The organism is Sinorhizobium garamanticum (assembly GCF_029892065.1).
GTDB classification, from domain to species: domain Bacteria; phylum Pseudomonadota; class Alphaproteobacteria; order Rhizobiales; family Rhizobiaceae; genus Sinorhizobium; species Sinorhizobium garamanticum.
Genome location: NZ_CP120373.1, coordinates 1,744,026 through 1,801,435, shown reverse-complemented (window position 1 = coordinate 1,801,435; position 57,410 = coordinate 1,744,026). Strand labels below are relative to the sequence as shown.

Below are 57,410 nucleotides of genomic sequence, written 5' to 3'. Positions count from 1 at the left end.
CGGCTTGGCATTGACCGTTGCAGGATATTCCGCCCCCTCGGACGGATCATCGGAAACCCGCATCGGCGTATAATAGTTGAGACCCCACCAATCGAGCAGCTGCGAGATCGTCGCCATGTCGCCATCCTCGATCAGCGGCATGCGGCTGCCGAGTGCTGCCAGGAAGCCTTCGGGATACTCGCCCTTGAAGATCGGGCCGAAGAAGACGCCGTTGTGGAAATCGAAAGCACGTTCGGCCGCGGCCTTGTCCTTGGCGCTGGTGCTGTCGGGATAGACGGAGTGCGCGTTGATGACGATGCCCGTCGGCAGGCTCGCCCTCTCGGACCGGATCGCCTCGACGCCAAGGCCATGCGCGAGATTGGTGAAGTGGAGCGCGGCGAGCGCCGCATCCATGTTGCGCTCACCCGGCGCGTGAACGCCGTAGAGATGGCTGAGCCATACCGAGCACCAGGGCTCGTTGAAGGTGGCGACCGCATCGAGCCTGTCGCCGAGGCGGGCGATCACGGTCTTGGCATAGCGTTGGTATGCGTAAGCGGTCGTGCGTGCTGTCCAGCCGCCGTCGCCCATTAGCGCAAGCGGCAGGTCCCAATGGTAAAGCGTCGCGAAGGCCTTGATGCCGCGCGCCTTCAGCCCGTCGACGAGCCGGTCGTAGAAATCGAGTCCCTTCTCGTTGATCGGTCCGGTGCCTTCCGGAATGATGCGCGGCCAGGCGATCGAGAAGCGATAGGCCTCGACACCCAGGCTCTCGATAAGGTCGAGATCTTGTTCCAACCGATTGTAATGATCGCAAGCAACGTCGCCGTTGTGGCGCTCGAAGACGCGGCCCGGCATGTTGGAGAAGGCATCCCAGATGGATGGCTTGCGTCCGTCCGCCTTGCTGGCCCCCTCGATCTGGAACGATGCGGTTGCTACTCCGAAGACAAAGTCGCCCGGAAAGCGCTCTGCGAGTTTCTTGGCTTCGATCATTGTTCCGTCTCGTCGTCTGCGCAGCCGGACGCCGAAACCGACGCCGCTGCATTTCGTTTCATCGGATAGAGCGGGGGCCGGCGGAAAACTGCATGCGCTTTTCCTCATCCGGCTCTCGTTGTCGAAGGTGGCCTAAACCCACACCGGCAAATGTCAACCGCGAAAACGGGCGAGGTTGCCCCCGCCCTTGGTGTGGCAGCCGAGGTCAGACCTTGATCCAGGCGCCGTTGCGCTTCGAGGACTGCACGCAGGCATCGACGAAGACCATGCCTTTCATGCCGTCGTCGATCGTCGGATAGGTGACGGCGGCATCCACTTTCTCGCCGCTGCGCTTGGCGAAAATCGCCCGCGCGGCTTCCGAGTAGATATTGGCGAAGCCTTCGAGATAGCCTTCCGGATGGCCGGAGGGCACGCGCGAGACGCGGGCTGCGGCCGGCCCCGCCCCGGCACCGGCACGCGTCAACAGACGTTTCGGTTCACCAAACGGCGTGTACCAGAGATAGTTCGGGTCCTTCTGCGTCCACTCGAGGCCGCCCTTGGTGCCGTAGACGCGGATCATCAGGCCGTTCTCATGGCCGGGTGCCACCTGGCTGCACCAGAGCATGCCCTTGGCGCGCGCGCCGTCCTTCGCCTTGAAACGCATCATCACATGGGCATTGTCGTCGAGCTGGCGCCCACTGACGAAGCTGTCGAGATCGGCGGAAAGTTCCTCGAGTTCCAGCCCCGAGACGAAGCAGCCGAGATTATAGGCATGGGTGCCGATGTCGCCGGTGGAGCCGCCGGCGCCGGACCGCGCCGGATCGGTGCGCCACGCCGCCTGCTTCTGGCCCGATTGTTCGATGTTCTCGGTGAGCCAGTCCTGCGGATACTCCATCTGCACGAGCCGGACGGCGCCGATATCGCCGTTTGCGATCATTTCGCGTGCCTGGCGAACCATCGGATAGCCGGTGTAGTTATGCGTCAGCACGAACAGCGCATCACTTTCGTCCGCCGCCTTCTTGAGCTTTTTCGCATCGGCAAGCGTCGAGGTCAGCGGCTTGTCGCAGATGACGTGGATGCCGCGCTTCAGGAACTCTTTAGCGGCGGCGTAATGGACATGGTTCGGCGTCACGATCGCAACCGCCTCGATACCGTCCTTGAGCTTCGCCTCGCGGATCGCCATCTCCTTGAAGTCCGAATAGACGCGCTTCGGATCGAGACCCAGTTCGCGGCCGGAGGCTTGTGCCTTTTCCGGCGTCGACGACAGCGCGCCGGCCACCAGCTCATAGTGATCATCGAGCCTTGCCGCGATGCGGTGGACCGCGCCGATGAAGGCGCCGGAACCGCCGCCGACCATGCCGAGCCGGATGCGCTTTTGACGACTTTCCGTGCTGCTTCCCTCTATAGCCATTCTGTTTTCCTCTCCTGAAGTGTTTGCCGCAGCAATTGCCCCTCATCCCGCTGCCGCGACCTTCTCCCCGTTCCGACGGGGAGAAGGGGCAAGCCGCGGAGCTCATAAGTCCCCTCTCCCCGCCTGCGGGGAGCGGGCTAGGGTGAGGGGCAGAAAATCAGATCCCCAGCATCCGCCGGTTCGCTGCCTCGTCCGTTCCGCTATCGGCGAAATCGTCGAAGGCCTTTTCGGTGACGCGGATGATGTGCGCCTTGACGAACTCAGCGCCTTCCCGTGCGCCGTCTTCCGGGTGCTTCAGGCAGCACTCCCACTCGACGACGGCCCAGCCGGCAAAATCATTGGCGGCCATCTTCGAGAAAACCGCGCCGAAATCGACCTGGCCGTCACCGAGCGAGCGGAAGCGACCGGCGCGGTTCACCCAGCTCTGGTAGCCGCCATAGACACCCTGCCGACCGGTCGGGTTGAACTCCGCGTCCTTGACGTGGAACATCCGGATCCGGTCCTTGTAGATGTCGATATTGTCGAGATAGTCCAGGCACTGCAGCACGTAGTGCGACGGATCGTAGAGCATGCAGGCGCGGGCGTGATTGCCCGTGCGTTCCAGGAACATCTCGTAGGTGATGCCGTCGTGCAGGTCTTCGCCCGGGTGGATCTCGTAGCAGACATCGACGCCGCAATCCTCGGCATGATCGAGGATCGGCTTCCATCGCCGGGCGAGCTCGTCGAAGGCGGTTTCCACGAGCCCCGCGGGACGCTGCGGCCAGGGATAGACGAAAGGCCAGGCGAGCGCCCCGGAGAAGCTTGCCATGGCGTTCAAGCCGAGATTGCGGGATGCCGTCAGCGCCAGCTTCACCTGTTCCACCGCCCATTGCTGGCGCGCTTTCGGATTGCCGCGCACCTCGGGTGCGGCGAAACCGTCGAAAGCCTCGTCATAGGCCGGATGCACGGCGACGAGCTGGCCCTGCAGATGGGTCGAGAGTTCGGTGATTTCGATGCCGTTATCACGCGCCTTGCCGGCGATCTCGTCGCAATAGGTCTTGGAAGCGGCAGCCTTCTTCAGGTCGAACAGCCGCCCGTCCCAACTCGGAATCTGCGCGCCCTTATAGCCGCAGTCGGCGGCCCATTTGGTGATCGATTCCCAGGAATTGAACGGAGCCGTATCACCGGCGAACTGCGCAAGAAAAAGCCCTGGGCCCTTGATGGTCTTCATCCCGATTTTCCTCCCTGGATCACGATTCCGGCGCGTAGGGCCGGTTGCTGGAAAAAGGTGCGGCTGCACCAAATTTTCGCGATTGCTGATAGACCTGAAACGTTGCAGGAGGCCGAAGCTAACAGATTTTTCACGAGGGGCAATCCCGCTTCTACGTGACATGCAAGCCGCATTTTCGGTCACCACCAAACGCATGGCCATGTTTTGGATTGAGCGGGTGGGCGCCCCGTGCAGGAGCGCCCATCGCTCGCAGCGATTAGACGTAGCGGTTGACCACGTTCTCCAAGAATTCCTGCTTGCCGGATTTCGGCTGCGGATTGAGGTCGGCTTTGCGCACCCAGGCCTCGATCTCGTCGAGTGAGAAGCCGCCGTCGAGCATCTTCTTCGCCTCCGGCACGTTCCAGCCGGCATAGCGCTTTTCGAGTGGGGCGGAGAGCGCCTTGTCCTCGATCATCTTCGCCGCCGCCTTGAGACCACGCGCGCAGCAATCCATGCCGCCGATATGGCCGATCAAGAGGTCCTCGGGGTCGATCGACTGACGGCGCAGCTTCGCGTCGAAATTGGTGCCGCCGGTCTTGAAGCCGCCGCCCGCGAGCACGTGGTAATAGGCAAGCGCCATTTCCGGAACGTTGTTCGGGAACTGGTCGGTATCCCAGCCGGACTGGTAGTCGTTGCGGTTCATGTCGATCGAACCGAAGATGCCCAGCGCATTGGCGAGCGCCAGCTCATGCTCGAAGGAGTGGCCGGCGAGGATCGCGTGGCCCTGCTCGATATTGACCTTCACCTCGTTCTCGAGGCCGTACTTCTTGAGGAAGCCGTAGACCGTGGCGACGTCGAAGTCGTACTGGTGCTTGGTCGGCTCCTGCGGCTTCGGCTCGATCAGGATCGTGCCCTTGAAACCGATCTTGTGCTTGTACTCGACGACCAGATTGACGAAGCGGCCGAGCTGGTCGAGTTCGCGCTGGAGATCGGTGTTGAGCAGGGTCTCGTAGCCTTCGCGTCCGCCCCAGAGCACGTAGTTCTCGCCGCCGAGCTTCTGGGTCGCGTCGATGCAGGTCTTCACCGTCGCTGCGGCAAAGGCGAAAACGTCCGGATCCGGATTGGTCGCCGCCCCCGACATGTAGCGCCGGTTCGAGAAGAGGTTCGCGGTGCCCCAGAGCAACTTGACGCCGGTTTCGGCCTGCTTCTTTGCGAAATAGTCGACGATCTCGTCGAGGTTGCTTGTGTTCTCGGCGAAGTTTTTGCCCTCCGGACGCACGTCCGCGTCGTGGAAGCAGTAGAACGGCACGCCGAGAAGCTCGAAGAATTCGAACGCGACGTCGGCCTTCAGCTTCGCGGCATCCATCGTGTCCTTGAACCAGGGACGCTCAAACGTCTGGCCGCCGAACGGATCGCCGCCCGGCCAGACGAAGGTGTGCCAATAGGCGACTGCAAAGCGAAGGTGATCCTCCATCCGCTTGCCGAGAACGATTTCGTCCGGGTTGTAATGGCGGAAGGCGAGCGGGTTGGTGCTCTCAGTACCCTCGTATTTGATCTTGGCGATGTCGCCGAAAAATCCGGTGCTCACGGTCTTGCTCCTCTCATGGATGATGGATCGCCGGCGCCAAGCGGCGGCCGGCCATTACGTGGAAGGTAATTGGTTTCATTCCCTCGATCGCCGACAGTCGGCCCATCGAAACGCAAAGCGAAGGGAGAATTCCGATGCACGACCTCGATCACATTGCCGAAGCCTATATTGCCGCCTGGAACGAGACCGATGCCGCAAAGCGCGGCACGCTTGTCGAAAGGGCGTTCACACCGGAGATCGGCTATCGCGACCCGGTCATGCAGGGCGAGGGCCACGAGGCGATCAACACGCTGATTGCCGGTGTCCAGCGTCAGTTCCCCGGCTTCCGCTTCGCCCTGAAGGGCAAGCCGGACGGGTTCGCCGACACGATCCGCTTTTCCTGGACGCTCGGGCCGAACGGAACCTCTGTCATCGAGGGCACGGATTTCGGCCTCATCGAGGATGGCCGGCTGAAACAGGTGACCGGCTTCCTCGACAAGATCCCGGCGCAATGAGCGACGGTCGGATGTGCCGCGGCTGATCATAGCGTGGCATCCCTGATTGCCGGATAGAGGCGACGATAACGCTGATAGGCATCCTCATAGGCCGAAACCAACGACGCTTCCGGCGCGATGGTTTCGGCCGTTGCCGGTGCAAAGCAGGTTGCGACAGCATCGGCGCCGGTCGCCGCGATAAGGCCGAGCCGAGCCGCGCCGAAAGCCGCACCGAAATCGCCTTCCGCCGGCAGGTCGACGGGCAGGTTCAGCGCCGTGGCGATCGACTTCAGCCAGTAGCGTGAGCGCGAACCACCACCGATCGCGGTCACGCGCTGGAGTCTCGTGCCGGCCGCGCGGAGCGCCTCCAGGCTGTCGCGGATGGCGAAGGAGACGCCTTCGAGCACCGCCTGCGTCAGCACCGCACGCGAACTTTCGTGGCCGAGTCCCGCAAAGGCGCCGCGGATCGACGCATCATTGTGGGGTGTGCGCTCACCGGAAAGATAGGGAAGGAAAGTGACGGAACCGGGCGCCTTCAGCACCTCGCCGAGTTCGCCGGCAAGCTCCGCGGCGCTCTTGCCAGTGACGCCCGAATGCCAGTTTAGCGCATCGGTCGCCGAAAGGATGACGCCCATCTGGTGCCAGGTGTTCGGGAGCGCATGGCAGAAGGCATGAACCGCGCTTTCCGGATTGGGAAGGTAGCTGGCATTCGCCGCAAATAGTACGCCGGAGGTGCCGAGCGACACAAAGGCCTGCCCCTCGCCGACCGTGCCCATGCCGCAGGCCGAGGCCGCGTTGTCGCCAGCGCCGCCGGCAACGACGACGCCAGTGCCCATGCCCCAGCGGCTGGCGAGTTCCGGCCTGAGCGTGCCGGCGCTGTCCGTGCCTTCGACGAGCTCCGGCATTTGCCGTTCATCGAGATGGGTCGCCGCAAGCAGGCTCTCCGACCATTTGCGCTTGCCCGTGTCGAGCCAGGATGTGCCGGCGGAATCGGACATTTCCGACATATGTTCGCCGGTCAGCCACAGGCGGAGATAATCCTTGGGGAGCAGGACCCAGCGCACCTTGGCGAAAATTTCCGGCTCGTTCTCGCGCACCCAGGCGAGCTTCGGCGCGGTGAACCCGGGGAAAACGATATTGCCTGTCAGCGCACGGAACTGCGGATCGCTGTCGAGGACTGCGGCCTGGCGGAAGCTGCGGGTATCGTTCCACAGAATGCAGGGCCGAAGCACGGCGTCATTCTCGTCGAGCAGCGTCGCGCCGTGCATCTGGCCGGAAAGGCCGATGCCACGGACGGCGGCAACCGCGTCCGGATGCGCCGTCTTGAGACCGGCGATCGCCTCTTGCGCGGCGCGGATCCACTCCGCCGGATCCTGTTCCGACCAGCCAGGATGCGGCCGCGAAACGTCGAGCGCTCCCGATGCCGAGCCGATGATCTTCTGCTCGTCATCGATCAGCATCGCCTTCACACCGGACGTGCCGAGATCCAGTCCGAGATACATGGGTGTCCTCCTATGCCTGCTCGATCGGCAGGTTGTCCTTCAGGAAAATGTCGATGCGGATGCGTTCCTGCGCCTGGATAACGGCGAGCCCGTCGGCCTTAGCCTTCAGAACGCGGATCGCGCTTCTCACCTCGTGCCCGGCATCCTGGTTGAGCACGGCGTCGATCGTGCCGGACCGAAGCGCGGCACGGCTGTGCGGCGTCAGCTCGTGGGCGATGGTACAGATCGTCTTGTTCTTGCCGGTCTTCTCGAGCGCGGCGACGAGACCGCGATTGCCGGCACCGAGGCTGTAGATGCCCGCCAGGTCCGGCTCGCGCTCGACGAGCGCGTACACGAGCTTTTCGACAAGGACCGGATCGTCCTGCCCTTCGATCACCGGAAGCAGCCGATGCGTCGGAAACTCCTCGGCCATGACGGCGCTGAAACCCTCAAGCCGGTCGCGATGGTCGCGCACCAGCATCGAACCGGCCAGCACGGCAATCGGACCCGCGCGGCCACCGGTAAAGCGGCCCATCAGGGTCCCGGCTGTGCGTCCTGCCGCCATGTTGTCGACGCCGGCAAAATGATCGCGTCCTGATCCCGGCAGGTCCGACACGAGCGTTACAACCGCGATGCCGTCGCCCCGCAGTTGCTTCACCGCTTCGGCCACTTCGGGGGCGTCGACGGCGACGACGGCCACTCCGGCAGGCCGGCGCTGATGCGCTTCCGACAGCGCCTGAACGAGGGCCCCTGCGTCGAAGGCCGGAACGGGAAGAATGGTGATCTGCGTTCGCTCGGAAGCGGAACGCGCCATCGCGGCACGCACCTCGCCCTCGAGTCCGCGCATGAACGAAGTATCGCCTGCCGGCAGGATGAATACGAAGGGGTAGTTGCGACCCTTGGCGAGGTTGGCGGCAGCGACATCGCGCACATAGCCGAGCGTGGCAATCGCGCGTTCGACCTTGTCACGCGTGACGCTTCTGACGCCAGGGCGATTGTTGAGAACCCGGTCGACCGTCGCCAGGCTGACGCCCGCTTTCGCGGCGATATCGTGAACCGTTGGTCGCATTCCTTCCTCCCGAGGAACCCCCTTAGAGGAATTTTTGATGTACGTAAATCAAAAATGTCGCCACCGCGCACGAAACCGGATCCGCCATCTTCCAGCGAGGGTTTTATTTCAGGTGAAGCGCTTGCTGAAAGCGTGGGTGAAACCGATGCCGCCGGCCTCACCCTGGGCTTCGCCGAAAGCCACGTCCATGAAGGCGTCGGTGATGCGAACGACGGCAAAGCCGCCGAGATAGGCCGCCTTCGGCTTGAAGAGATCGACGCCGTCGGCGCGGTAGGCCATGACCCTCTCATGTTCATGCCCATGGAAAAGGCCGACGACATTGTAGCCTTTCAGCACGTCGAGCAACGTCTGACGCTGCTCCGGGCTCCACCAGTGGGGCTTCCCGTCTCCCTGATCGTCAAAGGTCTCCGCCGTTGTGTCCCAGACCTCCGTCGAAAACGCATCCCAGCCATAATGCTGGAACAGCACGATCGGCCGGCCGTCAGCGGCATAGGATGCAAGGTCCCCTTTGAGCCAGCCGAGACCACTCACCGCGCCCTTGGTCTCGTCGCCGCCGAAGCGCTGCAATTGGACAAGATGCAGGCCGCCCCAGTCCCAGGAATAGCTGTCCGACAACGGATCGTAATTCGTCACAGGCACCGGCGGCTTGTAGAACACGGTCTGGCGGTGGGTAAGCTCGACATAATCGCGCAGTTCCCGGCGATACCAATCGACATTCGGTGGCGGACCGTCCTGGTCGAGATCATGGTTTCCGAGCCCGACATAGACGGGAAAGTGAATGTGCTGCGGGCCCGGACCTTGCTCGTATCGGTTCTGGAACTGCTGCAACTGCCGTCCCTCGCGGGGCTGGCGAACCTGACCGCCGCCATCGTCGGTGATGTCGCCGCCGAGAACAAGGCCGAGCGGGCGCTCGATTTTCTGGCCCGCACTGGCGAGGCCGCTCGGGTCTCCATCGATCGTCGCTGGCCAGCGCTGCGCGGAAATGGCGTTGAGCGCCGCGACGTGGCGCAGGAGGCTGGCGTCGGTCTTGCCCTCAGCCTCGCAGTTCGGTGCCAGTCCTTCGGTGGAAACGATGCAGGCGTGGATGTCGCTTGAGAAAAGAAAGGTGGCATCGACGGGAGGCCATGCATTGGCAGCACGGACGCGACCGCCGACAAGCGACAGACCTGCGCCCGCGGCCGTCGCGAGAAAGGTGCGCCGGGACAGGCCGCAGCAATCCGGATTGCTCACTTTGGACACCTCCCGCAGCGAAGGCCGCTTCCGGCACGAACGGAACTGGTTGGCCCATCGGCTTCAGCCGCTATGGAGTGTGCAGCAGGCGATGCGGCACGTAAAGCGTGCCGCATCTTCCTTCAGTGGCCGCCACCGGCGCCGGCGCCCTGCGGCTTGGCGATCATCATGACGCCAATGATCAGCGACAGGAACAATACCGTCAGGATCACGAAGACGTCGACAAAAGACAGGATCACCGCCTGCTTCTGAACCATCGCCGCCAATTGCTTGACCGCGATCGTCGCTCCGTCGAGGCCATGGGCGGTAAAGTTCGAGGCCATGTTCCTGAGCCGTTCGACCGCCACCGGGTTGCCCCACTGGATGTGCTCGGCAAGCCGGGCATAGTGGAAATCCTGGCGCTGCGTGAGGATGGTGTTGATGACCGCAAGGCCGACGGCGCCGCCGAGGTTGCGGGTCAGGTTGTAGAGGCCGGAGGCGTTGCGTATGCGGGCGGGCGGCAGCGTGCCGAGCGCGATGTTGTTGATCGGCACCATGCAGAGCATGAGCGAGCAGCCGCGCAGGATCTGCGGCACGAGCAGTTCCCAGAAATCCCAGTCGGCGGTCAGTTGGCTCATCGTCCACGTGCCGGCCGCAAAGCCGGCAAAGCCGATCGTCATCAGCACCCGCGGGTCCAGCCGTCCCGAGAGGAAGCCGGCGACCGGCGCCGTCAAGAACATGGCAAGGCCGGAGACGAACATGGTCTCGCCGATCATCAGCGAATCGTAGCCGCGGATGCGCCCGAGATAGAGCGGGTAGAGATAGGTAAGGCCGTAGAGGCCGATGCCCATGACGAAGGAGAAGAGCGAGCCGAAGGCGAAGTTGCGATTGGTGAAGGCCCTGAGATCGACCACCGGGAACTCGACCTTGAACGCGCGATAGAAAAAGATGATCGCCGCAAGTGCGGTGGCGACCGCACCCAGGACGATGTGATCGTCATTGAACCAGTCGTTGGCGTTACCTTCCTCCAGCACATATTCGAGCGAGCCGAGGAAGATCGCCATGGAGGCGAGCCCCCACCAGTCGAACTTCTTCATCAGCCCCAATTCGGGCTTGTCGAAGTCGATGAACGTCCAGGTGAGCGTCGCGACGATGATGCCTGGGATGACGTTGACGAGAAACAGCCAGTGCCAGGAGAAGGCGTGGCTTAGATAGCCGCCGACCGTCGGGCCGATGGTCGGCGCGAGCGTTGCGATGAGGCCGATGATCGGCGAGACGACATTACGCTTCGACGGCGGAAAGATCGTGAAGGCGGCAGCAAAGACCGACGGGATCATGCCGCCGCCGATAAAGCCCTGGATCGCCCGGTAGACGATCATCTGGTCGATATTGGTGGCAGTCGCGGCAAGTGCGCTCGACGCCGTGAAGCCGGCCGCGGCGACGGAAAACAAGACCCGTGTCGAGACGATGCGCGCGAGCGTGCCCGACAAAGGGATCATGATGACTTCGGCGATCAGATAGGACGTCTGCACCCAGCCGATCTCGTCCGATCCGGCCGAAAGGCCGGCCTGGATTTCGGCGAGCGAGGCCGACACGATCTGAATGTCGAGGATCGCCATGAACATGCCGACCACCATCGCGAAGAAGGCGATCAGCCGTCTCGGGTCCATCTGTTCCTCGGCCCTGGGCGCGCTTGCCGCGACCGAGCCCGCCGTTGCCGTTGCGGCCATCTCTGCCACTCCTCGTCCGCTACGCGGCCTTACTTTGCTGCAGCCACTTTCGACTGATCGGGCGCCGTGCGGGTATCGACGTCGACGACGACGCTCAGGCCCGCGCGCAAGTGCCCTTCGGCCAGCACGTCGGCCGGCAGCTTGATGCGCACAGGAACGCGCTGGATGACCTTGGTGAAGTTGCCGGTCGCATTTTCTGCCGGCAGCAGCGAGAAGACCGAGCCGGATGCCGGCGCGATCGAGGCGACCGTGCCTTCGATCGGATGGTCATCATAGGCGTCGACATGGATCTGGACCTTGGAGCCCGGCACCAGATGCGCGATCTGCGTTTCCTTGAAATTGGCATCGATATAGAGCTGGTCCACCGGCACGAGGGCCGCCAGACGCTGTCCGGCGGAAACGAGGTCGCCGACCTGAACCGCGACATTGCCGACGACACCGTCATAGGGTGCCTTGAGCACCGTGAAGCCCAGGTCGCGATTGGCTTTGTCGCGCGCGAGTTCCAGCGAGCGGATCGTGCTTTCCGCCTCGCTACGCTGTGCCTCGAGCACTGTGATATTCGCCTTGGCCGCGGCGATGTTGGCCTCGGCACCGGCAAGATTTGCGCGCGCCTGATCGAGCGCGACATCGGCATTGTCGCGTGAGGCGACCGTTCCGACGGCCTTGGACTGGAGGTCGCTGGCGCGCTTCTGCGTCAGTTCGGCGCCGCGGACGGTCGCCTCAAGGGCTGTCTTCTGCGCTTCGGCCTGACTGAGGCTCGCCTTTGCCCCGGCGATCTGCGCATCGAAGCGGCTGAGCGCGAGCCTCTGCGTGGCGATCTGCGCCTCGGCCTGCTCCGCAGCGATGCGATAGTCGCCGTCCTCGAGTGTCACCAGCGGATCACCGGCCTTCACATGCTGGTTAGCGACCACGTCAACCTTCGCGACATAGCCGGACACCTTCGGCGAGATGGTCGCGATATCGCCCTCGATATAGGCGTCATCGGTCGAAACCATGAAACGCCCGTTGGTCCACCAGTCATAGCCGTACCAGGCAGCGGCAGCGAGCAGCGCCAGCCCCAGGACCGGCAACACCGGCTTGCGGCGTTTTTTCTGGGGCGCGGCAACATCGGCGACCGGGCGCTCGGCGACCGACGGAGCCTCGCTTGCGGGCGCAGTAACTTCGGCCTTCGGAGAATCCACGACTTCAAAATCATCGCCGACGGGACGGACACGGGCAGCGCTGGAGGTGCTGGAAGCGGACATATGACACCGGCTTGGATTGGATTGAACTGAACCGTTCGGTTCGATTGAACTTGACATAATGCCTTTTGGGTCGCATATCAAGAGGAAATCGAACTGGATGGTTCGATTGCTTGGCAAAGCGCAAAGATTGGCAAAGGCAAAGAAAAGTGTGCGGGCTCCTTCCCGCCCCTTGTCTTTGTTGGAATCGGCCGTGTTTATGGTTTTGGGTAAAATTTCATCTAAGATCATCTTAATGTGAGGAGTGAAAACGTCCGGTAGCCATGACGTCAGCGAAAAGCCCACAGCAGGAAAAACCCCTGCAGGATCAGCAACAGCACCCTTCGAGCGGTGGGCGGCACGCTGCCGGCGAGGATCCGGCCAAACGCGAGCAAATCCTCGAAGGCGCAAAACGCGTTTTCATGAGGAGCAACTTCGACGCTGCCAGCATGAACGATATCACCCGCGAGGCAGGCGTTTCGAAGGGCACGCTCTACGTCTATTTCGAAAACAAGGAGGACCTGTTCGAGGCGCTGATCGCGCGCGAGCGCAGCCGCATCGTGATGAGCGTCAAGCAGTTGCTGAACGACAACGCGCCACTCGAAGACACGCTTTTTGATTTCGGCGTAATGCTGGTGACGAGCATTACGTCCGACTACACGATCCGGGCCATGCACACAGTGCTCAGCGTGATCGATCGGATGCCGCGGTTGGCGCAGCGGTTCTTCACGGCAACGCCGGAGAACGGCTACACGGTCTTGAAAACTTATCTCGACCAGCAGGTCGAGGCTGGCACGCTATCGATCGATGACACGGAGTTAGCCGCGAAACAATTCATCGAACTGTCCTCGGCCGGAATCTTCAAGGGCCGCCTCTTCGGCATGTGCGAGGCACCCACGGCCGACCGGATCGAGAAGAACGTAAGATCGGCCATCCGCGTCTTCCTGGCGGCCTACGGTCAGAAATCGAACGACGGCTAAAGCCCGGGCCCACCGCGTCGCGCAAAGGACGCTGCGGCACTTTGAATTACGGCGTGTCTTTATTGCTAAATCGGCTACCATCAAGGAAGCATGCAGTAGCTTCGCTTCGCGCGGCACCATTCTCTACCAATCGAGCAATTGCGATCAAACGCAGCCGGCCGTGAGGCCGTAAGACGTGCGTGTCCATTACGGGAGTGAGCATGAGTGCCATCGGCAGGGCGATCTGGTTCATCGAGAGCCATTTCGCCGAGGATATATCGCTCGACGAGATCGCCGAGGCCGCGGGCCTTTCGCGCTACCATCTGTCACGCGTCTTCGGGCTTTCGACCGGTCGCTCGATCAGCGCCTATATCCGCGGCCGGCGCCTTAGCGGCGCCGCGCAGGCCCTCGCCAATGGCACATCCAGCATTCTCGAAGTGGCCCTCGATGCGGGCTATGGCTCGCACGAGGCCTTCACCCGTGCCTTTCGCGAGCAGTTCGGCGTGACACCCGAATCAGTCCGCAAGCAAGGGCACGTCCGCAATGTCGAACTGATGGAGCCGATCAGGATGAACGACGCACGCACCTTGAAGATCGAACCGCCCCGTTTCGAGGAGAGCCCCGGGCTTCTCCTCGCCGGTCTCGCTGAAACCTATGACTACAATCGCACCGAAGGTATCCCCTCGCTCTGGCAGCGCTTCAACGCCCATTTCGGCAATGTGCCCGGCCAGCGCGGGAATGTCGCCTATGGCGTATGCACACAGTCGGACGGCGAGGCCGGGCGCTTTCGCTACATGGCCTCGGTGGAAGTCGACGATACGGACGGATTGCCGGACGAATTTACCGTTCTGAAGTTGCCCAGGCAACGCTATGCCGTATTCCTCCACAAAGGACACATATCGGCGATCTCCACGACTGCCCATCACATTTTCGGGTCGTGGTTTCCGCAATCCGGGCTGGAGCACGGCCAGCTTCCGGACATGATGGAAAGATATGACGACCGCTTCGATCCTCGCACGGGGATGGGCGTCGTCGAAATTTGGGTGCCGATAAAACAGTAAACGGTAAAAACGCAGCCGCGAAACAGCAGCAGCGCTTGCCACTGCGGCGATCTTCCTTAAATAGTCCGGCGAATCCCGGGCGACGACACGCCCAGTAGGAGAGGAAAGATCGCCGATGCAGGAAATCCTGACGCTCGCCCAAAGCCCCGAGGCTTGGGTTGCTCTGATCACGCTTATTGTCATGGAGGTGGTGCTCGGCATCGACAACTTGATCTTCATTTCAATTCTCACGAACAAACTTCCCGCCGAAAGCCGCGTCAGCGCCCGCCGCATCGGCATCGGCCTTGCACTGGTCATGCGGTTGGCGCTGCTCGGCACCATTGCCTGGATCGTGCAACTGACCGAGCCGGTTTTCGAAGCCCTCGGCCACGCCTTCTCCTGGAAGGACATGATCCTGCTTGCCGGTGGTCTCTTTCTTGTCTGGAAGGCAACCAAGGAGATCCACCACAACGTCGATCCGAGCGATCATGGCGAGGACTTCATCGCGTCTTCGGCGATCAACAGCTTTGCCGCAGCGATCGGCCAGATCCTGCTGCTCGACCTCGTCTTCTCGGTCGACAGCATCATCACCGCTGTCGGTATGACCCCGCATCTGCCGATCATGGTCATCGCCGTGATCGTCGCCGTTACCGTCATGCTGTTTGCGGCGACGCCGCTCGCTAACTTCATCGAGAGGAACCCGACGATCGTGATGCTGGCGCTTGCATTCCTGCTGATGATCGGCACCACGCTGATGGCCGAGGGAATGGGCTTCCACGTTCCGAAGGGCTACGTCTACGCCGCCATGGCGTTCTCGGCCCTCGTCGAGATGCTGAATATGATGGCGCGCAACGCCCGGCTGAGAAAACAGCAGGCCAAGAAGCTGCACTGACAATTCCAGGAAAAGCGTGCAATAGCCACGCGCGAAACGCCAAATGAAGAGGCCTGCATTCGCAGAATGCAGGCCTCTTTGACTGCGGGAGACAAGTGAGGATACGAACCGGACGGGTTGGGAGTTCGACTACCGTTTTCGTTGGTTACGAGAAGAAACCGGAAAAATTCCCGCATTCTCCACTTCCGTCGCGTCCGGTTGGCACGGTCCGCGTCCTCGATTGGATAAACGCCTGACGACCGTGAACGTTCCAACAAAATGGCCTGTCCACTTTCCGTTGACATGCGGGGCTTTCTATGGTCTCACGCCTGCCGATTGGAATTGCCCGCCGATACCGCTGGTGCGGCACCCTTGTGGGCCTTTCCTTCCCATAAAATGCGCGCCCACAAGCTGGAAATGCACTCCGGCAAGGGCCCAAAAGCACGTCGAAACGGGCAAAGACCATGGCAGATTCATCAGTCCGGGTGCGCATTGCACCCTCACCCACCGGCGAACCGCATGTCGGCACAGCCTATATTGCGCTGTTCAACTATCTCTTCGCAAAGAAGCACGGCGGCGAATTCATCCTGCGCATCGAGGACACCGACGCGACGCGCTCGACGCCGGAGTTCGAACAGAAGGTGCTCGACGCGCTGAAATGGTGTGGGCTGAAGTGGTCAGAAGGCCCCGATATCGGCGGCCCCTACGGTCCCTACCGCCAGAGCGATCGCAAGGACATCTACAAGCCATACGTCGAGAAGATCGTCGAGAACGGCCACGGCTTCCGTTGCTTCTGCACGCCCGAGCGGCTGGAGCAGATGCGCGAGGCACAGCGCGCCGCCGGCAAGCCGCCGAAATATGACGGCCTGTGCCTCAGCCTCTCGGCCGAGGAAGTGACATCGCGCGTCGCGGCCGGCGAGCCGCATGTCGTGCGTATGAAGATCCCGACCGAAGGCTCGTGCAAGTTCCACGACGGCGTTTATGGCGACGTCGAGATTCCGTGGGACGCGGTCGACATGCAGGTCCTGCTCAAGGCCGACGGCATGCCGACTTATCATATGGCGAACGTCGTCGATGACCATCTGATGAAGATCACCCACGTCGCGCGCGGCGAGGAGTGGCTGGCTTCGGTGCCGAAGCACATCCTGATTTATCAGTATCTCGGTCTCGAACCGCCGAAGTTCATGCACTTGTCGTTGATGCGCAATGCCGACAAGTCGAAGCTGTCGAAGCGCAAGAACCCGACGTCAATCTCCTATTACACGGCGCTCGGCTACCTGCCGGAAGCGCTGATGAACTTCCTCGGCCTGTTCTTCATCCAGATCGCCGAAGGCGAAGAGCTGCTGACGATGGACGAACTGGCGGAAAAGTTCGATCCGGAAAACCTCTCGAAGGCCGGCGCGATCTTCGATATCCAGAAGCTCGACTGGCTGAACGCGCGCTGGATCCGCGAAAAGCTTTCCGAGGAAGACTTCGCCGCACGGATCTTCGCCTGGGCGGCGGAAAACGATCGCCTCAAGGAGGGCCTGAAGCTCGCCCAGTCGCGTATCTCGAAGCTCGGCGAACTGCCCGACCTCACCGCCTTCCTGTTCAAGTCGGATCTCGGCCTGCAGCCGGCGGCCTTTGCCGGCGTGAAAGCCTCGCCCGAGGAACTGCTCGAGATTCTCAATACCGTCCAGCCGGATCTTGAAAAGATCCTCGAATGGAACAAGGAATCGATCGAAGCGGAACTGCGCGCGGTCGCCGAGCGCATGGGCAAGAAGCTGAAAGCCATCGTCGCGCCGCTCTTCGTCGCCGTGTCGGGCTCGCAGCGCTCGCTGCCGCTGTTCGATTCGATGGAACTGCTCGGCCGCGCGGTTGTGCGCCAGCGCCTGAAGGTCGCGGCCCAGGTGGTCGCATCGATGGCCGGCAGCGGAAAGTAAGGACAGGACCATGAACGAGAAGACAGCAACGGCCAGCCTTTCCTCCGACGCTACAGAAGTGCGTGCACAGAAGCTGAAGCTGCTGCGCGAGCAGATCGGCGACGTCTATCCGGCGCATTTCCACCGGACGATGACCAATGCGGAACTCGCGGCGAAATATGAAAGCCTGGAGCCGGACACCGAAACGCAGGACGTCGTGACCGTCGCCGGTCGCGTCTTTTCCTCGCGCAACTCCGGCATGTTCATGGATATCCATGATGCTTCCGGCAAGATCCAGATTTTCTCGCACAAGGACACGACCCCGGAAGAGGCGCGGGCGCTGCTGCCGATGATCGACATCGGCGACATCATCGGCGTTACGGGCATCGTCCGCCGCACCAAGCGTGGAGAGCTGACGATCAACGCAAAAACGATTACGATGCTGACCAAGTCGCTTCTGCCGATGCCGGAGAAGTGGCATGGCCTCTCCGACATCGAACTGCGCTACCGCAAGCGTCATCTCGACATCATGACCAACGAGGAGTCGAAGCTCCGCTTCCAGCAGCGCAGCCGGATCGTATCCGGGATCCGCCGCTTCATGGAAAATGATGGCTTCATGGAAGTCGAGACGCCGATGCTGCACTCGGTCTATGGCGGCGCCACCGCCGAGCCCTTCAAGACGCATCACAACACGCTGAAGCTCGACATGTTCCTGCGCATCGCGCCCGAACTCTACCTGAAGCGTACGCTGGTCTCGGGGCTGACCGACAAGGTCTTCGAGATCAACCGCAACTTCCGCAACGAAGGCGTCTCCACCCGGCACAATCCGGAATTCACGATGATGGAGTGCTACTGGGCCTACGCCGACTACGAGGACGTGATGGACCTCGTCGAGCGGCTGTTCGCCGAACTGGCGCTCCTGGTCCACGGCAAGACGGAATTCACCTATGGAGACAAGGAAATCTCCTTCAAGGGGCCGTTCCGCCGCGTGGCCATGCCGGACGCCGTTAAGGAAGCCACCGGGATCGACTTCCTGGCGATGAAGACCGACGAGGAGGCGCGTGCCGCCACGCGCGCCGCCGGCTTCGAGGTCGAGAAGGACTGGACCTGGGGCGAATGCCTGGCCTTCGTCTTCGAGGAAAAGGTGGAACAGACGCTGATCCAGCCCGCCCACGTCACGCATTTCCCGAAGGACATCTCGCCCTTCGCCAAGGAAGTGCCGGGCGAGCCGCGCCTCGTCGAGCGTTTCGAGACCTATTGCAACACCTGGGAACTCGGCAACGCCTTCTCGGAACTCAACGATCCGGAAGAGCAGCGCGCCCGCATGGTCGAGCAGCTCGAACAGGCGCATGCGCGCGGCGAAAAGGCAAAGCAGCTCGATGACGAATTCCTCGATGCGATCGACCAGGGCATGCCGCCGGCCGGGGGCCTCGGCATCGGTGTCGACCGCCTGATCATGCTGCTCACCGACGCGCCGTCGATCCGCGACGTCATCCTGTTCCCGGCCCGACGCCACAAGGCCGACTAAACCCGCGCGGACAGCCATGCGTAAAGACCCGCCCTTCACCCGGCGGGCTTTTTGCTTTTGTCGCGACGGATTGCCTTAGAGCCCTTCAGGGTTAAATGGAAACAGTTCTGTTGGCTCAAACGGAGTCGGATGGTCGACCGGCCGGCGCGCGGCGTAGCCAAAGCATACGTCCAAGCCGGCCGGTCGATCAGGCGGCCCGTTTCAGCCAACCCGAAGGGCCGGGCATCTTTCCGCCAGGCTCAGAGGCGATCGGCTCGGACGTACATCCGGGTACGCCCCTTCGCCAATCGCCTATGCCCTGACGAAAACCTGCTCCGGCAGAACTGCTTCCATTTGACCCTGAAGGGCTCTAATGGCCGGCGGGCGCCTCGGCGCTCCCGACTGTTTGCGCGCCGGCTTCGTCGGCCTCCACGCCTTCGATTACGGCCGCAGACGGATCGATGCAAAGCGAACGATCCTCCATGGCACTCATCAGGGCGCGCACCTCGTGAAGTTCAAGCCGAACGGTCCTGCCGTGGAACATGCCGGAGGCGTTCGCGGCCCCGTCATTGTAGGAAGCGCGGAACGGCTCTTCCATCCCCCTGACGCTCTGTGGGCCGGGCGCAAAAAGAACCTCGGCGCCGATCGCCGCGCCGCGCACCGCAGCCCGCTCCTCCGGTCCCGCCGCGTCGAGCACGACGACCTGATAGAGATCGGCCTTCTCCTTGTGCGATAGCGCACCGACCACGCGCAGCGCCGTCCTGATGCGGTCCGGTCCGCTCGCCCTGTCGGTCTTTACATGCATCCTGACCCAGCGTTGGCCGTTGTGATCGAGCTTCAGCGTCCGGATCGTCGTACATTCGAGCCCGGATGGGGACGGCTCGGCAAGACGGGCCATAAGCCTGTCGCGACCGACATAGACGGCGGCACCGCCGGATGCCGCGGAAACGCTGAGCGCGGCGGACAGGATGACCACCAGCCTTTTGGAAGGACGCAATCTGTTGAAAATAGCCTTCACCTGCGGCTCCGCTGTCGTCTTCAAAATTGCAAAGAAAAGCCCGCAGGCCGTTACCACGATAGGTCAACGACCTTTCGGAAAGTTTAAGTCCGTTCAGCGGGATAAGAAGAATGCAGGATGCGGATCATCATCCGTTTCCACCCGCGTTGGCTATCGGAACTCTCGCGGACTGCAACGATCCTCCCGGGAATAGGTCTTGCTCTCGCGCCGGGCTCAACTAAAAGGAATGCCGCAAATTCTTCGTGTGAGGGACCGGCCGCATCATGGCGCGTATCGGAATGGTTGGAGCAGGCATCATCGGGGTGCGTCGGCGGCCCACTTCTCACGACGGGCGAGAACGCCGACTTGGTGCCGCTTAGCATTCGCCGCTTCCAGTAGCGGCATTACTATCCACTTCCAAAAAAGAAAAGAAGAACACATGCACAAGGTTATTTTCGATACGGACCCCGGCGTCGACGACGCAATGGCGCTGCTCTTCCTGCACCGGCACCCGGACATCGATCTCATCGGCATCACCTCGGTTTTCGGCAATGCCTCGGTTGAGACGACGACGCGCAACGCGCTCTTCCTGAAACAGGCGTGGAACATCGCGGCGCCGGTCGCCAAGGGGCTTGGCGAGACCTTCGATCACGGCCGCCCCCATGTCGGCTGGCCGACGGGCATTCATGGCGAAGATGGGCTCGGCAATATTGACGTGCCGGAAAAGATCGACGTGCCGCTCGACCCCCGTCCGGCGCATCGCTTCATCATAGATACGGTGCGCGCCAATCCAGGCGAGGTGACGCTCGTCGCCGTAGGACGAATGACCAATCTGGCGCTGGCATTGCGCGACGATCCGGAAATCGCCGGGCTGGTCAAGGACGTGGTGATCATGGGCGGCGCCTTCGACGTTCCCGGCAACATCACGCCGGCGGCGGAAGCCAACATCCATGGAGACCCGGAAGCTGCCGACGTGGTGATGACGGCGCCGTGGCCCGTCACCGTCATCGGCCTCGATGTGACCACGCGCACGGTGATGACGCGGGCCATGCTGGTCGATATCGCCGAGCGCGGCGGACCGCCGGCAAGGCTCCTGTCCGACATCTCGCAGTTCTACATCACCTTCTACGAGCAGCATGTCGATGACGGCATGATCATCCATGACAGCTGTGCCTGCGCCTATGTCGTTGCGCCGGACCTGTTCCGCACCCGCAGCGGCCCGATCCGCGTCATCTGCGGAGGCATCGCCGACGGCCAGACGATCCAGAAGCCGGATGCGCGGCTGTTTCCGCCGAGCCCCTGGGACGGCCTTCCAAGCCAGAAGGTCTGCACCGGCATCGATACAGAGGCCGTGCTGAAGCTTATTGCCGATACGCTGTCGTTGCGCGACTAGAAGAAGAGGGACGAAAATCTTGTTCCGCATAGCTGGCAGACGCGCATCTGCCAGCTATCTTTGTCTGCATGAAGCCGGACACCTTGCTCTATCCCGCCCCCAAGGGCCTCTATTGCGAAATGGGAGACTTCTACATCGACCCGGTTCAGCCGGTCGAAAGGGCCCTCGTCACCCACGGTCATGCCGATCATGCCCGCGCGGGCCATGCCCATGTGCTCGCGACGCGCGAGACGCTGGACATTATGCGCATCCGCTACGGCGACGGCTTTTGCGGTGCGAGCCAGATCGCTCCCATTGGCGAAACGATCACCGTCAATGGCGTGACCGTCCGTTTTCATCCGGCCGGCCACGTCCTCGGCTCGGCGCAGATCGCCGTCGAGGCGGATGGAACGCGGATCGTCGTCTCCGGCGACTACAAACGGCGGCCGGATCGGACCTGCCGGGCTTTCGAGCCCGTCCCCTGCGACGTCTTCATCACCGAGGCGACCTTCGGCCTCCCGGTCTTCCACCATCCGGACGACGGCGCCGAGATCGCCCGGCTGCTGATGTCGTTAAGGCAATTTCCCGAGCGCGCCCACATGGTCGGCGCCTATGCACTGGGCAAGGCGCAGAGGGTCATCGCCCTCCTGCGTCAGCAGGGCTATGACGAGCCCATCCATATCCATGGGGCGCTCGCCAAGCTGTGCGAGTACTATCAGAACGAGGGCATCGATCTCGGCGAGATCCGCCCGGCGACGCTTAGCGGCGAGGGAAGGCAGGATTTCGCCGGCGCCATCGTCATCGGCCCGCCGTCGGCCTTTGCCGATCGCTGGGCGCGGCGCTTCGCCGATCCCCTCGCCGTTTTCGCCTCGGGCTGGATGCTCATTCGCCAGCGCGCCAAGCAACGCGGCGTGGAACTGCCCCTCGTCATATCCGATCACTGCGATTGGGCCGAACTCACGGGAACGATACGCGAGATCGCGCCCGCCGAAGTCTGGGTGACGCATGGCCGCGAGGAGGCCCTGGTGCGCTGGTGCGAATTGCAGGGCATTCCGGCACGTCCCCTTCACCTCGTTGGTTACGACGACGAGGGAGAGTGAGAACCATGAAGGCCTTCGCCGAACTGCTCGACCGGCTGGTTCTGACGCCGCAGCGAAATGCCAAGATCCGCCTGCTTGCGGACTATTTTCGCGAGGCTGGCGACCCGAGCCGCGGCTACGCCCTTGCCGCGATCGCCGGCACGCTGACACTCAATACGGTCAAGCCCCAACTGATCCGCGACCTCCTGCTCGAGCGCATGGACGAGGTGTTGTTCCGCTATTCCTATGACTATGTCGGCGATCTCGCGGAAACCGTCTCGCTGGTTTGGGAACCGCCGCAGCAGCGCGTCGCAGCCGATATTTCGCTCGGAGAGGTCGTCGAACGGCTGCAGATGGCCGGCCGGTCCGAGGTGCGATCGCTGGTGCGCGACATGCTCGATCAACTCGACACATCGGGCCGGTTCGCGCTTCTGAAGCTCGTCACCGGGGGCCTCAGGATCGGCGTTTCGGCACGGCTGGCGAAACAGGCGCTGGCGGAAATGGGCGGCAAGGATGTCGGCGAGATAGAAACCCTCTGGCATGGCCTTGCGCCGCCCTATCTGCCGCTTTTCCTCTGGCTGAGTGGCGAAGCGGACATGCCCGTCCTGACGACGCCGGCGGTATTTCATGCCGTCATGCTCGCGACGCCGGTCGGCGAAGGCGATCTCGAAGGACTGGATCCGGCGGACTTCGCCGCCGAGTGGAAATGGGATGGGATTCGCGTTCAGCTGGCGAATATCGGCGGCGTGCGGCGGCTCTATTCGCGCAGCGGCGACGAGATCTCCGGCGCCTTTCCGGAAATCCTCGAAGCGGCCGACTTCACCGGCGTCATCGACGGCGAACTGCTGGTGGGAGGAACCGCCCGCAGCAACCAGGCGACCGGCACGTTCGCCGACCTGCAGCAGCGCCTGAACCGCAAGACCGTTAATCGCAAGTTGCTCGAGGAATATCCCGCTTTCATTCGCGGCTACGACATCCTCTTTTCCGGCGAACGGGACATTCGAGCCGAACCGTTCAAGGAGCGTCGCCAAGCTCTCGGCACGCTGATCGACGCGGCATCTCCTCAACATTTTGACGTCTCGCCGCTCGTCCCGTTCGCGACCTGGGAGGAACTCGATCGGCTTCGCTCAAACCCGCCGGACCCGGTTATCGAAGGGGTCATGCTGAAGCGGCTGGACTCTCCCTATGTGGCCGGCCGGGCGAAGGGACCCTGGTTCAAATGGAAGCGGGAGCCCTTCAATATCGACGCGGTGCTGATGTATGCGCAACGCGGCCATGGCAAACGATCGAGCTACTATTCCGACTTCACCTTCGGCGTCTGGACGGAGAGCGACGGGCAAACGGTTTTGGTTCCGGTCGGCAAGGCCTATTTCGGCTTCACCGATGCCGAACTCGAAATTCTCGACCGCTTTGTGCGTGACAATACGGTCGAGCGCTTCGGTCCGGTGCGCGCGGTCCGCGCCGAGCCCGATGCCGGCTTTGTCGTCGAGGTCGCTTTCGAAGGCCTGAACCGTTCCACCCGGCACAAGTCGGGCGTTGCGATGCGCTTTCCGCGCATTGCCCGCCTCCGCGCGGACAAACTGCCGCGGGACGCCGACAGGCTCGAAACATTGCAGGCGATGATCGAGACGAAGGTATAGCGGCCTATCGGACGCGCAAGGGACGCTGCAGGACGTTGAGTTGCTGCATGCGCTACCCTCAAATCCGAAACGTGCAGTAGGGCAGATCTCGCAGCCGGGCCTATTTGAGCAAGTCCGAATGAAGAATTGTTAAGAAGAGTCTGGAATTATCCGGACCGTTGCCTCGCCATCCGCGCTCTCTGGGGCGCCCTCGTGCCGGATAAGAACCGTATCAAGCTTGGAATGTCCCGACTCTCGCGATTTCTCACCCCCAACTACCTTCCAGCGATCATCGCGATCTTCGTGGTGATCGTCGCTGGAATTCTTGCCGACAATCAGAACCAAGTCGTGTCGGAGGCACGCACGCGCTCGGAGGTCGCGGATGAACTCAATCCGATACGCTCGAGCCTAGAGAGCAGCATCAACGGCAGTATACAGCTCGTCCGCGGCCTGATTGGCACGATCTCGACCGAACCCGATATGCGACAGCAGCGCTTCGGCGAGCTTGCGCGGAGCATCTTCAGCGAGCGATCGCAGCTCCGCAACATCGCCGCCGCGCCCAGTCTGGTCGTCTCGATGGTTTATCCCCTGGCGGGCAACGAAAAGGCCATCGGCCTCGACTACCGCACCAACGACAAACAGCGCGGAGCCGTCATGCGGGTGGTGGCAAGCGGCAAGATGGTGCTGGCCGGTCCGGTCGACCTCGTCCAGGGCGGCAAGGGCCTGATCGCCCGGTTTCCGGTGTCGACAGAATTTGGCGGCGGCAGCAATCGCTTCTGGGGCCTCGTTTCGGCGGTGATCGATGTCGACCGCCTTTATCGCGACAGCGGCCTCGTCTCGCCGACACTCGGCATCGAAATCGCGATAGCCGGTCGCGACGGCCTTGGAAGCGAGGGAGCGGTCTTCTTCGGCGATCCCGCGATCTTCAACCAGAACCCGGTCGAGATGAGCGTGTCCCTCCCCGAAGGTTCATGGAGGATCGCGGCAATCCCCAAGGGCGGCTGGCCCGCGACGCCGGACAACGCCTGGCAGACCCGTCTCCTGATCGTAATCGGCGGATTGGTGATCGTCGTCCCCATGCTCATCACGGGCCGGCTCATGGCCGAGCGCCAGAGGAACATCCGGGCTCTGAGGCAGAGCAAAGATCAGCTTCAGGAACTTTCACATCGCCTGAAGATCGCGCTCGACACCTCCGAGATCGGTATCTGGGAACTCGATATCGAGAGCGGGAAGTTATTGTGGGACAGCCTGATGAAGGAACTCTACGGCATCGGAAAATCGATGCGCGAAATTTACGACGACTGGAGGGATACGCTGCACCCGGACGACCTGGCGCGCGCCGAGGAGGAGTTTGCCGAGGCGCTTGAGAACGGCGGCGCCTACAATTCCGAGTTCCGCATCTGTCTCGCCGGCGGCAAGGTCCGTCATATTCGGGCGATCGGCTCTACCTACGCCGGCGCAGACGGCCGCAGGAAAATCGTTGGCGTCAATTGGGACGTGACGGCCGATTTCGAGACGAGAGCCACGCTTTCCGAGGCCAAGCGGCTTGCCGAGGCCCATAGCACCGAACTGGAAGCTGCGCGCCATCGCATGGAGTTCAACGCGCTGCACGACCCGCTCACCGGCCTGCCGAACCGCCGCTTCCTCGACGAGATCCTCGCCGACCGCAGCCAGCATTTCGATGATCGAGCGAAGCTCAGCATCTTTCATATGGATCTCGATCGTTTCAAGCAGATCAACGACACGCTCGGCCATGCTGCCGGCGACGAAATCCTGAGGCATGCGGCTGAACTCTTGCGGCAGAATGCGCGCGAGGGGGACTTCGTCGCCCGCATCGGCGGCGACGAATTCGTGATCATCCGACAGAGCCCCGACCGGCACGAGGATGCCGCGCTTGCGTCACGTGTCATCGAAGCGATGAGCGTGCCGATCCGCTACAAGGATCAGGAATGCCGCATCGGTGTCAGCATCGGCATTGCCGCCCAGTCGCTCGCGGGAGACGAGCTTTCGCAGGTTCTCGTCAACGCCGACATCGCGCTTTATGAGGCCAAGCGCCGCGGCCGCAACAGGCACGAAACCTTCACCGGCGCGTTGAAGACGGCGGTGTTCCAGACGAAACAGACCGCTGACGAAATTCTTCGCGGTCTCGAGCGGAACGAATTCATTGCCTATTTCCAACCGCAATTCTGCCCGACCTCGCTCGACGTCATCGGCGTCGAAGCGCTGGCGCGGTGGGATCACCCGACCAAGGGGCTGCTCAGCCCCCACGCCTTCCTCAAGACGGCGGAAGACATCAACGTCGTCGCATCGATCGACCAGAAGATCCTGGAACAGGCGCTGTTCCAGATCTGGAGGTGGGAAGCAAACGGCATCCGCATCCCGAAAGTCTCGGTCAACCTCTCCTATCCGCGGCTGCGCGACGACACCTTGATCGAGCGCCTCAAAGAGATGCGGATACCGGAAGGGCGACTTTCCTTCGAACTGCTCGAATCGATCTCCTTCGACGAGAACGACGTGACGGTGCTTTCGAATATCGAGTGCATCAAGGAACTGGGAATCGAGATCGAGATCGACGACTTCGGGACCGGCTACGCTTCCATTCTCAGCCTTACCAAACTGACGCCGCGCCGGCTGAAGATCGATCGGCAACTGATCCTGCCGATCCTGACCTCGCCGGCGCAGCGACGGCTCGTCGAATCGATCATCGACATCGGCACCTCGCTCGGCATCGAGGTGATCGCCGAGGGCGTCGAGACTTTGGAGCATGCCCGCATCCTCAAGGAGTTGGGCTGCCACGGGCTGCAGGGTTACGCCTTCGCCCGGCCGATGAACGCCAACGATCTCGCGACCTTCGTTTTCGAACGCCGTTGGCAGGCGGCGTAGGCGCTGGAAACGGTCCCTAGATCAGCGTTTTTCTTCCTGAACGACTTGGCAGTCGGCCGGAAAAAAGTCATAAAAACACATGCCTTTGCCGCTTCGCGGATTGTCCGGGCATCGTTTGCGGTGGTCGCTTTTGAGCGGCACTCCTGCCGGGACCTCAAGTCCCACTCTCCAACATACCCAATGAGGGGAACGGAACGATAGAATACGCGGGGAAATTGCTGCCTGTCTTAATTCTCGCTCCTTTTGCGGGAAGCCTCATCGTAATCTTCTTTCCGTCCGATCAACGCGGGGCCACGGCCTGGTTCGCAGGTGCGATCGCCCTTGTCTGCTTTCTGGTGACCGCGGGTCTCTATCCCTTCGTCGCCCCCGGCGGCGTATTGCGTTATCAGCTCGACTGGATCCCCGAGCTCGGGCTCAACTTCACACTGCGGATGGACGGCTTCGCCTGGCTGTTTTCGGCGCTAATCACGGCGATCGGCGTTCTCGTCGTCCTCTATGCCCGCTACTACATGGCTGCCGAGGACCCGGTCCCGCGCTTCTTCGCGCTGTTCCTTGCTTTCATGGCATCGATGCTCGGCGTCGTGCTTTCCGGCAACCTCATCCTCCTTGCGGTCTTCTGGGAGCTGACGAGCATCGTCTCCTTCCTGTTGATCGGCTACTGGCATCACAATGCGCACGCCCGAGACGGTGCACGCATAGCGCTGACAATGACCGGCATGGGCGGGCTTTGCATGCTGGTCGGATTGCTGATCATGGGCCGGATCGTCGGAAGCTACGATCTCGATGTCGTGCTCGCCTCCGGCGACGCGATCCGCAACCACCCGCTCTACCTGACGGTCCTCATCCTTCTGCTGCTCGGCGCCCTCACGAAAAGCGCGCAGTTCCCCTTTCATTTCTGGCTGCCGCACGCGATGGCTGCGCCGACGCCGGTCTCGGCCTACCTACATTCGGCGACCATGGTAAAGGCGGGCGTCTTCCTGCTCGCGCGGCTCTGGCCGGTGATGGCCGGCACCGAGGCCTGGTTCTGGATCGTCGGTCTCGCCGGGCTCACGACCCTCTTGCTGGGCGCCTATTTCGCGATCTTCCAGAAGGATCTGAAGGGGCTCCTCGCCTATTCGACGATCAGTCACCTGGGGCTCATCACCGTGCTCTTGAGCCTCGGCAGTCCACTGGCGGCCGTCGCCGCGGTCTTCCACATCGTCAACCACGCCACCTTCAAGGCCTCGCTGTTCATGGCCGCGGGCATCATCGACCACGAAACCGGCACGCGCGACATGCAGAGGCTCAGCGGTCTCTTCCACTACATGCCGATCACCGCCACGCTTGCCATGGTCGCAAGCGCGGCCATGGCCGGCGTGCCGCTGCTCAATGGCTTCCTTTCCAAGGAGATGTTCTTCGCCGAGGCGATCGAGACGCACCTCGTCAACGCGCTCGACACAATGACGCCCTATGTCGCAACGATCGCAAGCATGTTTGCCGTCACCTATTCGCTGCGCTTCATTCACGGCGTCTTCTATGGCCCCATGCCGAAGGATCTGCCCAAGAAGCCGCACGAGCCGCCGCGCTGGATGCGGGCGCCGGTGGAGTTCCTCGTGCTTGCCTGCCTCGTCGTCGGCATCATTCCCGCGCAGACGATCGGTCCCTTCCTGCATACGGCCGTCGTTTCGATCCTCGGCGACCGCACGCCGCAATACAGCCTTGCCGTCTGGCACGGCTGGAACGTCCCGCTGATCATGAGCTTCGTGGCGCTGTCGGGCGGGGTCGGCCTCTATTTCATGATGCGCTCCTACCTTGCGACCAGCATCGAGGGACCGCCGGTCTTCCGCCTGCTCCAGGGCCAGCGCATCTTCGAACGCGTGCTGGTGACGCTTTCATGGAAGTGGGCCCGCTCGCTGGAGCAGAGCCTCGGCACGCGCCGCCTGCAGACGCAGATGTGCTTCGTCGTTCTCCTCGCGCTCGCGGCCGGAGCATTGCCGCTGTTGCTCGGCGGTTTCAAACTACCGCCCCTCATCATACGCGGCATCGATCCAGCCTTTGCCCTGCTCTGGGTGATCGGCATCGCCTGTGCCGTCGGTTCGGCCTACCAGGCGAAGTTTCATCGGCTGGCATCGCTCGTGCTGCTTGGCGGCGCGGGGCTAGTCACCTGCATCACCTTCGTCTGGCTTTCCGCACCCGACCTCGCGGTAACCCAGCTTCTCGTCGAAATCGTCACGACCGTCCTCATCCTGCTTGGATTGCGATGGCTGCCGAAGCGCATCAAGCAGCCCGAGGATTCCGAGGATCTTCCGTTCCGCATCCGCCTCAGGCGCCTCAGAGACTTCATTCTCGCGATCCTGGCCGGCGGCGGGATGATGCTCATTGCCAACACAGTCATGACTCGGCCGCCGCCGGAGACAATCGCAAGCTATTTCCTTGAGCGCGCGTACACGGAAGGCGGCGGCACCAACGTCGTCAACGTCATCCTCGTCGATTTCCGCGGCTTCGACACGCTCGGCGAGATCGCCGTGCTCTGCATCGTCGCCTTGACGGTCTTTGCGCTTCTCTTGCGCTTCCGTCCGCAGGCCGACAGTCTGGAGACCCCGGAACAGCAGCGGATGCAGAACGCGTTCGACGACGATCACCCGGATCGGGCAGCCGGCGACAGCGTCGCCGAGTATCTCTTCGTGCCCTCCGTCATCATGCGCTGGATGTTCCCCATCACCGGGTTGCTGGCCGCCTATCTCTTCCTGCGCGGACACGATCTGCCGGGCGGCGGCTTTGCTGCCGGCATCGCCATGTCGATCGGCTTCATCCTGCAATACATGTCGGGCGGCACCCGCTGGGTCGAGGAGCGGCTGCGCATCCATCCGCTGCGCTGGATGAGCATCGGCCTTCTGGTCGCCGTCGCGACCGGTGCCGGATCGTGGCTCTTCGGCTATCCGTTCCTCACCTCGCACGCGCAATATGCGACCTTGCCGATCGTCGGCAAATTTCCGCTGGCGAGCGCCATCCTCTTCGATCTCGGCGTCTTTTCGCTGGTCCTCGGCGCCACGGTGCTTATCCTCATTGCGCTCGCCCACCAGTCTGTCCGCGCACCGCGCGCCCACATGCGGGCAGCGCGCGCCGAAAAGGAGGGGGTTCGGTAATGGAACTCATTCTCTCCGCGGGGATCGGTGCACTGACCGCATCAGGCGTTTACTTGTTGCTGAGGCCGCGAACCTACCAGGTCATCATCGGTCTCTCGCTGCTCTCCTATGCAGTCAATCTCTTCATCTTCGGCATGGGGAGGTTGCGCGTTAACGCGCCACCAGTGCTCAATCCGGCAGGCGCCGGCGAACTTGCCAGCTATACGGATCCCGTCCCGCAGGCGCTGGTGCTGACCGCGATCGTCATCAGCTTTGCAATGACGGCGCTCTTCCTCGTCGTGCTGCTCGCCTCGCGCGGCTTCACCGGAACCGACCATGTCGACGGAAGGGAGCAGCGCCATGACTGATTGGCTGCAGCACCTTCTCATCCTAACGATCCTGCTACCGCTCGCCGTCGGCGCGGCGCTGATCCCGGTCGACGAGCGCAATCGGATGCTGAAGGGCGTATTCGGCTTCGGCTCGACGCTCATCGTCTTCGTTGTCGCCATGATCCTAATGCGCATTGCCGCGAACGCCGGCAACCAGCCGGGGACAGGCATTTATCAGCTTGGCAACTGGCCGGCGCCATTCGGCATCGTTCTCGTGCTCGATCGGTTGTCCGCGCTGATGCTCTGCCTGACGGCCGGTCTGGCGCTTGCCGCCCAGGTCTATTCCATGGCGCGCTGGCACACCGCCGGCCACCATTTCCATTCGCTGTTCCAGCTTCTCATCGCCGGGCTCAACGGCGCGTTTCTGACGGGCGATCTCTTCAATCTTTTCGTTTTCTTCGAAATGATGCTGGCGGCATCCTACGGCCTGCTGCTGCACGGCTCCGGCCCCATGCGTGTCAAGGCCGGCCTGCACTATATCGCGATCAATCTTGCCGCCTCGTCGCTGTTCCTCATCGGCGTCAGCCTGATCTACGGCGTCACCGGCACGCTCAACATGGCCGACCTCGCCACCAAGCTCGCAACCCTTACGCCCGACAACCGGCAGCTTGTCGAAGCCGGCGCCGCGATCCTCGGCATCGCCTTCCTTGTGAAGGCCGGCATGTGGCCGCTGAGCTTCTGGCTGCCGCCGGCCTACGCGGCCGCGACGCCGCCGGTCGCTGCAGTCTTTGCCATTTTGACCAAGGTCGGCGTCTACATCATCGTCCGCCTGCACTTCCTCGTTTTCGGTGCAGCCGCCGGAGCCTCCGCTGGCTTCGGCCAGGATTGGCTCGTTGCCGGCGGCATGCTGACGATTGCCTTCGGCGCAATCGGCGTGCTCGCCTCACAGGCGATGGGCAGGCTCGCCGGCTATTCGGTTCTGGTCTCCTCCGGAACGCTGCTTGCGGCGATCGGCCTCGGCCATGCGGGGATGCTCGCCGGCGCCCTCTTCTATCTCGTCAGCTCGACACTGACGATCTCCGCCTTCTTCCTGCTCATCGAACTCGTCGACCGCGGCCGCGACGCCGGCGCCGACGTTCTGGCGGTGACGATGGAAGCCTATGGCGACTTCGATGAGGATGAAGAAGAGGAGGAGGTCGGCGTCGCGATACCGGGGACAATGGCCGTTCTCGGCCTCTGCTTCTGCCTCTGTGCCGTGCTTCTTTCCGGCCTGCCGCCCTTGTCGGGTTTCGTCGCCAAGTTCGCGATCCTTCGCGGCCTCTTCGACATGCCGGGCACCGACCTGGCAACCGCGATGTCTGCCGCCGATTGGACCTATGTCGTGCTTCTCATCCTGTCGGGACTTGCCGCCATGATCGCGATGAACCGCATCGGCATCCGCACCTTCTGGGCCTCGATCGAAGGCACTGTGCCGCGTGTCTTCGTCATCGAGATCACGCCCGTTGTCGTTCTGCTTGCCGCCTGCATCTTCCTGAGCCTTCAGGCCGGCCCCGCCATGCGCTACATGCAGGCGACCGCCGACGATCTGCTCAACCCGCTGTTCCAGAGCGAGCGTATCCTTTCCGCGCCAAGAGCGGGAGGGCAATAGCCATGCGCACCTGGTTCCCCTATCCGCTGCTGTCGCTCACGCTGCTGGTGATGTGGTTGCTCCTGAACCAGTCGCTGGCGCCGGGCTCGATCCTCATCGGCCTCGTTCTCGGCATGGTGCTCGGCTGGGTGACGCTCAAGCTGCATCCGGCAAGATCGCATCTACACCGCATCGGGCGCGCGGCTCGCTTCGCTCTTGAGGTCATCGCCGACATTGTCCGCTCGAACATCGCCGTTGCTTCGATCATCCTGCGTGCCGGCCGTGTCCCCGCCATTGCCGGCTTTCTGACCGTCGAACTCGATCTCGAAGATGAGAACGCTCTCGCGCTCTTGGCCTGCATCTTGACGGCGACCCCGGGCACGGCATGGCTCGAATACGACCGCCGCCGGAAGACCTTGATTTTCCATGTGCTGGACTTGCAGAACGAAGAAGTGTGGCTTGGGACGGTCAAGCGTTACGAAGCGGCGTTGAAGGAGATATTCCATGACTGAGCTTGCGATCACCTGGTCGGTCCTGCTCTCCCAGGTCATGCTCGGCCTGGCGATGGCCTGCGCGCTTTACCGCATCGCTAGGGGGCCACGCGCGCAGGACAGGATCCTCGCGCTCGACACGCTCTACATCAACGCAATGCTGATGCTGCTCTCCTTCGGCATCCGCAGTGCGAACACCATCTATTTCGAGACCGCCCTGATCATAGCGCTGATCGGCTTTGTCTCTTCGATCGCCTTCGCGAAATTCCTGATGCGCGGCGAGGTGATCGAATGAGCCATCTGACCGACCTGCCGACCTGGGCCGCCGTCGGTGTCTGCGGCCTGCTGCTTTTCGGCGCCGCGATGACGCTGATCGGTTCGCTCGGTCTGCTGCGCCTTTCCGACTTCTATGAACGGCTGCACGCCCCGACAATTGCGACGAGCGGCGGCACGATCCTGATCTGCCTGGCGTCGATGCTCTGCTTCGCCGTGCTGCAAAGCCGCTGGATCTTCCACGAGCTGCTGATCATCTTCTTCGTCACCGTGACGACGCCGGTGACACTGGCGCTGCTCGGCCAGGCGGCGCTCTATCGCGACCGCTTTGAAGAACAGGATGGCGTTCCGCGCAAGCCCAGGCCGGAAAGCGAGAAAGGCACCGACTGATCGAGGATTATTCGCGACCGCGAAAACGGCGCTGGTAGGCGGGGTCGTAGAGCGAACTCTCGCGGAAGTCCGCCGCTTCGAGGCCGGGGCCGACGAAGATCAGCGCCGTGCGTTCGATCGGCTCGAGCGCGACCCTGTCCGCAATGTCGCCGAGCGTGCCACGCACAACGCGTTCATCGGGCCAGGAAGCCTTGACGACAATCGCAACCGGGCAATCGGCGCCATAGAGCGGCGTCAATTCCTCGACCACCCGGTCGAGTGCGTGGATGGCGAGATGGATCGCCAGCGTCGAGCCTGTAGCGCCGAATGCGGCGAGCGTCTCGCTGTTCGGCATCGGCGAGGCACGGCCGGAAACGCGGGTCAACACCAAGCTTTGCGCCACAGCCGGAATTGTCAGCTCCCGGCCGAGCGTTGCGGCAGCCGCGGCAAAAGCCGGCACACCGGGCGTCATGGTGTAGGCGATGCCATGCTTCTCAAGCCGGCGGATCTGTTCGGCGACCGCGCTCCAAACGGAAAGATCGCCCGAATGCAGTCGAGCCACGTCCTCGCCGGCCTCTGCGGCGCGAACATATTCCGCTTCGATCTCGTCGAGCGACATCGGCGCCGTATCGACGATGCGGGCGCCGGGCGGGCAATACTGCAGAAGCTCGGGCGACACGATCGAGCCGGCATAGAGGCAGATCTGGCAGCGGCCAATCAACTCCCTGCCCCTGACCGTGATCAGGTCTGCCGCACCCGGGCCTGCGCCGATGAAATGAACCGTCATATCCTATCCTCTTAGAAATTCGCTCAGGGCTTGACCCAGGACCATTGGGTAACCGGCATCGCCGGTCGCCAGCCGGTCATCGTTCCGACCGGTGAGGCCCGGGCGATATCGATCCGGATCAGCGAGCCACCAAGCCGCGCATGCTGTGCGATGAGAACGGCTTCCATTTCCGTCGTCACCGCATTCGCCACCAGCCGTCCGCCGGTGCCAAGCGCAGCGATCGCGGCATCCATCACGCCCGGCTCACTGCCACCGCCGCCAATGAAGATGACGTCCGGCGGCGCGAGACCACGAAGCGCCCCCGGCGCCTCGCCTTCGACCACCGCCAATCCCGGCACGCCGAAGCGTGCCGCATTGCGGCCGATGCGCGCGGCGCGCTCGGATGAGGCCTCGATGACGATGGCGCGCATCGCCGGGTCTGCCAGCATCCACTCGATGGCGATGGAGCCGGAACCGGCGCCGATATCCCACAGCAATTCGCCCTTGCGCGGCGCAAGGGTCGAAAGCGTCAACGCGCGCACCTCGCGCTTGGTGATCTGACCGTCATGCTCGAACAGCGCATCGTCGAGACCGGCGGCGAGCGGCAGCACCCGCGCTTTGGCATCTGCAACGACTTCAATGGCGCAGACGTTCAAGGGATGCAGGTCTTCAAGGGCGAAACTCGACGCGATCTGTCGCGAGATACGCTCGCGTTCTCCACCCAGCGCCTCCAGAACGGTCAGCCGGGCTTGACCGAATCCATTGTCACAAAGGAGCGCGGCAAGCGCCTTCGGACCGTCCTCGTCCGAGGTCAGCGCCAGCACGCGGGCGCCCGGCTGCAGATGCGGCCGGATGAGGTCGAGCGGGCGCCCATGCAGTGAAACCGTCGCCACGTCCTGCAAGGCCCAGCCAAGCCGTGAGGCCGCAAGGCTGAAGGACGATGGCGCAGGAATGACGCGCATTTCGCCAGCATCGATCCGGCGTGCAAGCGTGGCGCCGACGCCGAAGAGGAAAGGGTCGCCGGAGGCAAGCACGACGACGGTGCTGCCCCGCCTTGCAACGATCGCCTCGACGGATTTTTCGAAGGGGCTCTGCCAGGCTTGGCGCTCGCCCGTTATGAGAGAGGCCGCAAGCTCGAGATGCCTAGCTCCGCCGAAGACGACCGGCGTGGTTGCAATCAGCCGCTTGGCCTCGTCGCCGAGACCCGCTACACCATCCTCACCGATACCGACGATCACCAACCAGGGGGCGACGATGGCCGAAGCGCTGTTCGACATGTCAGCCATGGACAGACCTCGCATTCTGATCCTCGGCGGCACGACCGAGGCGCGGCAGCTTGCCGAGCGTCTTGCGGCCGATCCTCGCTACGATGCCGCCATCTCGCTCGCAGGCCGCACCGCCGACCCGCGCCCGCAACTGCTGCCGACCCGCGTCGGCGGTTTCGGGGGCGCAGAAGGGCTTGCCGCCTTCCTGAAGGCGGAGAACGTCGCGCTGCTGATCGATGCGACGCATCCCTTCGCAGCCCGTATTTCTCACAATGCCGCCGCGGCGGCGGAAGCAACCGGAACGCCGATTTTTGCGCTCCGCCGTCCCGCCTGGGAACTTGAACGCGGAGACCGCTGGACGCGCGTCGAGAGCGTGCCCGAGGCCGTGTCCGCGCTCGGTGGGGCGCCGCGTCGCGTTTTCCTGGCGATCGGCCGGCAGGAGGCGTTCCACTTCGAGAAGGCCCCGCATCACAAGTACGTCGTTCGCAGCGTCGACCCGGTAACGCCGCCGCTCGCCCTGCCCGACGTCACCGCAATTCTTGCCTGCGGTCCTTTCGCGGAAGCGGACGAGATCGACCTGTTCGAGGAGCATGGCATCGACCTCGTCGTCGCCAAGAACAGTGGCGGCACCGCGACCTATGGCAAGATCGCGGCGGCGCGCAAGCTCGGTATCGAGGTGATCATGGTCGAGCGCCACAAGCCCGCCGATGTAGCGTCGGTCGGCGATTGCGATGAAGCGCTCGAACTTATCCATCAGCGGCTTTCCCCGGTAAAGGACCGCGGGGTGTAGACCAGATCGGGCTTGCCGTCGCGCTGAACGATGCGCGTTTCCACAGAGCCTATGATGACACAGGTCGCCATGTCGGCGCGGTTGGCATCGGCCTCGCCGAGCGGCATCACCGCGATGCGCTCATCCGGCCGTCCGGCCGCCCGGCCGAAGATGACCGGGACGTGAGGAGGCAAAACCTGTCGCAGGATGGCGAAGGCCTCTCCGAGCTGCCATGGCCTCGCCTTGCTGATCGGGTTGTAGAGCGCAATGACAAGCCCGGCATCGGCGGCAAGCCGCAGCCTTTTCGTGATCACCTCCCAGGGCTTCAGATTGTCGGAAAGCGACATGGCGCAAAAATCATGGCCGAGCGGCGCGCCGATGCGGGCGGCTACCGCGAGCATCGCGGTCACGCCGGGTGTGATCGTGAGATCGACCTTGCGCCATTCCTCCGGTCCCTTGTCAATCGCCTCGCAGACGGCGGCCGCCATCGCGAAGATGCCCGGATCGCCCCCCGAAACGACGCAGACATCCGCGCCCGCTGCGGCGCGGGCGAGTGCCGCCTGGGCGCGGTCCAGCTCCTCGCGGTTGTCGGAGGCGATGCGGTGTTGGTCGGCCCTAAGGTCGAGACGGTCGAGATAGGGACCGTAGCCGAAGAACTCCGTCGCGGCGGAAATCGCCTCGCGTGTCTCGGGCGTCATCTGCGCCGGATTGCCAGGCCCCGTGCCGACGATGAAGAGCCTGCCGGTCATCGTCTGTCCTCCCTGGGCCTATCCTCCCAGCCGGGGACGAGCACCAGCGAGAAATAGGGCGCCTCGTCGTCCGGCTTTTGGCCAAGCGGGATCATCGCCGAATTCTTCATCGTGCCGCGTTCGACATAGACGGCGGCATCGAGCCTGCCGGCGGCGGCAAGCGCCCGGCGGATTTTTGGCAGGTTGCGGCCAACCTTCATGATCACCGCGGCCTCGGTATCGGCAAGGCGGCGCTGAAGCTCACCCTCGCCCATCGTGCCGGGCAGAACGGAAAGAACGTCGTCTCCTTGGACGAGCGGCAGTCCGGCAAGCGACCAGCAGCCGGACATGGCGGTGATTCCCGGAATGACCTCGACGGGGAAGCGGCCGGCGAGCCGCACATGCAGGTGCATGTAGGATCCGTAGAAGAGCGGATCGCCTTCGCTAAGCACCGCGACGGTACGTCCGGCCAGAAGATGCGCTGCGACTGCCTCGGCGGAGGCATTGTAGAAATCGGTGATCTGGCTCTTGTAGGCGCCGTCGTCCTTGTCGATCTCGGTCGTCACCGGATAGTAGAGCGGCAACTCAATGAGACCCGGCTTCAACAAACCCTCGACAACCGCACGGCCATTGCCGTTGCGTCCTGCCTTGGCAAAATAGGCGACGACATCCGCCTCGCCCAGCGCCCGCACCGCCTTTACCGTCAGAAGCTCGGGATCGCCGGGGCCGGTGCCGACACCGATCAATCTGCCCATCTCGGTCGCGCTCACAGGCCCGGCCTCGCGAGCGAATTGAGCGCCGCCGCGGTCATGGCGCTGCCGCCGAGACGGCCGCGCACGATCGCGAAGGGAACGCCATAGGAATTTTCGGCGAGCGCGTCCTTCGATTCCGCCGCGCCGACGAAGCCGACAGGCATGCCGAGGATCGCCGCTGGCTTCGGCGCGCCGTCGCGCAGCATTTCGAGGAGGTAGAAGAGCGCCGTCGGCGCATTGCCGATCGCGACAACGGAGCCGGCCATCCGTTCACCCCAGAGTTTCAACGCGGCCGCCGAACGCGTATTGCCGATCTCGGCCGCGAGCGCAACCGTTCGCGGATCGCGAAGCGTGCAGATGACGTCATTGCCTGCCGGCAGCCGCGCGCGCGTCACGCCATGCGCCACCATTTCCGCGTCGCAGAAGATCGGTGCGCCGTTTTTCAGCGCCGTGCGGGCGGCCGAGACGAAGTCCGGCGAGAACACGAATTGACGCGCGGCTTCGACCGAACCGCAGGCATGCACCATGCGCACGGCGAGATCGGCCTCCTCCTCGGAAAAGCCGGAAAGATCGGCCTCCGCCCGGATGATCGCAAAGGAACGCTCATAGATGGCGTTGCCATCGCGGATATAGTCGTAGTCCGGCATTTCTATCCCTGTTCAAACGCGGCGGCGATGCGCGCGGCCCCCAGCCGTGTAAGGCAGGACCGTGCCGATTCGCCAGCGTCTTTGTTTTTCCGCACCAGCGCACCGAGATGCCCGAACGCGGATCTTATTCCATTCGCATCCGTGTAGGCACTCGGCGCGACGGAAGCAGTACCATTTACGACAAGCGCATATCCTGATGGCGCACCGACAAGCGTCAGTTCCGCAGATGACGGACGCGCGCATCCTTTGGGACAGCCGGAAAGATGCGCGGTCAACGAGCCGTCGAGCAATTCGGGTGCTGCCTCGACCATCAACCGTGCCACGGCTTTGGTCTCCATCAGGGCGGATGCGCAGGCTCCGGTACCGGCGCAGGTGGCAATATGGTTGCGCGGATCGTCCTGGGCGATGCGGAAGCCCAGCGACAACGCGAGGCGTTGCAATATCGCTGCGGCATCGCGATCGAGTCCGAGCAAGAAAAGTCCGTGTCCCGGTGCAAGCCGTATCTCGGCAACACTCAATTCCTCGGCTTTGCGCAGGAAGGCCGTCAGGCTGGCGGCATCGACCTGGGCGAAGGCGAGGCCCACGCCAAGCACGGTGGCGCCATCGGCGAACGTATGTAGGCCGGCAGCCGGCACGGCCGGCTCCATCGCCAGGGTTGATGTCGTCGGCGGACGCGCTCCGCCCGCCAATTGGTCCTTGACCACCTCCGCATCGAGATCACGGCCCCGCGCCGCGTCACCCATGGCGGCGAGCCTGCGGAGGACGGCGAGGAGGCCGGGGACGGCGCCGTGCCTATCGAGCAGCGCGACCGGCCGCGCCGCGCGCGCCGTTCCGCCAAGCGAAAGCAGCCAGGCCACGCCGTCATCCGTGTTCACCGCCTTCGAACGCAGGTCGGCGACGATGTCGTCGAGATGAAAGCGACCGCCGCCGTCGATGATGATCGAGAGCTTCGGTGCGAGCTTGAGTGGCGGGTCGAGCGCGGCGATCGCTTCGCGAAGCGCCAGCGCAAGCGGACGGGGATCGATGATCTCGTCGGTATCGACCCCGGCAAGTGGCGGCGTCTCGATCGCGACGCCTTCGGCAACCGCAATACCAGCTTCGCCTATTGCCGACGCGAGGCCCGAGACCTTCGCTGTGGTAAGGCCCCGGACCTGCAGATTGCCCCGCGCCGTCACCTCCAGAATGCCATTGCCGAAGCGCTCGGCGGCAACCGCAAGCGCCCGCAGCTCCGCGGGCGTCAAGCTGCCGGTCGCGGGCCGCAGGCGGACCAGCAATCCGTCGCCCGTCTGCATCGGTTTCGCAAGCGACGGACAAACGCCCCGCCGCATGGATGAATCGGGAGCGGCCGCGTCTGGTCTGGGCGTGGCGCAGCTTGTCATCTCTTTGGTCAGTCCTCCCGGGAAAGGGCAATGGTCCCCGCCGCTTTCGATGGACGCTATATCACAGCCGCGCGCTTTGAGAGAAATCAAAGGGCAAGCGATATTGCATTGCGGCTGGCGGCGAACTTGCTTCTACTCGTCGAAATCGGCGCCTTTGCGCAGCAGGTAGATATCCATGATCCAGCCGATGCGCTGCCGCGCCTCGGCACGTACCCTGAGGATCTCCTCCTTCACGTCCGCAAGACGGCCGGAGACGACGATCTCGTCCGGCGTGCCAAGATAGGCACCCCAAAAGATTTCGGCGTCCGGGTCGCCGATCTTCTCGAACGCCTGCTCCCCGTCGAGCATGACGACCGCCGTTTCGCTTTTATCCGGGAAGCTTTCGGCAAGCCGCCGGCCGGTGGTGATCTCGACCGGCTTGCCGACAAGATTGAGCGGGATGCGATGGCTGGCGCAGAGCACCTGAAGACTGGTGATGCCGGGAACGACTTCGAAATCGAACGCGGCATTGCCTCGTGCCTTGACGCGCTCCACGATGCGGATCGTGCTGTCGTAAAGCATCGGATCGCCCCAGACCAGGAAGGCACCGGTCTGCCCTTCGCCGAGTTCGTCGAGCAGCAGTGACTCATAGATAGCAGCGATGCTTCCATGCCAGTCGTCGACGCTGCCGTTATAGCTTCGTCCCTCGGTCTGGCGCACCGGCACGGCAAACTCGACCGTGCGGCTGTCGCTTCTTGTGACATAGCGCGCGCATATCTCGCGGCGGACCTCGGCAAGCTCGGTCTTCTTCGCTCCCTTGGTCGGGATGAAGAGCACATCGGCCTTGTTGAGGGCGTTGATTGCCTGAATGGTCACGTGCTCGGGATTGCCCGCACCGATGCCGATAATCAGGATATGCCGCATGTTCTGCCTGCCTCTCGCGCTGCGTCTTATTGGGCAGTCTTTGACCGATCGGAGGCAGTGGCGCAAGGTTTGTCAGCGACAGGCGTCGGCGGGGTCGCGCCAGTCCTACAGCGCTGCGCGTCTTTTGAGACGCGCAAAGGACGCTGTAGGAATTCAGCTCAGTGACTGTCGGCAATCTCCGGCTTCTCCGGCAACCGCCAGTCAATCGGATCGAAGCCCTTGGAAACGAGAAAATCATTCGCCTTCGAGAAATGCCGGCAACCGAGAAAACCCGAATGCGCTGACAGCGGTGAAGGGTGCGCCGCCTTCAGCACGAGATGCCGGGATTGATCGACAAAGGCCGCCTTTCTTTGCGCGTAGGAGCCCCACAGCATGAAGACGACGGGTTGCTGCTGCTCGTTGACCACCCGGATGACGGCGTCGGTGAAGCGCTCCCAGCCTTTGCCCTGATGCGATGCCGCCCGGCCCCGCTCTACCGTCAGCACGGCGTTCAGGAGCAGCACGCCCTGACGCGCCCAGCTTTCGAGGAAGCCGTGGCGCGCCGGCGGAATGCCGAGGTCGTCCTGAAGCTCCTTGTAGATGTTGACGAGCGACGGCGGTATGCGCACGCCGGGGCGCACACTGAAGCAAAGCCCGTGCGCCTGGCCGTCGCCGTGATAGGGATCCTGTCCCAGGATAACGACGCGCACCTTATCGAGCGGAGTCAGGTCGAGTGCCCGGAAATATTCGCTGCCCTTCGGAAAGATCTGCCGGCCTTGCCCTTTCTCGTCCAGCAGGAACCGTTTGAGATCGGCCATGTAGGTGTGATGGAATTCCGGCGCCAGCGCGGTCTTCCAGGTCTCTTCCAGCCTGATCGTCGCATCCATGGGCATGTCCCTCGCTTCTCTCTCGCTCCGGAATTTAGCCCCGCGAGCGCCCATCGCAAGCACTGCCGCGATGTTCGCCGCCTCGGTTCACTGTTTTTGATTATCCTCGCGGGAGGCATTGTATTTATTCGTACATAGCGCTAACCAAAACAGCGAAGCGTTATATTCTCAAAAATATCACGAACAGGTGGAGGCTGCGGATGAGGGGACGGAGAGATGGGCTCGCGGGTTCGGGGCTCAAAGATCTGGCTCTGGCGCTGGCGCTGGGCCTCGCCCTGGCGGGTGCGGTTCTCGCTCCCGCACGTGCGGCGGAAAAGGTGACAGTTTTCGCTGCGGCAAGCCTGAAGAACGCGCTCGACGCGATCAATGCCGAATGGCAAAAGGAAACTGGCAAGGAGACCACGGCCTCCTACGCCGCAAGCTCGGCCCTTGCGAAGCAGATCGAACAGGGCGCTCCGGCAGACGTCTTCATTTCGGCTGACCTCGCGTGGATGGACTATCTCGCCGACAAGAAGCTGATCAAAACGGACACGCGCTCCAACCTGCTCGGCAACCGCCTCGTCCTCGTTTCCGCAAAGCCCGATTCGACATCCGTCGATATCAAGCCCGGCTTCGACCTCGCTGCTCTCGTAGGTGACGGCCGCCTGGCGATGGGCGCGGTCGATTCGGTTCCGGCCGGCAAATACGGCAAGGCGGCACTGGAAAAACTGGGGCTCTGGCCGGCCGTCGAACAGAAGGTGGCAGGCGCGGAGAGCGTGCGGGCCGCACTTCTCCTGGTCTCTCGCGGCGAGGCTCCCTATGGCATCGTCTACCAGACGGATGCGGTTGCCGATCCGGGCGTCAAGGTGGTCGGCACGTTCCCGGAAGACAGTCATCCGCCGATCGTCTATCCGATCGCCATCACCACCGACAGCAAGAGCGCCGACGCAGCCGTCTATCTCGAATTCGTCAAGTCGGCCAAGGCCGCAGCCCTTTTCGAGGCGCAGGGCTTCACGGTGCTCAAATAGGTTGACGCGACGCTCTGCGGGCGCGCGAGTGTCTGCTGAAAATCGTTATCGATCATGGATAAGATCAGGTAGGCGTTCAAAGTGTTGTGGCGATCTCCGCGCCGTGGGTCGGACCGGACCTGCGGCGCAGAGTTTGAGTGCGGAGGAAATTGGCGTTTGGATTGGTGGATGACATTGAGTGACGCGGAGTGGACGGCGGTCCAGCTGAGCCTGCGCGTCGCCACCGTCGCGATGGTGTGCAGCCTGCCGCCGGCACTGCTGGCCGCGATGGTGCTCGCGCGCGGACGCTTCTGGGGCAAATCGCTCCTGAACGGCATCGTGCACATGCCGCTCGTCCTGCCGCCGGTGGTCACCGGCTTCGTGCTGCTGCTTCTCTTCGGCCGTCGAGGACCGATCGGCGCCTTCCTGGCGGAGAATTTCGGCATCGTCTTTTCCTTTCGCTGGACGGGTGCCGCACTTGCCTGCGCGGTCATGGGCTTTCCGCTGATGGTGCGCAGCATCCGGCTGTCGATCGAGGCAGTCGACCGCAAGCTCGAGGACGCCGCCGCCACGCTCGGCGCCGGACCAGCATGGGTGTTCGTGACCGTCACATTGCCGCTGATCCTTCCCGGCATCATCGCCGGCATGATCCTCTCCTTCGCCAAGGCGATGGGCGAGTTCGGGGCAACGATCACCTTCGTCTCCAACATTCCGGGCGAGACGCAGACGCTCTCCTCGGCGATCTACACGTTCACGCAAGTTCCGGGCGGCGATGCCGGAGCGATGCGCCTCGCCATCATCTCGGTCGTCATCTCGATGGCGGCATTGATGCTGTCGGAGATTTTCGCCGCAGTAGCGGCCAAACGGTCGGTGGCCGCGTGAGCCTCGAGGTCGAAGCCCGCCACCGGATCGGTGCTTTCACAATCGACGCCGCGTTCTCGTCCGACGGCAGTGTCACGGCGCTGTTCGGCCGCTCCGGCTCCGGCAAGACGTCGCTGATCAACATCATCGCCGGCCTTCTCCGTCCCGAGGTCGGCAGGATCTTGCTCGATGGCGACGTGATCGCGGACAGCAGGAAGCGGATATTCACGCCGATCCACCGGCGCCGCTTCGGCTATGTCTTCCAGGAAGCGCGCCTTTTTCCGCATTTGAGCGTCCGCGGAAATCTGGCCTATGGGCGCTGGTTTTCCGGCGCGCAAAAGTCCGCATCGGAGTTCGGGCGGATCGTTGAAATGCTTGGCATCGGCCACCTGCTCGATCGTCGCCCCTCGACGCTCTCGGGCGGCGAACGCCAGCGCGTCGCCGTCGGCCGTGCGCTGCTCGCTTCTCCCCGCCTCCTGTTGATGGACGAACCGCTCGCCGCGCTCGACGAGGCGCGAAAGGCGGAGATCCTGCCGTATCTGGAGCGGCTTCGCGACGAAACTAGAATTCCGATCGTCTATGTCAGCCACTCGGTCGCGGAAGTCGCCCGATTGGCTGAGCGTGTCATCGTGATCGAGAACGGCCGGGTCCAGGCGTCGGGCGACGCGGCGGTCATCTTGAGTCAGCCGGCAGCGGTGCATGCGATGGACTGGCGCGAGGCAGGCGCCCTGCTCGAGGGCGTGGTCGAGAGCCACGACAGCGCCCACAATCTGACGATCGTCCGGGCGGGAGAATGTCTCGTGCGCGTGCCGCAACTCTTCGTTCCGCCGGGCCACAGCGTTCGCCTGCATATCGCAGCGCGCGACGTGATGCTCGCCACCGCGCGTCCCGAAGGCATCAGCGCGCTCAACGTGTTCGAGGGGACGATCATCGATCTGTCGCCCGACGAAAAAGGCAGCATCGACGTTCGGCTGCAATGTGGCGGCAATGTCATTTTGGCCCGCATCACCGCCCTGTCGCGCGACGCGCTTGAGCTTGCGCCCGGGAAATCCGTCCACGCGATCGTCAAGACGGTGGCCCTCGATCACTAAGCCTAGGCGTCACTCACTTCTGTCGCGCCGCCTCCTCCACGGAAACAGCATTGCGATCGCGAACCGCCTCAAGCCAGTCGAGATCGTCGTCGATCGCGGCGCAAGCCTTGGCCTCCATCGCCCGGAAGCGCTGGATCAGCATCTCGCCGAAAGCGGTGACGGCGGCACCGCCGCCCTGCTTGCCGCCGCGCTGCGATTCCACCGAAGGCTCCTTGAACATCCGGTTCAAGGCATCGACGAGCAGCCAGGCGCGCCGGTAGGACATGTCCATCGCGCGCCCGGCGGCGGAAATCGAACCGGTTTCGCGGATGAGCTCCAGGAGCATGATCTTGCCGCGCCCAAGGCGATCGTCGGGCGGAAAATCGATACGCAGGACCGGGTGGAGTTTATAGTCTTCGTCACGCATGCCGCGAGCATAGAGTCTCGGCCGACGTTCTGGAAGTCCAGCCGTGCGGCACGTTTTAATGCGTGTCGCCCAAAAGTGTGCAGCGGTTTTGGGGCGACGACATGCATAAAGCAATGACCTAAAGCGCGTCGCATGAGTCCGCTTGAACGCGACGCGCTTTAGAGGCTCATGCCGCCGTCGATCACATGCACATGGCCGGTCGTATAGGCAGAGATATCGCTGCCGAGATAGACGGCGAGCGCAGCGATCTCCTCGGGCGTGCCGAGACGCCCCATCGGCTGGCGCGCAATGAAGGCAGCGCGCGCCTGCTCGTAGTTGCCCTGCGCTCTCATCCGCTCGTCGAGCGACGGGGATTGGACCGTGCCCGGCGCGATGGCGTTGCAGCGGATACCTTTGCCGATGAAATCGATAGCCACCGACTTTGTGAGGCCGACGACCGCCGCCTTGCTCGCCGAATAGACGAAGCGGTTCGGCACACCCATCGGCACCCCCGCCACGGACGACATGTTGATGATTGAGCCAGCGCCTTTTTCGATCATTCCGGGCAGGAAGGCGCGGATCATCCGGAACATCGATTTCACATTGAGGTCGAAGGCGAAGTCGTAGTCCTTTTCGCTCGCCTCGATGATCGTGCCGGCATGGACGAAACCGGCGCAGTTGAAGAGAACGTCGATGGTGCCGGTGCGCGCTGCAAAGGCGGCGATCGCCTCTTCGCTGAGCACGTCGAGCTTCGCCACCTCGATCCCCTGGGCCGCAAGCTCGGCGAGCTTTTCCTCATTGATGTCTGTCGCGACGACCGAGGCGCCCTCGCGGTTGAAAGCCTCGGCCGCCGCGCGACCGATGCCTTGCGCCGCCGCCGTGATCACCGCCCGCTTGCCCGCCAGAAGTCCGCCCATGTTCCTTCCCCATCCGTGCTTGCACTCGCGGACCCTGCGGCCCGTCTCATGCTCGCCAAGAGACATCGGAGCGCGCCGATCTGTCAAGCGATCGATCGTATTTTTATCGAAAAAAGACAGAATGGTTGCGTGTCAGTTCTGGTGGCAGAGCGCCCCGGACGCATCTGGCAAATTGCGCATAGTAGCCAGCCAATTGGTCATACGACCTTGATCGGAGGCGAGGAAGGGTGCAGCCATTATTAGAGCAACTCAGGAGAGTGTGTAGCGGTTTTCCGCCCGGAATTGCGTAGTTTCAAAGAGTTGGATCATTTCACTGTTTCAATGAAACAATGAAATGGTCTAAAGCGGGATGAAGAAAGGTGTGCGCGGTTTTCCGCCCGCATCGCGCGTCTCAACTTATTAGAATCGATCACCCCAGGAGGCACTTCATGCTCGGTCCTGTTCTAGACCCTGTTGCCACCGATAATTCGTTACCCTCGAAAGCCGAGGTCGTCATTGTCGGCGGTGGCATTATCGGCGTCAGCACCGCGCTCTTCCTCGCCGAACGCGGGGTGCAAGTCGTGCTGTGCGAGAAAGGCGCTCTCGGCGGCGAACAATCGAGCCGCAATTGGGGTTGGGTGCGCGTGATGGGCCGGGACCGCCGCGAGATCCCGCTTGCCATGGCGGCACTGAAAATCTGGGATACGCTCGACGCGCGCGTCGGCGGTGAAACCGGATTTCGCCGCAGCGGCATTTTGTATGTATCGGAGAACGAGCGGGACATTGCCAATCGAGACGCTTGGCTGACGCATGCCAGGCATCATGGCGTCGACAGCCGCCAGATCGGCCCGGACGAGACGCAGTCCAGGATGGCCGGAGCGACGACCCGCTACAAAGGCGCACTCTTTACGCCGAGCGATGGCCGGGCCGAGCCGCAGAAGGCAGTGCCGGCAATTGCCGCGGGCGCGAGGCGCGCTGGGGCGCAAATCGTCACCGGCTGTGCCGTGCGCGGGGTCGAGAGGAGCGCTGGCCGGATCAGCGCCGTCATCACGGAAAAGGGCCGAATCGAAACCGCGACGGTCGTCCTTGCCGGCGGTGCCTGGTCGCGGCTCTTTTGCAAGGGACTCGGAATCCGGCTACCGCAACTGAAGGTGCGCAACACCGTGCTCAGAACGACGCCGGTCGACGGCGGACCGGAGGGCGCCGGCGCGACGGCGAGCTATGCCTATCGAAAACGGCTCGACGGCGGCTATACCATCGCCGACGGCGGCGCCAACCTGCATCCGATCGCCCCGGACAGTTTCGCTTTCTTCCGTGATTTTCAGCCTGCACGAAAGGCCGAGGGCGAGGCCGTGCAGGTCGGCGTGAGCGCGCAGAGCTGGCGCGAGCTCTTCGAGATCGCATCCGTGCCGCTCGACCGTCCCGGGGCCTTCGAACGCCACCGGATCCTCGACCCCCGGCCCGATCCGCGCTCCGCGCTAAGAGCGTTCGCGGAGGCAAGAAAGGTCTTCCCGGCACTCCGACATACCGCGCCGCTGCAGATCTGGGCCGGCCTCATCGACGTCACGCCCGATGCCGTGCCGATCATTTCCCATGCCGAAAACGTCCCCGGACTGACGATCGCGACCGGGTTTTCCGGCCATGGCTTCGGTATCGGTCCCGGCGCGGGCCACCTTGTCGCCGACCTCGTCACAGGAGATCGGCCGATCGTCGATCCTGCGAATTTCCGGCTCTCGCGCTTTTCCGACGGCACGCCGCTCGAGATCGCGCCGCCGGTCTGAAAGCGCGCTTACGAGCGCCGATCCCCGAACCGGCCGCGCAAGAAAATTTCTCGCAACGGTCGCTGCTGCCTGTTTCCGGTCCCGCATCCAGGACGCAATGGCAGTATTCTGTCTTTCTTCAAACGGCGGCCGGCCGAGACCGCGAAAACCCTTCATCTCCCCCTGAACTCATGGCAGTCTGTCCGCATGTATCCCCTTGGGAGAACGGGGATCGTGACGGCAATTGGCAGCGTCGGGCGGAGGAGTATGCTACGATGCGAGATCTTGCCGTCCCATGCCATGAGACCGGCAACGCCGTTCTCCCGAAGCATTGATTTGCGCGCGATGCGCAATCCGGATGGGAGGCCGGAACCCGCATGAGCGACCTCGATCGTTTGAGTTTGCATGTCCCCGAACCGGCCGTTCGGCCGGGCGGCCAGCCCGATTTCTCCAACGTCAAGATACCCAAGGCCGGATCCGTGCCTCGCCCAGAGGTGGACGTCGCATCGGAAGAGATCAGGGACCTCGCCTTTTCCATCATCCGCGTGCTCAACCGCGATGGCGAAGCAGTCGGACCCTGGGCCGGGCTCCTCTCCGATGCGGAACTGCTGGCCGGTCTCAGGCACATGATGATGCTACGCGCCTTCGACTCGCGCATGCTGATGGCGCAGCGTCAGGGCAAGACATCCTTCTATATGCAGCATCTTGGCGAGGAGGCCGTAAGCTGCGCCTTCCGCAAGGCCCTTCGCAAGGGCGACATGAATTTCCCGACCTACCGACAAGCCGGCCTTCTCATCGCCGATGATTACCCGATGGTCGAGATGATGAACCAGATCTTCTCGAACGAGAGCGATCCGTGCCACGGGCGCCAGCTACCGGTGATGTACACCTCCAAGGAGCATGGCTTCTTCACGATTTCCGGCAATCTCGCCACCCAATATGTCCAGGCGGTCGGCTGGGCCATGGCCTCGGCGATCAAGAACGACACGCGCATCGCCGCCGGCTGGATCGGTGACGGCTCGACGGCGGAGTCGGACTTCCATTCCGCACTCGTCTTTGCATCCACTTACCGGGCGCCCGTCATTCTCAACATCGTCAACAATCAGTGGGCGATCTCGACCTTCCAGGGCATCGCCCGCGGCGGCTCGGGTACCTTTGCGGCGCGCGGCTTGGGCTTCGGCATTCCGGCGCTGCGCGTCGACGGCAACGACTATCTCGCCGTCTATGCGGTCGCGCGCTGGGCGGCGGAGCGGGCGCGACGAAATCTCGGGCCGACGCTGATCGAATACGTGACCTACCGTGTCGGTGCGCACTCCACATCTGACGACCCGAGCGCCTATCGCCCGAAGACGGAATCGGAGGCCTGGCCGCTTGGCGATCCGGTCTTGAGATTGAAGAAGCACCTGATCGTCCGCGGCGCGTGGTCGGAAGAGCGTCACGCCCAGGCGGAAGCCGAAATCATGGACGAGGTGATCCAGGCACAGAAACAGGCGGAAAGCCACGGCACGTTGCATGCCGGCGGCAAGCCGTCCGTACGCGATATTTTCGAGGGTGTTTACGCCGAGATGCCGCCGCACATCCGCCGCCAGCGGCAGAAGGCAGGGTACTGACATGGCCAGAATGACAATGATCGAAGCGGTGCGCAGCGCCATGGACGTCTCGATGGCGCGTGACGAGAACGTCGTCGTCTTCGGCGAGGACGTAGGCTATTTCGGCGGCGTTTTCCGCTGCACGCAAGGGCTCCAGGCAAAGTACGGCAAGACCCGCTGCTTCGACGCCCCAATCAGTGAATCCGGCATCGTCGGTACCGCGATCGGCATGGCCGCCTACGGGCTGAAACCCTGCGTCGAAATCCAGTTCGCCGACTACATGTATCCGGCCTACGACCAGATTACCCAGGAGGCAGCGCGCATTCGCTATCGCTCGAACGGCGACTTCACCTGCCCGATCGTCCTGCGCATGCCGACCGGTGGCGGCATCTTCGGCGGCCAGACGCACAGCCAGAGCCCGGAAGCGCTTTTCACCCATGTCTGCGGTCTGAAGGTCATCGTTCCGTCAAACCCCTACGACGCCAAGGGGCTTCTGATTTCGGCAATCGAGGATCCCGATCCGGTGATGTTCCTGGAGCCGAAGCGTCTCTACAACGGCCCATTCGACGGCCACCACGAACGTCCGGTGACGCCCTGGTCAAAGCATGAGCTCGGCGACGTTCCGGAGGGCCACTATACGATCCCGATCGGCAAGGCCGAAATCCGCCGCAAGGGCTCGGCCGTGACGGTGGTCGCCTATGGCACCATGGTGCATGTCGCGCTCGCTGCCGCCGAGGAAACCGGGATCGATGCGGAAGTGATTGACCTGCGCAGCCTGCTGCCGCTCGACCTCGATACGATCGTGCAGTCCGTCACCAAGACGGGACGCTGCGTCGTCGTGCACGAGGCAACGCTGACATCCGGCTTTGGCGCTGAGCTCGTATCTCTCGTGCAGGAGCATTGTTTCTATCACCTGGAGGCGCCCGTGGTCCGGGTGACTGGCTGGGACACGCCCTATCCGCACGCTCAGGAATGGGACTATTTCCCCGGCCCCGCGCGCGTCGGCCGCGCGCTCACCGAAGCGATGGAGGCCTGACGATGGGCGAATTTATCCTGAAGATGCCCGATGTCGGCGAAGGCGTCGCAGAGGCCGAGCTTGTCGAGTGGCACGTGAAGCCTGGCGATCCCGTGCGCGAGGACATGGTGCTCGCCGCGGTCATGACCGACAAGGCGACCGTCGAGATCCCCTCGCCCGTCACCGGCACGGTGCTATGGCTTGGCGCTGAAATCGGTGACACGGTCGCGGTAAAGGCCCCGCTCGTGCGCATCGAGGTCTCGGGTGACGGCGTCGCTGTGACCGAAATCGCCACAACTGCCGTCCCGGCCGAGCCGGCGGTGAAGGAGCAGGCGCCTCCGCCCGAAGTGAAGGAGGCGGCACCTCCAAAACCTGAACCGAAAGCCGTGGCGGAGGCGCCGACCGCCGCGCCCCCGGCACGCGACATGTCGAAGAAACCGCTCGCCTCGCCGGCGGTCCGGCTCCGCGCGAAGGATAGCGGTGTCGATCTCAGACAGGTGATCGGCACCGGCCCCGCTGGCCGGATCACCCATGACGATCTCGATCTCTTTCTGAGCCGCGGCGCCCAGCCGGCGCCCGCAGTTATCGGTCTTGTCCGCAAGACCGCAGTGGAGGAAATCAAGGTCACCGGTCTCAGGCGCCGTATCGCCGAGAAGATGACGCTCTCCACCTCGCGCATTCCCCACATCACCTATGTGGAGGAAATGGACATGACGGCGCTTGAAGACCTGCGCGCGATGATGAACCGCGACCGCAAACCCGATCAGCCAAAGCTGACGGTCCTGCCCTTCCTGATGCGGGCGCTGGTCAAGACCGTCGCCGCGCAGCCGGGCGTCAATGCCACCTTCGACGATGGCACCGGCGTTATTCATCGGCATGCCGCCGTTCATATCGGCATCGCCACCCAGACCCCAGCCGGCCTGACCGTTCCAGTCGTGCGCCATGCCGAGGCACGCGGAATCTGGGACTGCGCCGCAGAGCTGAACAGGCTGGCGGATGCCGCCCGCACCGGGACCGCGACCCGCGACGAACTGACCGGTTCGACCATTACCATCTCTTCCCTAGGCGCGCTTGGCGGCATCGCCTCGACGCCCGTCATCAACCATCCGGAGGTGGCGATCGTCGGGGTCAACAAGATCGCCATCCGTCCTGTGTGGGACGGGACGCAATTCGTTCCGCGCAAGATCATGAATCTCTCATCGAGCTTCGATCACCGCGTCATCGACGGCTGGGACGCCGCGACCTTCGTCCAGCGGCTGAAGACGCTGCTCGAAACGCCGGCGCTGATTTTCGTGGAAGGATGATGCGATCATGAAGGAAATCTCCTGCAAGCTTCTGGTGCTTGGTGCCGGTCCCGGCGGCTATGTCTGCGCCATCCGCGCCGGCCAGCTCGGCGTCGACACCGTGATCGTCGAAAAGGCGAAGGCCGGCGGCACCTGCCTCAATGTCGGCTGCATCCCCTCGAAGGCGCTGATCCATGCGGCCGAGGAATTTCACAAACTCCGCGCGGCGGCATCCGGCAAGAGCCCGCTCGGACTTTCGCTGAGCACGCCGGCGATCGACCTCGCGCGCACCGTCGCCTGGAAGGACGGCATCGTCGGGCGGTTGAACGGCGGCGTCACGGGCCTGCTGAAAAAGGCGGGCGTCAAGGCGGTTGTCGGCGAGGCACGCTTCGTCGACGGCAAGACCGTGGACGTCGAGACCGAGACCGGTCTGCAGCGCATTCGTGCCGAGGCGGTCGTCATCGCCACCGGCTCCGCGCCGGTCGAACTGCCCGACCTGCCCTTCGGCGAGAACGTTATCTCCTCGACCGGCGCGCTGGCGCTGAAAGCGGTTCCCGAGACGCTGGCCGTCATCGGCGGCGGCTATATCGGCCTCGAACTCGGCATCGCCTTCGCCAAGCTCGGCTCGAAGGTCACCGTGCTCGAAGCCATGGATCGTATCCTGCCGCAATACGACGCGGAGCTTTCGAAGCCGGTGATGAAGCGCCTTGGCGAACTCGGCATCGATGTTTTCACGCGCACTGCCGCCAAACGGCTCTCGGCCGATGGCCGCGGTTTGCTTGCGGAAGAAAACGGCCGACCCTTCGAGGTGCCCGCCGAAAAGGTCCTCGTGACCGTCGGCCGCAGGCCCGTCACGGAAGGATGGGGCATTGAGGAGATCGATCTCGACCTCGCCGGGAGATTCATCCGCATCGATGACCAGTGCCGCACCTCGATGCGCGGCATTTATGCGATCGGCGACGTCACCGGTGAACCGATGCTCGCGCACCGTGCCATCGCGCAAGGCGAAATGGTGGCCGAGATCGTCGCCGGACGTAAGCGGAGTTGGGACAAGCATTGCGTCCCGGCCGTCTGCTTCACCGACCCGGAGATCGTCAGCGCCGGCCTTTCACCGGACGAGGCGCGCGCGACCGGCGTCGAGATCAAGATCGGCCAGTTTCCCTTCCAGGCGAACGGCCGCGCCATGACGACGCTTTCCGAAGACGGTTTCATCCGCGTCGTCGCACGTGCCGACAATCATCTGGTGCTCGGCATCCACGCAGTCGGCCATGGCGTCTCGGAACTCTCGGCGACCTTTGCGCTGGCGATCGAGATGGGCGCGCGGCTTGAGGACATCGCCGGCACGATCCATGCGCACCCGACCCAATCTGAAGCTTTCCAGGAAGCGGCCTTCAAGGGATTGGGGCACGCGCTGCATATTTGAGGCGCGACCGCCCTCGGCAGGGCGAGACGGCTGCCCCTCATCCCGCTGCCGCGACCTTCTCCCCGCAGGCGGGGAGAAGGGGCGATGCCGCGCCCACTCATTTCCCATCACCGGTTACTTTTGAAGCTCGGAATGTTCAATTGCACCGTGGTAGGGCCGAAGATCGAGGCACGACCTCGTCCCCTCTCCCCGCCTGCCGGGAGAGGGCTAGGGTGACGGGCAAACTCCCGTAGCCTCCTACTGCAGCAGCTCCAGCCCGACCGCCGTCGCTTCGCCGCCGCCGATGCAGAGCGAGGCGATGCCCCGCTTGACGCCGTTGGCGCGCATTGCATGGAGCAGCGTCACGACAATCCGGGCGCCGGAGGCGCCGATCGGGTGGCCGACCGCGCAGGCGCCACCGTGGATGTTGACGATGTCGTCGGAAAGGCCGAGATCGCGGATCGCCGCCATGGCAACGACGGCGAAGGCCTCGTTGATCTCGTAGAGCCCGACGCTGCCCTTCTCCCAGTTGAGCTTGTCGATGAGCTTTTCGATGGCGCCGATCGGCGCTGTGGTAAACCACGCCGGCTCCTGGGCATGGCCGGCATGGCCGGCGACGATCGCAAGCGGCGTCAGCCCGCGCTTCTCCGCCTCGCTCGCGCGCATCAGGATCAGGGCGGCGGCGCCGTCGGAGATGGAGGAGGAATTGGCAGCAGTGACGCTGCCGCCGTCGCGGAAGGCGGGTTTCAGCTTCGGTATCTTCGCCGGATCGACCTTCGTCGGCCCCTCATCCCGGTCGAGATTGGCGCTGCCGCGTTTGCCGCCATCCACGATCGCCACAAGTTCGTCGGCAAAGGACTTGTCCTCTGCCGCCTTCAACGCCCGTTCGAGCGAGCGCAGCGCGAAGGCGTCCTGATCGGCCCGGGAAAATTGGTAATGCTGCGCCGTATCCTCGGCATAGGTGCCCATCAACCGACCGGAATAGGCGTCCTCCAGCCCGTCGAGGAACATGTGGTCCTTGACCTCGCCGTGGCCGAGCCGGAAACCGCCACGCGCCTTGGGCAGCAGATAGGGGGCGTTGGTCATCGACTCCATGCCGCCGGCGGCGATCACCGACGCACTGCCGGAGAGAAGCGCATCGTGGCCGAGCATGAGCGCCTTCATGCCTGAGCCGCAGACCTTCGAGACCGTGGTCGAGGGGGTTTCCTGTCCGAGGCCGGCGCCAAGGGCCGCCTGTCGAGCGGGATTCTGGCCGATGCCGGCCGGCAGGACGTTGCCCATCAGGACCTCGTCGACCGCATCGAGAGCGGCGCGTTCGAGAGCCGCCTTCAAGGCGACGGCGCCGAGTTCCGGTGCCGTCAGGTCCTTCAGTCCTCCCTGAAAGGCACCCATCGGCGTACGCGCCGCCGACACGATAACGACTGGATCGCGATTGCTCATCTTCGTCCTCCCAAATGGAGAGCAGCGTTTCCGCGCCTCATCCCGCTGCCGCGACCTTCTCCCCGCTCGCGGGAGAAGGTACATGTCCCGCCGCCTAAGTCCCCTCTCCCGCCTGCGGGGAGAGGGTTAGGGTTTGGGGCAACGCGCCGCTATCTCGCCGTCGACCGTGGAATCGGCACGCTCAGAGAGACTATAGCCCGCGAATGCGCCAAGACAACGCTTGGCGATCACCCCATCCGCTCCGACGCATAACTTCCCGGGCTCGGCGGGAAAACGACGACGCGGTTGCCGTTGATGAAGCAGCGGTGATGGATATGGGCGTGCACGGCGCGGGCCAGCGCCTGGCTTTCGACGTCGCGGCCGATCGAGACATAATCTTCGGCGCTTTGCGCATGGGTGATGCGGGCGATGTCCTGCTCGATGATCGGCCCCTCGTCGAGATCGGCGGTGACGTAATGCGCCGTCGCGCCGATCAGCTTGACGCCGCGCTCATAGGCTTGCTTGTAAGGGTTGGCGCCCTTGAAGCTCGGCAGGAACGAATGGTGGATGTTGATGATCTTCCCCGACATCTTCTTGCAGAGCGCATCCGACAGCACCTGCATGTAACGGGCGAGCACAATCAGTTCCGCGCCGGTCTGCTCGACGATCTCCATCAGGTGGGCTTCGGCCTTCGGCTTGTTCTCCTTCGTCACCTTGATGCAGTGGAAGGGGATGTCGTGGTTGACGACGACCTTCTGGTAGTCGAAGTGGTTGGAGACGACGCCGACGATGTCGATCGGCAGCGCGCCGATCTTCCAGCGATAGAGCAGGTCGTTGAGGCAATGGCCGAAACGCGACACCATCAAGAGCACCTTCATGCGCTCCTCGGAATCGCGGATTTCCATCGTCATCTTGAAGCGCTCGATAACCGGTGCAAAGCCTTCGCGCAGTTCCTCCAGCTTCGCGCCATCCTGGCTGATGAAGCTGAGCCGCATGAAGAACAGACCCGTTTCGAGATCGTCGAACTGCGAGCTGTCGCTGATGTAACAGCCCTTTTCCGCAAGATAGCCGGTGACGGCGGCGACGATGCCGCGGGTGGATTTGCAGGTGACGGTCAGCACATAGCTTTTCATCGATGGGTCTCTCGCTCTAGAGGTGTTTCCGGCGCGCCCTTATACGGGCAGTGACGCGAAAACTAGCGTGACGATTTAAGACCCGCCGATCCATTCGCGACATCGGCTGGACGGAACAGGCCACGGCCAGCGATGCCGGAGAGCTCTGCTTGGGAGCCTCGCTTAGGACTTCACCCGATCGGGATGCGCGCTCGCGAAAGCCTCGATCTCAGCGCAGCGCGCGTCGATGGCAACGATCCTTTGGCAAGCGGCGAGATCGACGCCCCAGCGCCGTGCGTTGTAGACCTGCGGCACCAAACAGAAATCCGCCATCGTCGGCCGGTCGCCATGGCAGAACTCGCCGGTGGATGGGTGATCGAGCATGCGCTCGAAGGCAGCAAGGCCTTCGCCGATGAACTTGTGCATCCAGGCGCGTCGCGCCGCTTCGCCGTCCTCGGCACTGGCCATGACATAACCAATCACCCCGAGATTGCAGACGGGATGGATATCCATCGCGATGGCATAGGACAGCGCACGCACCCGCTGCCGACCGATCGCGTCGGCAGGCAGAAAGCCGCTACCTTCCCTCGTCTCCGCCAGATACTCGATAATCGCCAGAGACTGAGTAAAGCGTTGGCCATCGATATCGAGCACCGGCACCAGGCCTTGCGGATTGCGCGCCAGATGGTCCGGCCCGCGATGGGCCTTGGCGAGGAGATCGACCGGAACGGAGGCGTAGGTCTCGCCGAGCAGATTGAGCGCGATCCGCACGCGATAGCTCGCCGACGAGCGCCAATAGTCGTAAAGAACGGCTTCGTTCGCCACCTTTGCCTCCGATCCGATCGGTCTCGCGCACCGTCAGCCGCGATCGTATTTCTCGACAGTCTGTTCGATGGCGCCAAAGATCGAATGGCCGGCAGCATCCTTCATCTCGATCCGGACCACGTCACCGAACTTGAGGAAGTGCGTTTTCGGCGCACCGCTGTCGATCGTCTCGATCATGCGGATCTCGGCGATGCAGGAATAGCCGGCCCCGCCTGCCGCTACCGGCTTGCCCGGTTCACCATCAAGCTTGTTGGAAACGGTGCCGGAACCGATGATCGTGCCGGCCGAAAGCGGTCGCGTACGGGCCGCATGCGCGATCAATTGCGGGAAGTCGAAGGTCATGTCGACGCCGGCATTGGCACGACCGAACGGCTTGCCGTTGAGGTCGACGTGAAGCGGCAGATGCAGCTTGCCCCCATCCCAGGCATCGCCCAGTTCGTCGGGCGTTACCGCAACCGGCGAGAAGGCGGACGACGGTTTCGACTGATAGAAGCCGAAGCCCTTGGCGAGTTCGGCGGGGATCAGGCCGCGCAGCGAAACATCGTTGACAAGCATCACAAGGCGGATCGCCCGCCGGGCCTCTTCGAGGCTCGCCCCCATCGGCACGTCATCGACGACGACGGCGACTTCGCCCTCCATGTCGATGCCCCAGGCTTCGTCCGCCATCGCGATCGGATCGCGCGGTCCGAGAAAACTGTCGGAGCCGCCCTGATAGATCAGCGGATCGGTCCAGAAACTCGCCGGCATCTCGGCATTGCGCGCTTTCCTGACAAGCTCGACATGATTGACATAGGCCGAACCGTCGGCCCACTGATACGCCCGCGGCAAAGGCGAGGCCGCATCGTGCTCGTGAAAGCGCATGGTCGGCTGGGATCCAGTCTCGATGCCTTCCGCGACGAGCGCAAGCCGTGGGCCGGCATGCGCCCAATCGTCAAGCGCCGCCTGCAGCGTGCGGGCGATATGGCCGACCTCGGAGCAGCGGGTCAGGTCTTTCGAGACCACGACGAGCTTGCCGTCGCGGGTGGAGTCTTTCAGCGTCGCGAGTTTCATGGACTGGTGTTTCCCGATGTGTTTTGTTGATCCGCACCGGACGGCGCGGATTCCGAGAGCATGTCACGGTTCTTCGCCGGATGTCACTTGATTCCGGGCGTACCGTCGAATTTCCGCTCGAGCCCGGACCAGCAGTCGATGTAATCGTCCTGCAGGGTCTCCAACTCCGCAGCGAACTTCGTCAACTGCTGCGGGAAGCGGGTTTCGAACATGAAAGCCATGGTGTTTTCGAGCTTCACCGGCTTCAACTCTCCATTCGATGCCTTCTCGAAACCGGTGGAGTCCGGCCCGTGCGGCAGCATCATGTTGTGCAGGCTCATGCCGCCTGGCACGAAACCTTCCTCCTTGGCGTCGTAGCGCCCATAGATCAGCCCCATAAACTCGCTCATGATGTTGCGGTGATACCAGGGCGGGCGGAACGTGTGTTCGGCGACCAGCCAGCGCGGCGGGAAGATGACGAAATCGACATTGGCCGTGCCCTCCTCGCCCGATGGCGCCGTCAGCACGGTGAAGATAGACGGATCGGGATGGTCGAACAGGATCGCGCCGACCGGAGAGAACGTCTTCAGGTCGTATTTGTAGGGCGCGTAGTTGCCGTGCCAGGCAACGACGTCGAGCGGCGAATGGCCGATCTCGGTGACATGGAAGGAGCCGCACCATTTCACATGGACACGGCACGGCATTTCCTTGTCCTCGTAGGCGGCGACCGGTGTCTTGAAATCGCGCGGGTTGGCAAGGCAATTGGCGCCGATCGGCCCGCGATCCGGCAGGGTGAACTTCGCGCCGTAGTTCTCGCAAATGTACCCGCGCCACACCTTTTCCTCGCTGAGCCGAGTGACCTTGAACATTGTCCCGCGCGGCACGATGCAGATTTCCGACGGTTCAACGTCCATCTTGCCGAGTTCGGTGAAGACGCGGATCGCGC

Annotated in this window: 50 protein-coding genes (2 of these 50 cut by a window edge); 25 read left to right on the top strand and 25 right to left on the bottom strand. The window is 63.2% G+C overall.

What is annotated here, in order from left to right; genetic code table 11:
- The 4 genes from PZN02_RS08330 to xylA form a co-directional block, all read right to left on the bottom strand.
- Positions 1 to 966 carry the 5' portion of a GH1 family beta-glucosidase gene (locus tag PZN02_RS08330; RefSeq protein WP_280661107.1) on the bottom strand. Its footprint begins 408 nt before the window's first position, so the window shows 966 of its 1,374 coding nt (coding positions 1-966); its start codon is at positions 964 to 966; the stop codon falls past the left edge of the window.
- Between the two features lie 205 nt (positions 967 to 1,171).
- Positions 1,172 to 2,356: a Gfo/Idh/MocA family protein gene (locus tag PZN02_RS08325; RefSeq protein WP_280661106.1), complete on the bottom strand. Its 1,185-nt coding sequence runs from the start codon at positions 2,354 to 2,356 to the stop codon at positions 1,172 to 1,174.
- 157 nt (positions 2,357 to 2,513) lie between these two features.
- Entirely contained in the window at positions 2,514 to 3,566 is a 1,053-nt protein-coding gene (locus tag PZN02_RS08320; RefSeq protein WP_280661105.1) for a sugar phosphate isomerase/epimerase family protein, read from the bottom strand.
- A gap of 256 nt (positions 3,567 to 3,822) precedes the next feature.
- Positions 3,823 to 5,133, bottom strand: a complete 1,311-nt coding sequence (xylA, locus tag PZN02_RS08315) for a xylose isomerase (RefSeq protein ID WP_280661104.1) — start codon at positions 5,131 to 5,133, stop codon at positions 3,823 to 3,825.
- Positions 5,134 to 5,267: 134 nt separating this feature from the next.
- Here xylA and PZN02_RS08310 point away from each other — a divergent pair, with 134 nt between their 5' ends.
- Positions 5,268 to 5,627 (top strand): nuclear transport factor 2 family protein, encoded by a 360-nt coding sequence (locus tag PZN02_RS08310; protein WP_280661103.1) that lies wholly within the window; start codon positions 5,268 to 5,270, stop codon positions 5,625 to 5,627.
- 26 nt (positions 5,628 to 5,653) lie between these two features.
- Here PZN02_RS08310 and xylB read toward each other — a convergent pair whose 3' ends face one another.
- The 5 genes from xylB to PZN02_RS08285 all read right to left on the bottom strand — a co-directional run bounded on the left by xylB (position 5,654) and on the right by PZN02_RS08285 (position 12,339).
- Positions 5,654 to 7,108, bottom strand: a complete 1,455-nt coding sequence (gene xylB / locus PZN02_RS08305) for a xylulokinase (protein WP_280661102.1) — start codon at positions 7,106 to 7,108, stop codon at positions 5,654 to 5,656.
- Between the two features lie 10 nt (positions 7,109 to 7,118).
- The gene (locus PZN02_RS08300) at positions 7,119 to 8,156 is read right to left on the bottom strand and encodes a LacI family DNA-binding transcriptional regulator (protein WP_280661101.1); all 1,038 of its coding nucleotides are present in this window, start codon (positions 8,154 to 8,156) and stop codon (positions 7,119 to 7,121) included.
- Between the two features lie 108 nt (positions 8,157 to 8,264).
- Entirely contained in the window at positions 8,265 to 9,386 is a 1,122-nt protein-coding gene (locus PZN02_RS08295) for a metallophosphoesterase (protein ID WP_280661100.1), read from the bottom strand.
- A 122-nt stretch (positions 9,387 to 9,508) separates the two neighbouring features.
- Positions 9,509 to 11,095, bottom strand: coding sequence for a DHA2 family efflux MFS transporter permease subunit (locus PZN02_RS08290; RefSeq protein WP_280661099.1), 1,587 nt, complete (start codon positions 11,093 to 11,095; stop codon positions 9,509 to 9,511).
- 29 nt (positions 11,096 to 11,124) lie between these two features.
- The gene (locus PZN02_RS08285; protein ID WP_280661098.1) at positions 11,125 to 12,339 is read right to left on the bottom strand and encodes an HlyD family secretion protein; all 1,215 of its coding nucleotides are present in this window, start codon (positions 12,337 to 12,339) and stop codon (positions 11,125 to 11,127) included.
- Positions 12,340 to 12,599: 260 nt separating this feature from the next.
- Here PZN02_RS08285 and PZN02_RS08280 point away from each other — a divergent pair, with 260 nt between their 5' ends.
- The 5 genes from PZN02_RS08280 (at position 12,600) to lysS (ending at position 18,614) form a co-directional block, all read left to right on the top strand.
- Positions 12,600 to 13,295, top strand: coding sequence for a TetR/AcrR family transcriptional regulator (locus PZN02_RS08280; protein WP_280661097.1), 696 nt, complete (start codon positions 12,600 to 12,602; stop codon positions 13,293 to 13,295).
- Positions 13,296 to 13,495: 200 nt separating this feature from the next.
- Positions 13,496 to 14,335 carry an AraC family transcriptional regulator gene (locus PZN02_RS08275; RefSeq protein WP_280661096.1) on the top strand — a complete coding sequence of 280 codons (840 nt, stop codon included), beginning with the start codon at positions 13,496 to 13,498 and terminating at the stop codon, positions 14,333 to 14,335.
- Between the two features lie 115 nt (positions 14,336 to 14,450).
- Complete coding sequence (locus PZN02_RS08270) at positions 14,451 to 15,206, top strand: TerC family protein (RefSeq protein ID WP_280661095.1); 756 nt, start codon at positions 14,451 to 14,453, stop codon at positions 15,204 to 15,206.
- Between the two features lie 443 nt (positions 15,207 to 15,649).
- On the top strand, positions 15,650 to 17,107 hold the full coding sequence (gene gltX, locus PZN02_RS08265) for a glutamate--tRNA ligase (protein WP_280661094.1): 1,458 nt from the start codon (positions 15,650 to 15,652) through the stop codon (positions 17,105 to 17,107).
- 10 nt (positions 17,108 to 17,117) lie between these two features.
- Complete coding sequence (lysS, locus tag PZN02_RS08260) at positions 17,118 to 18,614, top strand: lysine--tRNA ligase (protein ID WP_280661093.1); 1,497 nt, start codon at positions 17,118 to 17,120, stop codon at positions 18,612 to 18,614.
- A 349-nt stretch (positions 18,615 to 18,963) separates the two neighbouring features.
- Here the strand turns inward: lysS and PZN02_RS08255 are convergent, their stop codons facing one another.
- On the bottom strand, positions 18,964 to 19,611 hold the full coding sequence (locus PZN02_RS08255) for a hypothetical protein (RefSeq protein WP_280661092.1): 648 nt from the start codon (positions 19,609 to 19,611) through the stop codon (positions 18,964 to 18,966).
- A gap of 418 nt (positions 19,612 to 20,029) precedes the next feature.
- Here PZN02_RS08255 and PZN02_RS08250 point away from each other — a divergent pair, with 418 nt between their 5' ends.
- The 10 genes from PZN02_RS08250 to mnhG all read left to right on the top strand — a co-directional run bounded on the left by PZN02_RS08250 (position 20,030) and on the right by mnhG (position 32,757).
- Positions 20,030 to 20,983, top strand: a complete 954-nt coding sequence (locus tag PZN02_RS08250) for a nucleoside hydrolase (protein ID WP_280661091.1) — start codon at positions 20,030 to 20,032, stop codon at positions 20,981 to 20,983.
- Positions 20,984 to 21,051: 68 nt separating this feature from the next.
- Complete coding sequence (locus PZN02_RS08245) at positions 21,052 to 22,062, top strand: ligase-associated DNA damage response exonuclease (RefSeq protein ID WP_280661090.1); 1,011 nt, start codon at positions 21,052 to 21,054, stop codon at positions 22,060 to 22,062.
- Between the two features lie 5 nt (positions 22,063 to 22,067).
- Positions 22,068 to 23,681 carry a cisplatin damage response ATP-dependent DNA ligase gene (locus tag PZN02_RS08240; protein WP_280661089.1) on the top strand — a complete coding sequence of 538 codons (1,614 nt, stop codon included), beginning with the start codon at positions 22,068 to 22,070 and terminating at the stop codon, positions 23,679 to 23,681.
- A gap of 222 nt (positions 23,682 to 23,903) precedes the next feature.
- On the top strand, positions 23,904 to 26,543 hold the full coding sequence (locus PZN02_RS08235; RefSeq protein WP_280661088.1) for a bifunctional diguanylate cyclase/phosphodiesterase: 2,640 nt from the start codon (positions 23,904 to 23,906) through the stop codon (positions 26,541 to 26,543).
- A gap of 197 nt (positions 26,544 to 26,740) precedes the next feature.
- On the top strand, positions 26,741 to 29,668 hold the full coding sequence (locus tag PZN02_RS08230) for a monovalent cation/H+ antiporter subunit A (RefSeq protein WP_342394717.1): 2,928 nt from the start codon (positions 26,741 to 26,743) through the stop codon (positions 29,666 to 29,668).
- Entirely contained in the window at positions 29,668 to 30,015 is a 348-nt protein-coding gene (locus PZN02_RS08225; protein ID WP_280661086.1) for a Na+/H+ antiporter subunit C, read from the top strand. Before PZN02_RS08230 ends, PZN02_RS08225 begins: the two co-directional genes overlap by 1 nt.
- On the top strand, positions 30,008 to 31,624 hold the full coding sequence (locus tag PZN02_RS08220) for a monovalent cation/H+ antiporter subunit D (protein WP_280661085.1): 1,617 nt from the start codon (positions 30,008 to 30,010) through the stop codon (positions 31,622 to 31,624). The genes PZN02_RS08225 and PZN02_RS08220 overlap by 8 nt, the downstream gene beginning before the upstream one ends.
- Before the next feature lie 2 nt (positions 31,625 to 31,626).
- Positions 31,627 to 32,115, top strand: a complete 489-nt coding sequence (locus PZN02_RS08215) for a Na+/H+ antiporter subunit E (RefSeq protein WP_280661084.1) — start codon at positions 31,627 to 31,629, stop codon at positions 32,113 to 32,115.
- Positions 32,108 to 32,389, top strand: a complete 282-nt coding sequence (locus PZN02_RS08210) for a K+/H+ antiporter subunit F (RefSeq protein ID WP_153436990.1) — start codon at positions 32,108 to 32,110, stop codon at positions 32,387 to 32,389. The genes PZN02_RS08215 and PZN02_RS08210 overlap by 8 nt, the downstream gene beginning before the upstream one ends.
- Positions 32,386 to 32,757 carry a monovalent cation/H(+) antiporter subunit G gene (mnhG, locus tag PZN02_RS08205; protein WP_280661083.1) on the top strand — a complete coding sequence of 124 codons (372 nt, stop codon included), beginning with the start codon at positions 32,386 to 32,388 and terminating at the stop codon, positions 32,755 to 32,757. Before PZN02_RS08210 ends, mnhG begins: the two co-directional genes overlap by 4 nt.
- A gap of 7 nt (positions 32,758 to 32,764) precedes the next feature.
- Here mnhG and cobM read toward each other — a convergent pair whose 3' ends face one another.
- A complete protein-coding gene (cobM, locus tag PZN02_RS08200; RefSeq protein WP_280661082.1) occupies positions 32,765 to 33,523 on the bottom strand; it encodes a precorrin-4 C(11)-methyltransferase in 759 nt (252 codons plus the stop codon).
- Positions 33,524 to 33,546: 23 nt separating this feature from the next.
- Entirely contained in the window at positions 33,547 to 34,779 is a 1,233-nt protein-coding gene (gene cbiE, locus PZN02_RS08195) for a precorrin-6y C5,15-methyltransferase (decarboxylating) subunit CbiE (RefSeq protein WP_280661426.1), read from the bottom strand.
- Here cbiE and PZN02_RS08190 point away from each other — a divergent pair.
- On the top strand, positions 34,757 to 35,557 hold the full coding sequence (locus PZN02_RS08190; RefSeq protein WP_280661081.1) for a cobalt-precorrin-6A reductase: 801 nt from the start codon (positions 34,757 to 34,759) through the stop codon (positions 35,555 to 35,557). The genes cbiE and PZN02_RS08190 overlap by 23 nt on opposite strands.
- Here the strand turns inward: PZN02_RS08190 and PZN02_RS08185 are convergent.
- From PZN02_RS08185 to ung, 6 genes are all read right to left on the bottom strand, one after another.
- On the bottom strand, positions 35,521 to 36,285 hold the full coding sequence (locus PZN02_RS08185) for a precorrin-3B C(17)-methyltransferase (protein ID WP_280661080.1): 765 nt from the start codon (positions 36,283 to 36,285) through the stop codon (positions 35,521 to 35,523). The two genes, PZN02_RS08190 and PZN02_RS08185, sit on opposite strands and share 37 nt — an antisense overlap.
- Positions 36,282 to 37,034, bottom strand: coding sequence for a precorrin-2 C(20)-methyltransferase (locus PZN02_RS08180; protein WP_280661079.1), 753 nt, complete (start codon positions 37,032 to 37,034; stop codon positions 36,282 to 36,284). The genes PZN02_RS08185 and PZN02_RS08180 overlap by 4 nt, the downstream gene beginning before the upstream one ends.
- The gene (locus PZN02_RS08175; RefSeq protein ID WP_136508658.1) at positions 37,031 to 37,663 is read right to left on the bottom strand and encodes a precorrin-8X methylmutase; all 633 of its coding nucleotides are present in this window, start codon (positions 37,661 to 37,663) and stop codon (positions 37,031 to 37,033) included. The genes PZN02_RS08180 and PZN02_RS08175 overlap by 4 nt, the downstream gene beginning before the upstream one ends.
- A gap of 2 nt (positions 37,664 to 37,665) precedes the next feature.
- Positions 37,666 to 39,042: a precorrin-3B synthase gene (gene cobG, locus PZN02_RS08170; protein WP_280661078.1), complete on the bottom strand. Its 1,377-nt coding sequence runs from the start codon at positions 39,040 to 39,042 to the stop codon at positions 37,666 to 37,668.
- Positions 39,043 to 39,174: 132 nt separating this feature from the next.
- Positions 39,175 to 39,945 (bottom strand): precorrin-6A synthase (deacetylating), encoded by a 771-nt coding sequence (cobF, locus tag PZN02_RS08165; protein ID WP_280661077.1) that lies wholly within the window; start codon positions 39,943 to 39,945, stop codon positions 39,175 to 39,177.
- A 158-nt stretch (positions 39,946 to 40,103) separates the two neighbouring features.
- A complete protein-coding gene (gene ung / locus PZN02_RS08160) occupies positions 40,104 to 40,811 on the bottom strand; it encodes a uracil-DNA glycosylase (protein ID WP_280661076.1) in 708 nt (235 codons plus the stop codon).
- 200 nt (positions 40,812 to 41,011) lie between these two features.
- On the opposite strand from ung, the gene modA reads away from it, so the two are divergent.
- The 3 genes from modA (at position 41,012) to modC (ending at position 43,749) form a co-directional block, all read left to right on the top strand.
- A complete protein-coding gene (gene modA / locus PZN02_RS08155) occupies positions 41,012 to 41,818 on the top strand; it encodes a molybdate ABC transporter substrate-binding protein (protein ID WP_280661075.1) in 807 nt (268 codons plus the stop codon).
- A gap of 168 nt (positions 41,819 to 41,986) precedes the next feature.
- A complete protein-coding gene (gene modB / locus PZN02_RS08150) occupies positions 41,987 to 42,679 on the top strand; it encodes a molybdate ABC transporter permease subunit (RefSeq protein ID WP_280661074.1) in 693 nt (230 codons plus the stop codon).
- Positions 42,676 to 43,749: a molybdenum ABC transporter ATP-binding protein gene (modC, locus tag PZN02_RS08145; protein WP_280661073.1), complete on the top strand. Its 1,074-nt coding sequence runs from the start codon at positions 42,676 to 42,678 to the stop codon at positions 43,747 to 43,749. Before modB ends, modC begins: the two co-directional genes overlap by 4 nt.
- Positions 43,750 to 43,762: 13 nt before the next feature.
- Here the strand turns inward: modC and PZN02_RS08140 are convergent, their stop codons facing one another.
- Both PZN02_RS08140 and PZN02_RS08135 read right to left on the bottom strand, forming a co-directional pair.
- Positions 43,763 to 44,155, bottom strand: a complete 393-nt coding sequence (locus PZN02_RS08140; RefSeq protein ID WP_280661072.1) for a winged helix-turn-helix domain-containing protein — start codon at positions 44,153 to 44,155, stop codon at positions 43,763 to 43,765.
- A 158-nt stretch (positions 44,156 to 44,313) separates the two neighbouring features.
- On the bottom strand, positions 44,314 to 45,051 hold the full coding sequence (locus PZN02_RS08135) for an SDR family oxidoreductase (protein ID WP_280661071.1): 738 nt from the start codon (positions 45,049 to 45,051) through the stop codon (positions 44,314 to 44,316).
- A 428-nt stretch (positions 45,052 to 45,479) separates the two neighbouring features.
- Between PZN02_RS08135 and PZN02_RS08130 the strand changes: the two genes are divergently transcribed.
- From PZN02_RS08130 to lpdA, 5 genes are all read left to right on the top strand, one after another.
- Complete coding sequence (locus PZN02_RS08130) at positions 45,480 to 46,811, top strand: NAD(P)/FAD-dependent oxidoreductase (protein ID WP_280661070.1); 1,332 nt, start codon at positions 45,480 to 45,482, stop codon at positions 46,809 to 46,811.
- Positions 46,812 to 47,167: 356 nt separating this feature from the next.
- The gene (locus PZN02_RS08125) at positions 47,168 to 48,400 is read left to right on the top strand and encodes a 3-methyl-2-oxobutanoate dehydrogenase (2-methylpropanoyl-transferring) subunit alpha (protein WP_280661069.1); all 1,233 of its coding nucleotides are present in this window, start codon (positions 47,168 to 47,170) and stop codon (positions 48,398 to 48,400) included.
- 1 nt (position 48,401) lies between these two features.
- The gene (locus tag PZN02_RS08120; protein WP_280661068.1) at positions 48,402 to 49,415 is read left to right on the top strand and encodes an alpha-ketoacid dehydrogenase subunit beta; all 1,014 of its coding nucleotides are present in this window, start codon (positions 48,402 to 48,404) and stop codon (positions 49,413 to 49,415) included.
- Between the two features lie 2 nt (positions 49,416 to 49,417).
- The gene (locus tag PZN02_RS08115) at positions 49,418 to 50,698 is read left to right on the top strand and encodes a dihydrolipoamide acetyltransferase family protein (RefSeq protein ID WP_280661067.1); all 1,281 of its coding nucleotides are present in this window, start codon (positions 49,418 to 49,420) and stop codon (positions 50,696 to 50,698) included.
- A 7-nt stretch (positions 50,699 to 50,705) separates the two neighbouring features.
- Positions 50,706 to 52,100, top strand: coding sequence for a dihydrolipoyl dehydrogenase (lpdA, locus tag PZN02_RS08110; RefSeq protein WP_280661066.1), 1,395 nt, complete (start codon positions 50,706 to 50,708; stop codon positions 52,098 to 52,100).
- A gap of 237 nt (positions 52,101 to 52,337) precedes the next feature.
- On the opposite strand, the gene PZN02_RS08105 is transcribed toward lpdA, so the two are convergent.
- From PZN02_RS08105 to hmgA, 5 genes are all read right to left on the bottom strand, one after another.
- Positions 52,338 to 53,519, bottom strand: a complete 1,182-nt coding sequence (locus PZN02_RS08105; protein WP_280661065.1) for an acetyl-CoA C-acyltransferase — start codon at positions 53,517 to 53,519, stop codon at positions 52,338 to 52,340.
- Positions 53,520 to 53,746: 227 nt separating this feature from the next.
- Positions 53,747 to 54,631: a formyltetrahydrofolate deformylase gene (purU, locus tag PZN02_RS08100; protein WP_280661064.1), complete on the bottom strand. Its 885-nt coding sequence runs from the start codon at positions 54,629 to 54,631 to the stop codon at positions 53,747 to 53,749.
- A gap of 162 nt (positions 54,632 to 54,793) precedes the next feature.
- On the bottom strand, positions 54,794 to 55,435 hold the full coding sequence (maiA, locus tag PZN02_RS08095; protein ID WP_280661063.1) for a maleylacetoacetate isomerase: 642 nt from the start codon (positions 55,433 to 55,435) through the stop codon (positions 54,794 to 54,796).
- Between the two features lie 33 nt (positions 55,436 to 55,468).
- Entirely contained in the window at positions 55,469 to 56,485 is a 1,017-nt protein-coding gene (locus tag PZN02_RS08090) for a fumarylacetoacetate hydrolase family protein (RefSeq protein ID WP_280661062.1), read from the bottom strand.
- Positions 56,486 to 56,568: 83 nt separating this feature from the next.
- Positions 56,569 to 57,410 carry the 3' portion of a homogentisate 1,2-dioxygenase gene (gene hmgA, locus PZN02_RS08085; protein WP_280661061.1) on the bottom strand. It continues 520 nt past the right edge of the window, so only the last 842 of its 1,362 coding nucleotides appear in the window; its start codon lies off the right edge, out of view; the stop codon is at positions 56,569 to 56,571.

What these genes read in the sequence shown, in the direction of transcription:
- PZN02_RS08325 (WP_280661106.1), bottom strand. Translation starts at nt 2,356, where the DNA reads ATGGCTATAGAGGGAAGCAGCACGGAAAGTCGTCAAAAGCGCATCCGG.
- PZN02_RS08320 (WP_280661105.1), bottom strand. Translation starts at nt 3,566, where the DNA reads ATGAAGACCATCAAGGGCCCAGGGCTTTTTCTTGCGCAGTTCGCCGGT.
- PZN02_RS08310 (WP_280661103.1), top strand. Translation starts at nt 5,268, where the DNA reads ATGCACGACCTCGATCACATTGCCGAAGCCTATATTGCCGCCTGGAAC.
- xylB (WP_280661102.1), bottom strand. Translation starts at nt 7,108, where the DNA reads ATGTATCTCGGACTGGATCTCGGCACGTCCGGTGTGAAGGCGATGCTG.
- PZN02_RS08300 (WP_280661101.1), bottom strand. Translation starts at nt 8,156, where the DNA reads ATGCGACCAACGGTTCACGATATCGCCGCGAAAGCGGGCGTCAGCCTG.
- PZN02_RS08290 (WP_280661099.1), bottom strand. Translation starts at nt 11,095, where the DNA reads ATGGCCGCAACGGCAACGGCGGGCTCGGTCGCGGCAAGCGCGCCCAGG.
- PZN02_RS08285 (WP_280661098.1), bottom strand. Translation starts at nt 12,339, where the DNA reads ATGTCCGCTTCCAGCACCTCCAGCGCTGCCCGTGTCCGTCCCGTCGGC.
- PZN02_RS08280 (WP_280661097.1), top strand. Translation starts at nt 12,600, where the DNA reads ATGACGTCAGCGAAAAGCCCACAGCAGGAAAAACCCCTGCAGGATCAG.
- PZN02_RS08275 (WP_280661096.1), top strand. Translation starts at nt 13,496, where the DNA reads ATGAGTGCCATCGGCAGGGCGATCTGGTTCATCGAGAGCCATTTCGCC.
- PZN02_RS08270 (WP_280661095.1), top strand. Translation starts at nt 14,451, where the DNA reads ATGCAGGAAATCCTGACGCTCGCCCAAAGCCCCGAGGCTTGGGTTGCT.
- gltX (WP_280661094.1), top strand. Translation starts at nt 15,650, where the DNA reads ATGGCAGATTCATCAGTCCGGGTGCGCATTGCACCCTCACCCACCGGC.
- lysS (WP_280661093.1), top strand. Translation starts at nt 17,118, where the DNA reads ATGAACGAGAAGACAGCAACGGCCAGCCTTTCCTCCGACGCTACAGAA.
- PZN02_RS08250 (WP_280661091.1), top strand. Translation starts at nt 20,030, where the DNA reads ATGCACAAGGTTATTTTCGATACGGACCCCGGCGTCGACGACGCAATG.
- PZN02_RS08245 (WP_280661090.1), top strand. Translation starts at nt 21,052, where the DNA reads ATGAAGCCGGACACCTTGCTCTATCCCGCCCCCAAGGGCCTCTATTGC.
- PZN02_RS08240 (WP_280661089.1), top strand. Translation starts at nt 22,068, where the DNA reads ATGAAGGCCTTCGCCGAACTGCTCGACCGGCTGGTTCTGACGCCGCAG.
- PZN02_RS08235 (WP_280661088.1), top strand. Translation starts at nt 23,904, where the DNA reads ATGTCCCGACTCTCGCGATTTCTCACCCCCAACTACCTTCCAGCGATC.
- PZN02_RS08225 (WP_280661086.1), top strand. Translation starts at nt 29,668, where the DNA reads ATGGAACTCATTCTCTCCGCGGGGATCGGTGCACTGACCGCATCAGGC.
- PZN02_RS08220 (WP_280661085.1), top strand. Translation starts at nt 30,008, where the DNA reads ATGACTGATTGGCTGCAGCACCTTCTCATCCTAACGATCCTGCTACCG.
- PZN02_RS08215 (WP_280661084.1), top strand. Translation starts at nt 31,627, where the DNA reads ATGCGCACCTGGTTCCCCTATCCGCTGCTGTCGCTCACGCTGCTGGTG.
- PZN02_RS08210 (WP_153436990.1), top strand. Translation starts at nt 32,108, where the DNA reads ATGACTGAGCTTGCGATCACCTGGTCGGTCCTGCTCTCCCAGGTCATG.
- mnhG (WP_280661083.1), top strand. Translation starts at nt 32,386, where the DNA reads ATGAGCCATCTGACCGACCTGCCGACCTGGGCCGCCGTCGGTGTCTGC.
- cobM (WP_280661082.1), bottom strand. Translation starts at nt 33,523, where the DNA reads ATGACGGTTCATTTCATCGGCGCAGGCCCGGGTGCGGCAGACCTGATC.
- PZN02_RS08190 (WP_280661081.1), top strand. Translation starts at nt 34,757, where the DNA reads ATGGCCGAAGCGCTGTTCGACATGTCAGCCATGGACAGACCTCGCATT.
- cbiE (WP_280661426.1), bottom strand. Translation starts at nt 34,779, where the DNA reads ATGTCGAACAGCGCTTCGGCCATCGTCGCCCCCTGGTTGGTGATCGTC.
- PZN02_RS08185 (WP_280661080.1), bottom strand. Translation starts at nt 36,285, where the DNA reads ATGACCGGCAGGCTCTTCATCGTCGGCACGGGGCCTGGCAATCCGGCG.
- PZN02_RS08175 (WP_136508658.1), bottom strand. Translation starts at nt 37,663, where the DNA reads ATGCCGGACTACGACTATATCCGCGATGGCAACGCCATCTATGAGCGT.
- cobG (WP_280661078.1), bottom strand. Translation starts at nt 39,042, where the DNA reads ATGACAAGCTGCGCCACGCCCAGACCAGACGCGGCCGCTCCCGATTCA.
- cobF (WP_280661077.1), bottom strand. Translation starts at nt 39,945, where the DNA reads ATGCGGCATATCCTGATTATCGGCATCGGTGCGGGCAATCCCGAGCAC.
- ung (WP_280661076.1), bottom strand. Translation starts at nt 40,811, where the DNA reads ATGGATGCGACGATCAGGCTGGAAGAGACCTGGAAGACCGCGCTGGCG.
- modA (WP_280661075.1), top strand. Translation starts at nt 41,012, where the DNA reads ATGAGGGGACGGAGAGATGGGCTCGCGGGTTCGGGGCTCAAAGATCTG.
- modB (WP_280661074.1), top strand. Translation starts at nt 41,987, where the DNA reads ATGACATTGAGTGACGCGGAGTGGACGGCGGTCCAGCTGAGCCTGCGC.
- PZN02_RS08140 (WP_280661072.1), bottom strand. Translation starts at nt 44,155, where the DNA reads ATGCGTGACGAAGACTATAAACTCCACCCGGTCCTGCGTATCGATTTT.
- PZN02_RS08135 (WP_280661071.1), bottom strand. Translation starts at nt 45,051, where the DNA reads ATGGGCGGACTTCTGGCGGGCAAGCGGGCGGTGATCACGGCGGCGGCG.
- PZN02_RS08130 (WP_280661070.1), top strand. Translation starts at nt 45,480, where the DNA reads ATGCTCGGTCCTGTTCTAGACCCTGTTGCCACCGATAATTCGTTACCC.
- PZN02_RS08125 (WP_280661069.1), top strand. Translation starts at nt 47,168, where the DNA reads ATGAGCGACCTCGATCGTTTGAGTTTGCATGTCCCCGAACCGGCCGTT.
- PZN02_RS08120 (WP_280661068.1), top strand. Translation starts at nt 48,402, where the DNA reads ATGGCCAGAATGACAATGATCGAAGCGGTGCGCAGCGCCATGGACGTC.
- PZN02_RS08115 (WP_280661067.1), top strand. Translation starts at nt 49,418, where the DNA reads ATGGGCGAATTTATCCTGAAGATGCCCGATGTCGGCGAAGGCGTCGCA.
- lpdA (WP_280661066.1), top strand. Translation starts at nt 50,706, where the DNA reads ATGAAGGAAATCTCCTGCAAGCTTCTGGTGCTTGGTGCCGGTCCCGGC.
- PZN02_RS08105 (WP_280661065.1), bottom strand. Translation starts at nt 53,519, where the DNA reads ATGAGCAATCGCGATCCAGTCGTTATCGTGTCGGCGGCGCGTACGCCG.
- purU (WP_280661064.1), bottom strand. Translation starts at nt 54,631, where the DNA reads ATGAAAAGCTATGTGCTGACCGTCACCTGCAAATCCACCCGCGGCATC.
- PZN02_RS08090 (WP_280661062.1), bottom strand. Translation starts at nt 56,485, where the DNA reads ATGAAACTCGCGACGCTGAAAGACTCCACCCGCGACGGCAAGCTCGTC.